The 57,671-nt window shown below is 68.4% G+C and carries 46 protein-coding genes and 2 tRNA genes (1 of these 48 cut by a window edge); 21 read left to right on the top strand and 27 right to left on the bottom strand.

The window, feature by feature from the left end; genetic code table 11:
- Both HZ321_RS02140 and HZ321_RS02135 read left to right on the top strand, forming a co-directional pair.
- A protein-coding gene (locus HZ321_RS02140) for a trypsin-like serine protease (RefSeq protein WP_181699752.1) crosses the window boundary here: on the top strand, positions 1-1,659 show its 3' portion. 840 nt of this gene lie to the left of the window's left edge; the window shows 1,659 of its 2,499 coding nt (coding positions 841-2,499); its start codon lies beyond the left edge, outside the window; the stop codon is at positions 1,657-1,659.
- 175 nt (positions 1,660-1,834) lie between these two features.
- Entirely contained in the window at positions 1,835-4,228 is a 2,394-nt protein-coding gene (locus HZ321_RS02135; protein WP_181699750.1) for a protein kinase domain-containing protein, read from the top strand.
- A 54-nt stretch (positions 4,229-4,282) separates the two neighbouring features.
- On the opposite strand, the gene HZ321_RS02130 is transcribed toward HZ321_RS02135, so the two are convergent.
- From HZ321_RS02130 to HZ321_RS02080, 11 genes are read right to left on the bottom strand one after another with little or no spacing between them, the layout of a single operon-like run.
- The gene (locus tag HZ321_RS02130; RefSeq protein ID WP_181699743.1) at positions 4,283-5,206 is read right to left on the bottom strand and encodes an FHA domain-containing protein; all 924 of its coding nucleotides are present in this window, start codon (positions 5,204-5,206) and stop codon (positions 4,283-4,285) included.
- A 1-nt stretch (position 5,207) separates the two neighbouring features.
- Positions 5,208-6,113: a type II secretion system F family protein gene (locus HZ321_RS02125; protein WP_181699741.1), complete on the bottom strand. Its 906-nt coding sequence runs from the start codon at positions 6,111-6,113 to the stop codon at positions 5,208-5,210.
- The gene (locus tag HZ321_RS02120) at positions 6,113-6,979 is read right to left on the bottom strand and encodes a type II secretion system F family protein (RefSeq protein ID WP_244635532.1); all 867 of its coding nucleotides are present in this window, start codon (positions 6,977-6,979) and stop codon (positions 6,113-6,115) included. The genes HZ321_RS02125 and HZ321_RS02120 overlap by 1 nt, the downstream gene beginning before the upstream one ends.
- A 14-nt stretch (positions 6,980-6,993) precedes the next feature.
- On the bottom strand, positions 6,994-8,889 hold the full coding sequence (locus tag HZ321_RS02115) for a TadA family conjugal transfer-associated ATPase (RefSeq protein ID WP_181699739.1): 1,896 nt from the start codon (positions 8,887-8,889) through the stop codon (positions 6,994-6,996).
- A 20-nt stretch (positions 8,890-8,909) separates the two neighbouring features.
- Entirely contained in the window at positions 8,910-9,854 is a 945-nt protein-coding gene (gene cpaB, locus HZ321_RS02110; protein ID WP_181699737.1) for a Flp pilus assembly protein CpaB, read from the bottom strand.
- Positions 9,851-10,771: a hypothetical protein gene (locus HZ321_RS02105; RefSeq protein WP_181699735.1), complete on the bottom strand. Its 921-nt coding sequence runs from the start codon at positions 10,769-10,771 to the stop codon at positions 9,851-9,853. The genes cpaB and HZ321_RS02105 overlap by 4 nt, the downstream gene beginning before the upstream one ends.
- Positions 10,768-11,448, bottom strand: coding sequence for a TadE/TadG family type IV pilus assembly protein (locus HZ321_RS02100; protein WP_244635530.1), 681 nt, complete (start codon positions 11,446-11,448; stop codon positions 10,768-10,770). Before HZ321_RS02100 ends, HZ321_RS02105 begins: the two co-directional genes overlap by 4 nt.
- The gene (locus HZ321_RS02095; RefSeq protein WP_181699733.1) at positions 11,420-13,102 is read right to left on the bottom strand and encodes a TadE/TadG family type IV pilus assembly protein; all 1,683 of its coding nucleotides are present in this window, start codon (positions 13,100-13,102) and stop codon (positions 11,420-11,422) included. The genes HZ321_RS02100 and HZ321_RS02095 overlap by 29 nt, the downstream gene beginning before the upstream one ends.
- A complete protein-coding gene (locus tag HZ321_RS02090; RefSeq protein ID WP_181699731.1) occupies positions 13,099-13,887 on the bottom strand; it encodes a TadE family protein in 789 nt (262 codons plus the stop codon). Before HZ321_RS02090 ends, HZ321_RS02095 begins: the two co-directional genes overlap by 4 nt.
- Positions 13,888-13,893: 6 nt before the next feature.
- Complete coding sequence (locus tag HZ321_RS02085; RefSeq protein ID WP_181699729.1) at positions 13,894-14,451, bottom strand: A24 family peptidase; 558 nt, start codon at positions 14,449-14,451, stop codon at positions 13,894-13,896.
- A 9-nt stretch (positions 14,452-14,460) separates the two neighbouring features.
- Complete coding sequence (locus HZ321_RS02080) at positions 14,461-14,664, bottom strand: hypothetical protein (protein ID WP_181699727.1); 204 nt, start codon at positions 14,662-14,664, stop codon at positions 14,461-14,463.
- Positions 14,665-15,113: 449 nt separating this feature from the next.
- On the opposite strand from HZ321_RS02080, the gene HZ321_RS02075 reads away from it, so the two are divergent.
- Complete coding sequence (locus HZ321_RS02075) at positions 15,114-16,376, top strand: TadA family conjugal transfer-associated ATPase (protein WP_425305380.1); 1,263 nt, start codon at positions 15,114-15,116, stop codon at positions 16,374-16,376.
- A 64-nt stretch (positions 16,377-16,440) separates the two neighbouring features.
- On the opposite strand, the gene HZ321_RS02070 is transcribed toward HZ321_RS02075, so the two are convergent.
- The 3 genes from HZ321_RS02070 to HZ321_RS02060 are packed head-to-tail and all read right to left on the bottom strand — an operon-like array spanning position 16,441 to position 19,573.
- A complete protein-coding gene (locus HZ321_RS02070; protein WP_181699723.1) occupies positions 16,441-17,382 on the bottom strand; it encodes a LysR family transcriptional regulator in 942 nt (313 codons plus the stop codon).
- Positions 17,383-17,438: 56 nt separating this feature from the next.
- Positions 17,439-18,854: an ATP-binding protein gene (locus tag HZ321_RS02065; protein ID WP_181699721.1), complete on the bottom strand. Its 1,416-nt coding sequence runs from the start codon at positions 18,852-18,854 to the stop codon at positions 17,439-17,441.
- Positions 18,851-19,573: a response regulator gene (locus HZ321_RS02060; RefSeq protein ID WP_181701704.1), complete on the bottom strand. Its 723-nt coding sequence runs from the start codon at positions 19,571-19,573 to the stop codon at positions 18,851-18,853. The genes HZ321_RS02065 and HZ321_RS02060 overlap by 4 nt, the downstream gene beginning before the upstream one ends.
- Positions 19,574-19,839: 266 nt before the next feature.
- Here HZ321_RS02060 and HZ321_RS02055 point away from each other — a divergent pair, with 266 nt between their 5' ends.
- Positions 19,840-20,406 carry an EF-hand domain-containing protein gene (locus HZ321_RS02055; RefSeq protein ID WP_181699719.1) on the top strand — a complete coding sequence of 189 codons (567 nt, stop codon included), beginning with the start codon at positions 19,840-19,842 and terminating at the stop codon, positions 20,404-20,406.
- 147 nt (positions 20,407-20,553) lie between these two features.
- On the opposite strand, the gene HZ321_RS02050 is transcribed toward HZ321_RS02055, so the two are convergent.
- Positions 20,554-21,513, bottom strand: coding sequence for a hypothetical protein (locus tag HZ321_RS02050; protein ID WP_181699718.1), 960 nt, complete (start codon positions 21,511-21,513; stop codon positions 20,554-20,556).
- Positions 21,514-22,013: 500 nt separating this feature from the next.
- Between HZ321_RS02050 and HZ321_RS02045 the strand changes: the two genes are divergently transcribed.
- Both HZ321_RS02045 and HZ321_RS02040 read left to right on the top strand, forming a co-directional pair.
- On the top strand, positions 22,014-22,352 hold the full coding sequence (locus HZ321_RS02045) for a hypothetical protein (RefSeq protein ID WP_181699716.1): 339 nt from the start codon (positions 22,014-22,016) through the stop codon (positions 22,350-22,352).
- Between the two features lie 110 nt (positions 22,353-22,462).
- Positions 22,463-22,759 (top strand): hypothetical protein, encoded by a 297-nt coding sequence (locus HZ321_RS02040; protein ID WP_181699714.1) that lies wholly within the window; start codon positions 22,463-22,465, stop codon positions 22,757-22,759.
- 8 nt (positions 22,760-22,767) lie between these two features.
- Here the strand turns inward: HZ321_RS02040 and HZ321_RS02035 are convergent, their stop codons facing one another.
- Together HZ321_RS02035 and HZ321_RS02030 are read right to left on the bottom strand one after the other, a co-directional pair.
- Positions 22,768-23,160, bottom strand: coding sequence for a hypothetical protein (locus HZ321_RS02035; protein WP_181699713.1), 393 nt, complete (start codon positions 23,158-23,160; stop codon positions 22,768-22,770).
- Between the two features lie 424 nt (positions 23,161-23,584).
- A tRNA-Thr gene (locus tag HZ321_RS02030) sits at positions 23,585-23,659 on the bottom strand.
- 230 nt (positions 23,660-23,889) lie between these two features.
- On the opposite strand from HZ321_RS02030, the gene HZ321_RS02025 reads away from it, so the two are divergent.
- The 3 genes from HZ321_RS02025 (at position 23,890) to HZ321_RS02015 (ending at position 26,030) form a co-directional block, all read left to right on the top strand.
- Entirely contained in the window at positions 23,890-24,099 is a 210-nt protein-coding gene (locus HZ321_RS02025; protein ID WP_181699711.1) for a hypothetical protein, read from the top strand.
- A gap of 88 nt (positions 24,100-24,187) precedes the next feature.
- Positions 24,188-25,477, top strand: coding sequence for a UDP-N-acetylglucosamine 1-carboxyvinyltransferase (gene murA / locus HZ321_RS02020; protein WP_181699709.1), 1,290 nt, complete (start codon positions 24,188-24,190; stop codon positions 25,475-25,477).
- A gap of 121 nt (positions 25,478-25,598) precedes the next feature.
- Positions 25,599-26,030 (top strand): DUF2948 family protein, encoded by a 432-nt coding sequence (locus HZ321_RS02015; RefSeq protein WP_181701703.1) that lies wholly within the window; start codon positions 25,599-25,601, stop codon positions 26,028-26,030.
- 6 nt (positions 26,031-26,036) lie between these two features.
- On the opposite strand, the gene HZ321_RS02010 is transcribed toward HZ321_RS02015, so the two are convergent.
- Positions 26,037-26,273, bottom strand: coding sequence for a hypothetical protein (locus tag HZ321_RS02010; protein ID WP_181699703.1), 237 nt, complete (start codon positions 26,271-26,273; stop codon positions 26,037-26,039).
- 180 nt (positions 26,274-26,453) lie between these two features.
- Between HZ321_RS02010 and hisD the strand changes: the two genes are divergently transcribed.
- The 4 genes from hisD to HZ321_RS01990 all read left to right on the top strand — a co-directional run bounded on the left by hisD (position 26,454) and on the right by HZ321_RS01990 (position 29,168).
- Entirely contained in the window at positions 26,454-27,743 is a 1,290-nt protein-coding gene (gene hisD / locus HZ321_RS02005; protein WP_181699700.1) for a histidinol dehydrogenase, read from the top strand.
- Positions 27,744-27,827: 84 nt separating this feature from the next.
- Positions 27,828-28,130 carry a hypothetical protein gene (locus HZ321_RS02000; protein WP_181699697.1) on the top strand — a complete coding sequence of 101 codons (303 nt, stop codon included), beginning with the start codon at positions 27,828-27,830 and terminating at the stop codon, positions 28,128-28,130.
- A gap of 94 nt (positions 28,131-28,224) precedes the next feature.
- Entirely contained in the window at positions 28,225-28,707 is a 483-nt protein-coding gene (locus tag HZ321_RS01995; RefSeq protein ID WP_181701702.1) for a UPF0262 family protein, read from the top strand.
- Positions 28,704-29,168 carry an arsenate-mycothiol transferase ArsC gene (locus HZ321_RS01990; protein WP_181699694.1) on the top strand — a complete coding sequence of 155 codons (465 nt, stop codon included), beginning with the start codon at positions 28,704-28,706 and terminating at the stop codon, positions 29,166-29,168. The genes HZ321_RS01995 and HZ321_RS01990 overlap by 4 nt, the downstream gene beginning before the upstream one ends.
- Before the next feature lie 5 nt (positions 29,169-29,173).
- On the opposite strand, the gene HZ321_RS01985 is transcribed toward HZ321_RS01990, so the two are convergent.
- From HZ321_RS01985 to HZ321_RS01975, 3 genes are read right to left on the bottom strand one after another with little or no spacing between them, the layout of a single operon-like run.
- A complete protein-coding gene (locus HZ321_RS01985) occupies positions 29,174-30,550 on the bottom strand; it encodes an ATP-binding protein (protein ID WP_181699692.1) in 1,377 nt (458 codons plus the stop codon).
- A gap of 2 nt (positions 30,551-30,552) precedes the next feature.
- Positions 30,553-31,209, bottom strand: a complete 657-nt coding sequence (locus HZ321_RS01980; RefSeq protein ID WP_181699689.1) for a response regulator transcription factor — start codon at positions 31,207-31,209, stop codon at positions 30,553-30,555.
- Complete coding sequence (locus HZ321_RS01975) at positions 31,209-31,814, bottom strand: PepSY domain-containing protein (RefSeq protein ID WP_181699685.1); 606 nt, start codon at positions 31,812-31,814, stop codon at positions 31,209-31,211. Before HZ321_RS01975 ends, HZ321_RS01980 begins: the two co-directional genes overlap by 1 nt.
- A 126-nt stretch (positions 31,815-31,940) precedes the next feature.
- Between HZ321_RS01975 and HZ321_RS01970 the strand changes: the two genes are divergently transcribed.
- The 6 genes from HZ321_RS01970 (at position 31,941) to HZ321_RS01945 (ending at position 34,830) form a co-directional block, all read left to right on the top strand.
- Positions 31,941-32,414, top strand: a complete 474-nt coding sequence (locus HZ321_RS01970; protein ID WP_181699684.1) for a hypothetical protein — start codon at positions 31,941-31,943, stop codon at positions 32,412-32,414.
- A gap of 197 nt (positions 32,415-32,611) precedes the next feature.
- Positions 32,612-32,830 carry a translation initiation factor IF-1 gene (gene infA, locus HZ321_RS01965; RefSeq protein WP_004432473.1) on the top strand — a complete coding sequence of 73 codons (219 nt, stop codon included), beginning with the start codon at positions 32,612-32,614 and terminating at the stop codon, positions 32,828-32,830.
- A 47-nt stretch (positions 32,831-32,877) separates the two neighbouring features.
- On the top strand, positions 32,878-33,501 hold the full coding sequence (locus HZ321_RS01960) for a Maf family nucleotide pyrophosphatase (RefSeq protein ID WP_181699682.1): 624 nt from the start codon (positions 32,878-32,880) through the stop codon (positions 33,499-33,501).
- Positions 33,502-33,578: 77 nt separating this feature from the next.
- Positions 33,579-33,773, top strand: a complete 195-nt coding sequence (locus HZ321_RS01955) for a DNA gyrase inhibitor YacG (protein ID WP_181699680.1) — start codon at positions 33,579-33,581, stop codon at positions 33,771-33,773.
- Between the two features lie 169 nt (positions 33,774-33,942).
- A tRNA-Phe gene (locus HZ321_RS01950) sits at positions 33,943-34,018 on the top strand.
- Between the two features lie 365 nt (positions 34,019-34,383).
- On the top strand, positions 34,384-34,830 hold the full coding sequence (locus tag HZ321_RS01945) for an RrF2 family transcriptional regulator (RefSeq protein WP_181699678.1): 447 nt from the start codon (positions 34,384-34,386) through the stop codon (positions 34,828-34,830).
- A gap of 4 nt (positions 34,831-34,834) precedes the next feature.
- On the opposite strand, the gene HZ321_RS01940 is transcribed toward HZ321_RS01945, so the two are convergent.
- The 5 genes from HZ321_RS01940 to HZ321_RS01920 all read right to left on the bottom strand — a co-directional run bounded on the left by HZ321_RS01940 (position 34,835) and on the right by HZ321_RS01920 (position 40,187).
- Positions 34,835-34,984: a hypothetical protein gene (locus HZ321_RS01940; protein ID WP_181699676.1), complete on the bottom strand. Its 150-nt coding sequence runs from the start codon at positions 34,982-34,984 to the stop codon at positions 34,835-34,837.
- Between the two features lie 129 nt (positions 34,985-35,113).
- Positions 35,114-35,482 carry a PilZ domain-containing protein gene (locus HZ321_RS01935; protein WP_181699674.1) on the bottom strand — a complete coding sequence of 123 codons (369 nt, stop codon included), beginning with the start codon at positions 35,480-35,482 and terminating at the stop codon, positions 35,114-35,116.
- Between the two features lie 14 nt (positions 35,483-35,496).
- Positions 35,497-37,095: a hypothetical protein gene (locus HZ321_RS01930; protein WP_181699673.1), complete on the bottom strand. Its 1,599-nt coding sequence runs from the start codon at positions 37,093-37,095 to the stop codon at positions 35,497-35,499.
- 83 nt (positions 37,096-37,178) lie between these two features.
- The gene (locus tag HZ321_RS01925) at positions 37,179-38,072 is read right to left on the bottom strand and encodes a hypothetical protein (protein WP_181699672.1); all 894 of its coding nucleotides are present in this window, start codon (positions 38,070-38,072) and stop codon (positions 37,179-37,181) included.
- Positions 38,073-38,081: 9 nt separating this feature from the next.
- Complete coding sequence (locus tag HZ321_RS01920) at positions 38,082-40,187, bottom strand: ATP-binding cassette domain-containing protein (protein ID WP_181699671.1); 2,106 nt, start codon at positions 40,185-40,187, stop codon at positions 38,082-38,084.
- Positions 40,188-40,387: 200 nt separating this feature from the next.
- On the opposite strand from HZ321_RS01920, the gene HZ321_RS01915 reads away from it, so the two are divergent.
- Positions 40,388-41,698, top strand: coding sequence for an HlyD family type I secretion periplasmic adaptor subunit (locus HZ321_RS01915; RefSeq protein WP_181699670.1), 1,311 nt, complete (start codon positions 40,388-40,390; stop codon positions 41,696-41,698).
- On the opposite strand, the gene HZ321_RS01910 is transcribed toward HZ321_RS01915, so the two are convergent.
- Positions 41,688-42,908, bottom strand: a complete 1,221-nt coding sequence (locus HZ321_RS01910) for a TolC family protein (RefSeq protein ID WP_181699669.1) — start codon at positions 42,906-42,908, stop codon at positions 41,688-41,690. The genes HZ321_RS01915 and HZ321_RS01910 overlap by 11 nt on opposite strands.
- Before the next feature lie 510 nt (positions 42,909-43,418).
- Between HZ321_RS01910 and HZ321_RS21590 the strand changes: the two genes are divergently transcribed.
- Positions 43,419-57,671: cadherin domain-containing protein (locus HZ321_RS21590; protein WP_181699667.1), on the top strand; the 14,253-nt coding region annotated here is incomplete at its 3' end.

Here is a 57,671-nt window from a genome sequence, read left to right as displayed (position 1 = left end):
GTCGCCGCCTTCCGTGACTGGATCGCCACGAATACCCGGGGCGAGATCCCGGCAACAGGTCCGCTCGTCGCGAGCGCGTCCGTTGCGGCGCCGACGCCCCCCGCCTCCGCTCCGGAAGTTGCGCCGCCCGAGCCGCCCGCGCCGGCTCCGGAAGTCGCCCAGCCGGCGCCGGCGGCTCCGGCGCCGGTCGCCACCAAGCCTCCTGCCGAAGCGGCGCCGCAGCCCGCGCCCGTGCCCGCGCTCGAACCGCCGCCGGTCGTCGTTGCCGCCGCCTCACCAGGCGACCGCGCCCTCCTCATCGGCATCGACGACTACAACGCCAGCGAGATCCGGCTGTCCGGCTCGGTCGCGGATGTCGCCGCGATGAAGACCTTTGCCGAACGCACGCTCGGCTTCGCACCCAAGCAGATCCGCACCCTCACCGACGGCAACGCCACCCGCGAGGCCATCGTCGACGCCATCGACGACTGGCTGGTGCGCGGCTCCGCCAGCGGCGGGCGCGTGCTCCTCTATTTCAGCGGCCAGGGCTCCGAGGTGGTCGGCCCGGGACCGGTGGCGAGCCCGACACTGGTGCCGGCGGATGCCGAACTGGTGCGCAACGCCGCCGGGTTTGTCACCGACGTCAGCAGCCAGATCCGCGAGACCGAGATCGCCGCCCGGCTGAACGCCCTCAAGGACCGCAAGGTCACTGTCATCGTCGACGCCTGCCACGTCGGGATCGGCAGCCGGAACGCCGTCGCGCCGACGGTGCCGGGGACCGTGCGCTGCCTCGGTCCGACGCTCGCCGCCGCGACTGGCGAACGGCGCGACGGCACGAACTCCCGCTTTACCTTCGGCGGGGAACGGGCCGTCGTCTGGTCGGCGGTCGACGCCGGACAATGGGCGCTGGTCGACGACGAAGGCGGCGCCCGGGGCGGCGTCTTCACGCGAACCTACATCGCCGGCGTCGCTGAAGGGGCTGCGCGGGCAAAGGCGCGCACCGGCCTCAGCAACGCCGCGCTGCTCGATTTCGTCCGCCGGAAGTCCGCGGAGTACTGCCGCGACAACGCCGAGCTCTGCAAGCTCGGCCTCGTGCCGCAGGTCCACGGCAGCCCCGATGCCCTTGGGCGCGACGTGATCACCGGTGAAGAACCGACCACGCCGATGGCCGCGGCCGAGAACACGCTGAAGACCGACAACCCGGCCGGCGTGAAGGTGGACCTGAAGCCCGGCCCCAACGTCGGCATCGGCGAGAAGATCGTGATGTCCGTATCGGCGAAGCAACTCGGCTACCTCATCCTGGTCGACATCGACGCCGCCGGGCGCCTAACCCAGGTCTACCCGAACCGGCGCTCCATGGGCCTGAAGAAGAACGCGGCCGCCACCGGCAACAAGCTCGAGCCGGGCAAGACCATGCTGATCCCTGACCCCACCAATCCCTACACCGGCTTCGAATACGTGGCTGAAGGCCCCGCCGGCGTCGGGATGATCGTCGCCGTGCTCAGCGACAAGCCGATCGAGGTGCTCGACCTGCCCGACGTGCCCGCCACGCTCGCCGGCCAGCGCGCCGCCTTCAACTATGTCTACGATCTCGCCCGCAGCCTCCGGATCGTCGACGAGGAAGGAGACGGCGGCGAGCCGAAGTGGTCGTTCGACGCCAAGTTCTACCGGATCAAGTAGGCATTCGGAGCCGGCGCGCCCGTCCGCCGGGCGACAACGGCATCGATTTCGGAGTTAATGTGAGAGCCTGTTTCGACAGCCGGGAGAGCGACCAGACCGACTTTTGAAACAGGCTCAGAGGTGTCTAGGTCCGACGACAAGCTTCCTCCAAACGGTTCCAGCCGCAGGGCCAAACATGCGCAGTGATCTGACCAGCCGCTACACCATCGGCGAGCCCGCCCACGAGAACGAGTTCGTCGTCTATCCGGCGACCGACACCCGCACTGGATGGTCCGTCTTCATCGTCACGCCGGACGTCGGGCTGAAGGCCGACAAGGTACGCGCCGACCGTGTCTGGACCTCGGTCAACGAAGCCAAGTTCCTGCAGCAGCAGCGCTTCGTGGAGATCGTCGACCTCCTGCCCCCGGTGCCGGGCGACGACAACTTCTACATTGTCGAGAAGCGCCCCTCCAAGACGCTGCGCGACTACTTCGAGGAGCACGAGGCGATCGCCTTCGACCGGGCGACGGAGGTGATCGGCCACATCCTGGAGGGCGTCGCCACCCTGCACGGCGTCGGCTACGCCCACAACGCCCTGACCGACCAGTGCATCTACGTCTCGGAGGACTTCTCCGGCCTCCAGGTGCGGCTTGGCGACCTGCACCTCATCTCCCGGACCGGCGAACCGATCATCCCGCCCTACGCCCCCGAGTTCGCCGCCCCGGAGCTCTACCGGACCGGACGCATCGAGGCCTCCGCCTCCGCGGACGTTTATTCCGTCGGCATGCTCGCGTACAAGCTGCTGCTGCCGCGCAGCACATATCGCGACGTCTTCTCCAACGTCTTCGCCTGGGAGGAGCCGCACCAGCGCGAGCAGATCTGGAAAAACCTGCACCTCGACCCGTCCATCGTGTTTCCGCGGCTGGAAACGCTGCTGCCCGGCTTTCCGGCTAATCTCGCCGCCTTCGTGGAGTCCCTGCTCGCCCGCGATCCCGCGCTCCGGCCGCGCGACTGCGTGGAGGCTCTCGGCCAGTTCCGCCAGCTCGGCGTGCTGCGGCTGGCGCCGACCGCCCACCTTCCCGAACGCGCCCCGGCGCCGCCGAAGCGCTCCTTCTGGACGCCGGCCAAGCTTGGCCTGGCGGCCGCCGCGCTGGTGATCTGGCTAGGGGCCGGCGCCGGCATCTACTTCAACTATTTCCACGTCCCGCAGGAGCTGATCGACCAGGTCGACGCCTGGCGCAAGGAGGCGGAGAACCGCAAGGCGAAGGCCACCGCCGCAGGCGTCCCCGCGCGCGGCGAGACCTCGCAGGCCAAGGCCTCCTTCGCAGCCGGCGCTTCCGCGCTCGACGAGGGCGTGACGCTGCAGACCGAAGGCGACTACGAGACAGCGCTCGCGAAGTTCGAGACCGCCGTGGACGATCTCGGCAATGCGCTGCTCGGCGCCGCTAGGGAGGATGCGGTCTCTGCCCGGGAGGCGGCGGCCAAGGCCGGCGGCGAACCCGCCCCGGCTTTCGCCGACGCAGCGACCAAGGTCGGCGACGCCGAGAAGGCGCTCGCCGCCGAAGACCTCGGGGCGGCGATCACGGCCTATCAGGCGGCCAAGACCGGCTTCGACACTCTCGCAACCGACCTCGGCAAGGTCGCGGAAGCCAAGACGCGGGCGACCGCCGCCAAGGACAAGGCGACCCGGATGGCGGCCGACGCGCTGCCCGCCTTCGCCCCCACTGCCACGGCCTTTGCAACGGCCGACACCGACGCGGCAGGCTGGAAGCTGCCTCCCGCCGCCGACGGCTTCGCCAAGGCCGCCGACGGTTTCGAGGCGCTCATCGCCGAGATCCTTGCCGCCAAGGACGAGGCGACGACGCTCCGGCAGAAGGTCGCCGACCTCGCCGCGACGATCGCCACCCGTCTCGGTCCGGAAGACCCGCTGCTGGCGGATGTGAAACCCCGGATCGCTTCGGCCGACGGCCGTTTCGAGGTCGAGGCCTTCAAGGCGGCGGTCGCGGAGTACGGGCCTATCGCGGCCGATCTGGAACGGCTGATCGCGTCGGGATTCTGCCCCGCCGGCGAGGGCGTCGCCTTCGAACGGCTGGACGCGGGCGCCTACTCCCTTTCCAACGTCCGACTGATGACCTCGTCGCTGTCCTCCATGGGCCCCATGCTGGGTGTCAGCGGCAGCGACGCCAAGATCGGCAAGCCGCTCTGCGTCCAGCCCCGGCTGGCGCGGAGGGCGGACATCGCCGGCTTCCTCGCCGCCTCGGGCAACGCGGCGGAGGCGGAAGCCTACCGAAGCGAACCCGACGCGCCGGCCACCGATGTGCCCTGGACGGTGGCCGAAAGCTACCTCGCCTGGCTGTCCGATCAGTTGAAGACGCCCGTGCGCCTGCCGACTGCGGCCGAATGGATGGTCGACGCCTCGCGGCGCCCGCCCGATCCGCTCGCCACCAACGACTTCGTGCTGGAGTGGACCTCCACCCCCTGCGAGGGCGGCGGCTATGTCGGCTTCCTGCGCGAAACGGAGACCACTTTCGCGGTCTGCTCCGATCCGGCTACCGGCGGCGTCTTTCGCCCGGTGGCCGACGTCCGTTGACGGATCCGGCGGTCGGCGCATCCGCTGGCCGCCCCCGGTTGTTCCTCACAACGCCTATTCCTCGGCGGCCTCGGCCAGCGCGGTCTCTACCGACAGCTTGCGTTCGAGCACGAACTGCGCGGCGGAGCAGTTGATGTCCGGCACCGTCTCGTAGGCCTGCCGGTAGTATCGTCCGGCGGTCAGCAGATTGCCGTTGATCTCCGCCGCCAGACCCGCCAGGGCGGCGCTCCGATAGGCGTCCGCGATCGGGGCGACCGCCGCCGCAAGGCCCGCTTCGTCGGCCGGTTCGTCCGTCAGCGCCAGCTTCCCGTAGGACGCGGCCGGCGTGGCCGACGTGCCGACGGCCACCGCGCCCCGGAAGCTCGCCTCTGAGCGGGCGCGCAGCCTGCGGGCACTGGTCAGGCATTCCGTGATGCCCTCCGCCTGCTCCCGGATCATCGTTGCCGAAGGCGCATTGCCCCCTTCGTCGTCCGAGCCGAGGATCGTCATCGCCACGCCGGCCATCATCCCGAGATAGAGCACGCCGATCGCGCCGAGAAACGCGGGGTTCTTCAACAGCGGCTTCTTGGCGGGCTTCTCGCCGGCCGGATCCGTCCCGCGCGCGGCGCCCGCGTCCCCGGGCGCCCCCGGCTTGGCGTTTTCCGTCGGCGTCGGCCCTTTGGTGACGAACTGGAACTCCACCGCGGTGCCGAACTGGAGAACGTCCCCGGGCTTGAGCGTCGCGGTCTGCAGCACAGGCTGGCCGCCGAGCAGGATCGGGTTGAGGCCCATGCGCCGGACGACGAAGGCGCCGTCCTTCTGGCGCTCGATCCGGGCGTGGCTGGGCGCGAGATAGGCGTCGTCCACCACGACGTCGGCATCCGATCCGCGACCGATGGTCAGCATCGGCTTGTCGAGGATGATCGTGCGCGTCCGGCCGGCCGGTCCGGTCTGGATCAGGCGGGGCTTGGATCCGGAGAAGAGGGAGAAGATCGCCACGTCAGAACATCCCGCTTGTCGTCATTTCAACCACCGCCGGCGACAGCACCAGGAGAAGGATCGACACCACGATCAGCATCGCGGGCATCACGATCTTGGCGCGCAACTGCTCGCTGGCCCGTTCCGCCTTCTCCCAGCGCCGGAACCGGAGGTCCCGCGCGTGTTCGCGCAGAAGCTCCAGCCGGTTCGATCCCTCGATCTCGCCCTGGATCACGGCCCGGATCACGCGGACGACCTCCTCGGCGGTCAGCCGGCGCTCCAGGCGCTGCAGCGCTTCGATGACGCCCGTGCCGAGCCCGATGTCCTTCAGCACCTGGTCGATCTCCTCGGCCATCGCCGTGTCCGGCGCGGCTTCCGCATAGAGCCGCAGGCTCTCCGGCAGGGTGGCCTGGGCTTGCTGCGTCATCACCACGAGGTCGAGGAAATAGGGAAACTCCCGCGAGATCCGGTCGCGCCGGGTATGCATCCGGTCGTCCACCAGCACCCAGAAGTAGACGGCCGGCAGCAGCCCGAGGATCAGGCCGGCCAGGAACCCGCCGATCGGGTTGCCGAGCGCCAGTCCGAACAGCACGCCGAGCACCACCGCGCCGAGCACGGCCATGACGATCAGGAGGGCGATGTACTCCTCGCCGGTGATGCCGCCGAACGGCCGCCCCGCATAGACCAGCTTCTGGTCGATGGAGCGCCCAGGCCCGGCGATCACGCCGCCGAAGCGGGCGAGCAGGAACTCCACAGGATTGCGCAGGCCGAGGTTGTCGACGAGGTTCGGCGGCGGCGGTTCGCCGACGAAGGATCGCCGCACCGCCGCGGCCTTGGCCGCGAGTTCGGCGAGCCACCAGACCAGGAAGGCGACCGCGAGGCCTGCGAGGGCGGCGCTGATCGGCAGGAGGGGGAGGGCGGCCGGCATCAGACGGAGATCCTCATCATGGCGCGCATCCAGAAGAAGCCGATCGCATAGAGCACCACGCCGATGGCGAAGACGACGATGCCGATGATTGAGCTGAACACCTTGTCGATCAGCTCCGGTTGGCCGAGGAAGATCATCAGCAGCATGAAGGCCGCCCCGCCGTTGACGACGAGGAAGTTCATCCGCGCCTGGGACGACGACGTGCGGATCTTCTGGTCCAGTTTCCAGATTTCCTTGAAGCTCTTGGACATCTCGCTGAGCGGTTCGGCGATGTCGCCACCCTGCCTGGCGAACAGCGCGAGCGCCGCGTCCACCATCTTGAAATGCAGGCTGGGAACGCTGCGTCCGTGCCGGTCGAGCGCCTCGACCAGGCCGACGCCGAGCTTCTGTTCGCGGGCGACGCGCTCGAACTCGTGCCCGATCGGCATCACGCCGCTCTCCGCCACCACGCCGATCGCGGTGCCGAGCGGCTTGGAGGAGCGCACCGCCGAAACGATCTGGTCGACGGCATAGGGCAGCTGCGCCTCGATCCTCAGCCAGCGCCGTTCCAGCAGGTACTTCAGCACCATCTTGGGCACGGCGATCGCGAGCGGCGTCACGAAAAGCGCGACGATCGCGCTGCCGAGGAGAAACGAGCCAAGGGTGAAGATGACGACCGCAGCCAGGATGTAGGCGACGATCATCGCCCAGTTCGGCACCGTCTCGTAGCCGAACACCTGCGCGGCTTCGCCGGCGAGCGCCGTGTCCTTCTCGGTCAGCCGCAGCAGCGGCTCCGGCCAGCGGTATTCCAGCCCCGTGAGGGCCAGGGCCACGGCCACGCCTGTCAGGAGTGCGGCGGCAATCTGCATGATCTGGATCGGGTCCATGGCTGCCTCCCCCTTCAGGCGAACATGTCGAGTGCAGGACTATCGCCGGCGTCGCCCACCGGGGCGATCTCGGCGACGAAGGTCGGCAGATAACCGGTGAACCCGTGCTCGCCCTCGGTACCGGCCGTCATCACCAGCTTGTAGATCGGTTCCACGATGATCAGCTGGGTCTCCGGATCGATGCCGATCACTTCGGAGATCTCGGTGACGCAGCGCCGTCCGCTCGCCAGGCGATTGAGCTGGACCACCATGTCCACCGCGGCCACGATCTGCTGGCGGATCGCCATAACCGGCAGCGACGACTGGCCTTGCAGCACCATCACCTCCAGGCGGGTCATCATGTCCTGCGGAGTGTTGGCATGCGCCGTGGTCATCGAGCCCGCGTGGCCGGTGTTCATGGCCTGCAGCATGTCGATCGCCTCCTCGCCGCGACACTCGCCGACGACGATCCGGTCCGGCCGCATGCGCAGCGCGTTCTTGACGAGGTCGCGGATGGTGACGCTGTTCTCGCCCTCCGCCGTCTTCGGGCGGGACTGGAGGTAGACGACGTGGATGCCGTCGAGCTGCAGTTCGGAGGTATCTTCCACCGCCACCACCCGCTCGCCGTTGGGGATGAACTGCGAGAGGCCGTTGAGGAGCGTCGTCTTGCCCGAGCCGGTGCCGCCGGACACCACGATGTTTTTGCGCGCCCGGACGCACGCTTCCAGGAAGGCCCGCATCGGTTCGCTAAGCGCGCCGGCGGTGACCAGCTTGCGCATGTCGAGGCGCGACTTGCCGCCGAACTTGCGGATCGTCAGGCAGGCGCCCTTCACCGCCAGCGGCGGGATCACCGCGTTGACGCGCGAGCCGTCCGGCATGCGGAAGTCGGCCATCGCTTGGCTTTCGTTGATAGACCGGTTGCTGTCGGCGGCGATCCGTTCGATCACCTTCATCAGCTGGCGCTCGCTGGCGAAGGCGAAGGGGTAGCGCTCCAGGAGGCCGAACTTCTCCACGTAGATCTCGTCGAACCGCGTGACCATGATCTCCGAGATCACGTCGAGATCCATCAGTTCGGAGATCGGCCCCCACCGGTACATGATGTCTTCGATGTTTGCCCGGATGTGCGCGTGTGCGATCTCCAGCCGGTCGTGCGTGGTGAAGATGTTCTGGCGGGCCTGGAACATCTCGAAGAACTTGGTGTCGAGCTTGTTGAAGTCGGCCGCCGTGGTTTCGAACGAGAGCTTCAGCCCCAGCCCGCTGGCGAGCGCCTTGCCAACCTCGAACAGGCGGCGGTGGTCGCTCTCCTCCCGCGCCACGATGGCCGCCTCGCTGGCGCCGCGGCGGGTTGTGCGGGCGATCCGGCGGGCGAGGAAGCGGTAGACGGCGTTCTTCACGACCAGCAGCACGAGATCCGCCGGCGCCGACTGGATCGCGTTGCCGATGAAGGCGTCGAGGCGTTCGCGGATCCGCTGGCGGGTCTCGTCGCGCCCGAAGTCGGACGACTTCACCAGCCGGTCGTACTGGGTGTCCTTCAGCAGCTGCTCGTGGATCTCCATCTGGAACGCCAGCACTCGCTCCTGGTCCGGAAACAGGGTGACGACCTCGCTGGCCGTTGTCGCCTCCAGGATCTCGATCGTGACGTTCGGCACCCAGAGCTGCATGCCCGGCGCCACCTTGGCCGGGACGCCCGCCTTCAGCGGCTGGTCGTTCAGCCGGGTAGGATTGCGGCCGTAGTGCGCCACCTCGATCCCGCCGAGGGTCCGGCGCAGCACGAACTGCAACGGCGAAACGTGGTTGCTCTGCAGCACCACCGACGCGGCCCGCTCCGGGATCGTCGCCGTCGAGCCCGGGCTGACGAAATAGGTCTCGTCCGCGTTCAGCGTCATGACCTCGACCCCGGGCCGGTCGTCGTAGGAGATCTTCAGCTGCATGGCTCCCTCCCCGGGGGCGATCACATCTTCGTCCAGTTCACGCTCGGCAGTTCTTCCACCTTGGTGTCGGCCGGATTGCGAAGAACGAGGTTCAGGAGCCCGTCCGTCTGCCGCATGGCGAAGATCAGGAGCTCGGCTTCCGCCGGCGTCACCTCGATCGTCACGTGGCTGTAGGCCTGGTCGGAGTTGGCCACCGCCCGCGACGTGGTGGCGTTTCCGACCGCCAGAACCCGGACGTTCTGCAGGAAGGTGCGGGTCACCACGCGGGTCCGGCGTCCGATGCCGGCCTGGAAGTCCTGCTGCGCCTGCTGGTAGTCCAGGTAGGCCTCGGGTGTCTCGACCCCGCCCGTCACCGCTCCCGCCGCCGTCTGCGCCGCCATCAGGTCCTTCAGCGTCTGCCCCAGCGGGCTGTCGGGCGCCGGCATGGTCTGGGCGTTCGCGGCCGGCGCTTCCGGCTTCGCGGCCGGCGCGGCTGCGGCCGGCGGAACGGTCGGCGGCGGGGCGGGCGCCACCGGCTCGTTGATCGTCCCGATCACGTCGATGTAGCTGCCCGGCTCCACGAAGCCGCCCACCGATTCCGCCTCGCCGACGGGCAGCGTCAGCGCGCGTTTGCCCGGCGTGATCATCGTCGTCAGCCGGCCGCCGTTGCTGTCGTCGAAGAACTGGAACAGCAGCACCGACCCCGCGGGAATGTCCGTCGACGCGGTGCGGTCCTTCAACCATTCCAGCTGTGCGTCCGCCGCCGGCAGCGCGAGGTTGACCAGGAGGCCGAAGCTTTCCGGCAGTTCCACCGGATCGTCCAGCATGTCCTCGGTGATCGCCTGCCCCCGCGCGACGGCCACGTCCGGCCGCAGCTTCATGAACAGGTAGGCGGTCTGCTCGTTCTTGACGCCCTGCATCCAGACGTAGATGAGGGCGGCGGACGCCAAGCCCGCCACGATCGCGACGATCAGTTTCCAATTCATCGAGACGTCCCCCCGGCCAGTGGCTCGCGGATGTGAATGACTTCGACAACCTCGCCGGGCACCGCACCGGCAGTATAGAGCACATCCGCTTCTTCCGCGGCCCTTCGTGCGCGAAGCGCGGTTATTCCGGCCGTTCCGGCGGCGGTCGCCTCCACGGTGAAGCCGGCCTGCGAAAGGAGCACCGCCCGCCGCTCGGCCCAGGCCCGCGCGGCCACCGGTGCACGGACCACGACGCTGCGTGAGCGATGGCCGTCGCCTTCGTCGCTAAGATCCATGAGAACGGTCGCGCCCGCCGGCGGCTTCAGCGCTGCCGGGATCTCGTCGGCGTCAGGCGCGGCGGCGAAAGCCGCCAGCATGCCCGTCGTATCGTCCATGCTGCTCATCAGGACGTCGGTACGGTCCGCGCCGGCCGGGCGCCGCAGCGTCACCACGGTTGCCGGGATCGGACCCGGCTTGCCGCCTTTGGCCGTCGCCTGCACGTGGGCCATCGCCTTCCGCCCGTCGCCGTCGAAGAACTGGACCACGGTCGCGAACTCGTCGGAGAGCACGGCGACCTTCGGCGGCAGGAAGGCGAGCGCCACGGCGGCCTGCGCGCTCTGCTCCGCATCCGCCCCGTCATAGGGGATCGGCACGATGGCCCCTTGAAGCGTCCGCGACCAGTCCGTGGCGAGGTCCGCGACGGGCCGGTCGCTCGAATAGGGCGCGAAGGAGAGCGGCTGCCCGTTGACCAGCAGCGCCCGCGGCGCCCGCTCCGGCGCGCCCAGAAGCTCTGCCAGAGCGCCGCCCATCGACGTGGTCGCGGCCGCGTAGACCTCCGCGAAACTGGTCCGGGCGGTCAGCGTCTCGCCCAGGCCGATGGCGAGCGCAGCGGCCGCCGCAAGCGACAGGAGGTGCCGGATCTTTCTGGTCGGTGTCACTTGTCCGCTCCCTTGAAGATGCCGTCATAGAGATCGCCGGCTTTCGGCGCCGCGTCGCGGATCTCGTCGCGCAGGACCTTGTCGTAGCCGTATTTCGACGGAGCCGATGCCGACGAGAACAGCGTCGCGTCGCCCACGGTGAAGCTGTCGTCCCACCGGAACGGCGTGAGGTTCTCCCGCGCCCCGAAGCGGTAGATCCGCGCCGCCTCCGCGGTGACGAGCATCGGCTCCTCCTTGCGCAGGTCGCGCGCGATATCCGACGAGGCGTCCGCCCCCTCCCGCTTCAGGTCGTCCCACACGAAGGTCCGGCGCGGATCGCCCTTGGCCTTGTCGGACCGCTCGCTGGAGCAGGCGATCGCATCCCTGCCGGTCAGCCGGGCGACCGAGATCGGCAGCGCCGGCACGAAGTCCGGGAACATGCGCGTCATGTCGCTGGTGCATTCCATCCCGTTCGCCTCGGCGAAGGCGGCATTCCGGATCTGGGTGACGGTGTCCACCTTCTTGGTCATCAGCTGGTTGCCGTGCTTCACGAAGAGCACGATCAAGAGGATGATCGGCGCGGCGAGGATGAATTCCATCGACGCCAGGCCCCGCTCGTCCCGCTCCAGCCGCCGGGCGAACCGGCGCATCCGGGCGAGCACGCCGGCCTCAGTGGGTGTTGACGGCTTTCCAGGCATCGTCGCCCCCTCTGTCGAGCGCTGCGGTGAGGTTCTGGAAGCTCCGCGCGGCGGGGCTCCGCTTGATGGTGGCCGACACCGCGGTGGCGCGGTTCATGTGGCTGGCCGGGACCAGCATGGCGAGCCAGTCCTGCGTGTAGAGGTCGAAGGCCGTCGGATTGTGGATCCAGCTTTCCGCGACCGCGTAGGCCGAGGCGGTCTTGTCCTTGAAGAGCTGCGTCTGCAGGCGGGCCCGCGGTTGGCGCGAGACGATCGCCAGCGTCCGATAGTCCGTCAGCCGGTCGGACATCAAGTTGGCGGTGAACGGATCGATCGCGTAGACCGGGCGGCCCTTCAGCCAGTAGGGATCGGCCAGGATCTTGCCCACGAAGGGCAGCGAGCCGCCGCGGCAGACCGCCGTCCAGAAGGTGTCGAACTTGCGCGTGAAGTCGTTCTCCTTGGCGGTCTGTTCGTCTTCGTAGCGCGGCGGGACGTCAATCGGCAGCTGGAACGGGTTGATGACGCCGAGGTCGATGCCCAGCAGGTCTTCCATGGCGAACGTTGCCACGTCGATGAAGACATCGGTGATGTCGACTTCGAAGCCGAAGATGCTGACCTTCTTTTTCGGCGCGAACTGCTCCAGGATCGCACTGAACGGGACCTTCGTGTAGTAGGCCGGTCCGAACGCCTCGTACCAGATGTAGAAGAACGGCAGCTCGGTATCCGTTTCGCCGATGTCGTTGACGAAGTCCCGGATCGGGCGGTTGTCGATGCCGCCGGCCGACTGCGGCCCCTTGTTCATCGCATAGCCGCGGTCGGAGAAGCCGGTCCGCACGGCGACGCTGACGGGTCCGATCGCCACGCCCCTGGAGCCCGCCTGCATCGCATCGCAGAACTCCTGGTAGGCGACGGCCTTTTCCAGCGCCCCGTTGTCGACCGGGAGGTCGCCGCCCTGACCTTCCTGGCTGGACCGGCAGCCGCCGGCCTTCTTGCAGGGCGGATGGTAGACCAGGTGGTCCGCATCGTTCGCCTTGACGAGATGCAGCCCCTCGGTGGCGACCCGCTCGGGAAAGCTCTTCACGAGGTAGTCGTTCATCGCGTCCATGGCGGCGATGATGTCGGTTGCCTTGCCGGCGACCGAGTCCGGATGGATCGGCGTCGGGATCGGCCGGTAGTCCTCCATGGCCGAAAGAACGTAGGCGGCCGCCCGCGCGGCGCCGATGCCGCGGAACACCTGGAATCCCGTGCAGGCCGCCTGGATGAAGCCGCCGATCAGAGGGATCTTGCCCCAGGTCGGGCAGTAGGGCGCGAACAGCGGGGCGGGTCCGAACCCGTCGGTGGCCGAGTATTCGACGAGCTTGGCGGCGATCACGCCCGACCGGACGGCGAGTTCCGCCAGAGTCACTCCGTAGGCGACGGACGTGGCGGCGACCACGGTCGCCTGCGCCGAGCCGATGTTGTTCATCGCCATGACGTTGAGGTAGCGCGCACCCCATTCGGCCTGCACCAGCGCAGCGGCGTCGGCAGTGTTCTGGGTGCGCTGCTTATCGGCAACCAGCTGGCCCGTGTTGAGGATCCAGACGATCATGTAGGCGAGGCCGATCGCCAGGAAGAGGATCAGCGGCGAGATCAGGCCGCGCTCGTCGCGGTGGAGGCGTTGAAGAAAGGTGCTCATAGCAGCGACACCTCCGCCCGGGAAACCGTGTAGTAGTTGCCATCCGACCGCTGGCCGTCGGCGAACACCCATCCGGCATAGTCGAGGAGAAGGAAGCGGGCTTCCACGGTGGCCGTCACCGGCACGTGCGGCGACCGAACGAGGCGGGCGTAGGTCGCCATCGGCGCACGCTTCACGGTGACCTTCACGTTCTGCTTGTCGAACATGTAGCGCGCCTGCCGCGTCATCGCCGTCGTCAGCGAGAACTGGCCGGTGGTGTTGAACACCGCCTGCAGCACGCCGGCCGGATAGGCGCAGCCGGATGAGCAGCGAACGTTCCTGTAGGGCGCCGCCGGGATCAGCGCGACGCGGGCAGCGGTATCCGCCCGGCCGGCCGCCAGCGAGTCCTTGCACGGCATCTTGTTGATGAGGTCGGCGACACCGAGCGGCAGCAGCGGGCAGAACTGCACCCGCGCGCTGCGGGCCGCCTGGTAGGCGGCATAGTGGGTGAACAGGTGGTTCTTCGCCAGGATGGCGAACTGGAACACCATGAACATGAAGAGGACGAAGATCGGCGTGACGAGCACCATGTCGACAGCGGTCACGCTCCCCGCGTCATCGGCGAGGAGGCTCCGCTTCGCCCGCCGGCGCGGCAGCATCCGAAGGGTCAGTCCCGCCCCGACGAGGAGGACGACGGCCGCAGCGGCCACCCCGGCCAGAGCGCCGGACGGCTGCCAGAAGCTCGGCGACCGCACGAGGGCGGCCAGGAAGGCGCTGTCGAGGAGCGAACTGTCGGCCGGCGACATGATTGGTCACCTCACGAGGGCGAGGGGCGTGTAGTCGGGAAAGAGGACGCACCAGAGCAGACCGCCCGCTGCTGCGGGCGCAAATCGGACCGAACGTCGCTCGGCCGGAGCCAGCGACAGCACCGCCGATTTCAGTCCTGCCGGGATCAGCAGGAAGAACAGGCTGAAGGCCTGCAGGAGCCAGACCGGATCGAGCCGCCGCAGCATCGAGATCACCGCAAGGACGCCGCCGACAAGCAGCGCCGCCAAGGTGAGGTCCATCGCCTGCGGCATCCCGACGATGGCGCCCAGCGCGGCCATCAGCTTCACGTCGCCGCCCCCGCAGCTGCCCGCCGCGAAGGCCACCACGAAGACGGCCGAAGCGGCGAGCATCCCGAGAACCGATCCACCCAGCCCGACGAGGCCCCCGGTCAGACCGAGAACCAGTCCGGCGCCCAAAGACCCGTAGGTGAGCCAGTTGGGGATCCGCCCGGTGCGGTGATCGAACCACGCCGCCGGGGCGACGCAGGCGACGGCCAGGGCCGTCGCCAGGGGATCGTTGAGCGGGGCATAAAGCCAGTCCATCAGGAGCCTTCAGAGCGCCTTGGGGACGGTCTTGCTCTTGCCCTTCAGGTCGCTGTTCTGCTCCTTGAACCAGTCGCCGATCTGCTTTCCGAAGGCGATCAGCATCAGCAGCAGCGGGATGACGATCAGCGCGACCGCGAGAACGATCTGGGCCATGTCGCCGCGCTCGTCCTGGTGCAGCGCGTTGGCGAAGGACTTTACGGTGCTAAGCATTGGGGCAACCTTTCCTGTCACGAGTTGAGTAAACCGTTTCCGGACTTCGTCTAAACGACGCTTCTCCTCAGGAGAGCAACGAGACATTTTCGTCGAGGCCGTGGGAGATGCTTCCCGTCAAGAAGAAGCGGTCTGTTTCTCCCGGTGCTTCAGATCACGTCCCGGTGTGATCAACTTGCTTCAAAAAAAGCGGTTGGAAAAGTGCGCCGCGCCACAGTCTGTTGGACGGGTTCCAACGCGTTTGGAGGCCATGATATCCTGCAAACGCGTTTATCACTATGCATCGAGACAAGGCGCGGATAGCTTTTCCGGATCGGTGATCGGCGACGGCGGCCGAAGAATTCCGGTTGCCCGGGGCGAGCCCTGCCGACCGGTCGAAATGGTCTCGTCCCGGCAGTCTCTTGGCCTGAGGATGGTCGGGGGCGGGCCCAGAGCTTCGGAAGGAGCGCATCCATGGAGATGATGACCAACGTTCTCGTTCTCGGCCTCATCCTGATCCCGTTGATGACGTTTTTCCCGACCGCGCTCAATATGATGGCGACCCTGTTCGGCATGAGCTCGGCCCTCGTCGGGATGCCGTTCTGATGTCCGCTGCCATCGATCCCAATGAACAGGCAGCCCTGCAGGTCCTCGTCAGGGCGATGGACCGGCTCCTTGCGCCCATCCAGCCCTTTCTCCAGGATTCCTCGGTCTCGGAGATCCTGATCAACGGCGTCGCCGACATCTACGTCGAGCGCCGCGGCAAGCTGGAGAAGACCGAGGCGCGCTTCGCCAGGCGGGACGATCTCGATGCCGCCGCCCGCAGCATCGCGCAATACTCCGGCAAGCGCCTCACCCCGGAGGAGCCCAGCATCGAGGCCCGCCTGCCGGACGGCTCGCGCGTCCATATCGTCCAGCCGCCCGCCGCCCGCAGCGGGCTCTGCATCTCCATCCGCCGCTTCCTGCGCGAGCACCGCAGCATCGACGACCTCGTCAAGCAGGGCAGCCTGACGCCCGAGACGCTGTCGCTGATGAAGACGGCCGTGAAGCTGCACAAGAACGTCATCATTTCCGGCGGCACCGGCACCGGCAAGACGACGATGCTGAACGCCCTGTCGGAAGCCTTCGAAGACCACGAGCGGGTCATCGTCATCGAGGACACCACCGAGCTGCAGATCCGCAAGCATCACGTCGTCTATTTCGAGACGACGAAACCCGATCGCTTCGGCCGCGGCGGCGCCTCCATCCGCGAGCTGTTCCGGGCATCCCTGCGCATGCGGCCCGACCGGATCATCGTCGGCGAGTGCCGCGGCGGCGAGGCGCTCGACATGATCCAGGCGATGACCTCCGGCCACAGCGGCTCGCTCTCCACCGTCCACGCCAACACACCCTACGACGCCCTCCACCGGCTAGAGACGCTGGCCCTGATGTCCGACGTGGACATCCCGCTCAGGCCGCTGCGGGCGCAGATCGCCTCCGCCGTCAACGTCATCGTGCAGATCGCCCGGCTAAAGCGGTCCGGCCGCCGCCGCGTGATCGAGATTTCCGAGGTCAGTGGCCTGAACGACGCCGACCAGTACGTCCTGCGCAGCCTCTACCGGACCGGTGCGGACGGACAGGCCGGTCTCGATGGAGCGCTCGCCTGGACCGGGGAGCGGCCGACCTTCGCCGCCGAGGCCGTCGAGGACGTGTTCGAGCCCGGAACCGACCTGCCGGAATGGGCGCGGACCTGACCCTCTCTGCCCTTCGGGAGACGATCGGTCCCGCAACCGGACAGCCGCTGCTGCTGTCCCGTCGTCAGAACGAGACCTTGGGTTTGCCCGAAAGCTCGGACCGCAGTCTCTCCAGCCGCTGCGTTCGGCCGATCTCGATGAAGTCCTCAGCGATCCGCTGCAGCCGCGCACCCTTGCGCCAGGCGATGCCCACTTTCACCGTCGGCAGCGGTTCGGAGGCCGGCCGGGCTTCGATCCGGTCGCCTTCCAGTGACCAGGGCCGGTAGACGAGCGTAGGCAGGATGGTGATGCCGGCGCCGGTCGCGACCAGGCTGCGCACCGCCTCCACCGATCGCGTGCGGAAGGCCGTCCGCGGCCGGAACCCGTGCTCCGTCCAGAAGCGCTGCGTCGTCTCTTCGATCTCGTCCACCGTCAGCACGATGTGCGCCTCGCGAGCGGCCTCCGCCAGCGTCACCTCGACCTGCCGGCCGAGCGGATGGCCGAGCGGCATCCACACCTGGTAGGGTTCCTCGCCCAACAGCTCGATCTGCAGCGCCGAATCCGTTGCCTTGTCCGGCACCACCATCACCGCGACGTCGAGTTCTCCGTTGATGAGCAGGTGCTGCAGGTACTCCCGGTTGTCCTCGACCGCCGAAACGACGACGGCCGGGTTGGCCCGCCGGTAGCGCGCCAGCAGGTCGGAGAACACGTAGCCCGCCACCAGCGAGGTGACGCCCACGTGGAGCTCGCCGGTTTGGCTCGGTCCCTCCTCGGCCAGCGAACGACGGGCGTCCGCCACGGTCTCCAGGATGCGATGGGCATGCCGCAGGAACATCTGACCCTTGTGGGTCAGCGAAACACCGCGCCCGTGCCGCTCCACGAGCTCGAAGCCGAGGTCGGCCTCCAGTTCCTTCACCGATTCCGTCACCGTGGACTGGGACACGGACAGCAATTGCGCAGCCCCTGAGATCGACCCGGTGTCGGCCACGGCGATGAAGTACTGGAGCTGGCGCAGCTTGAATGCCATCGGCAGAGAAGATCAGGCTTCCGGTGCCGTGGAAAGGGACTCCGACTTTCTACTCATCAGCGCGATGCGCGGGGCAGCCGGATCGTCGCCGAAAGGCCGCCGCCCGGGCGGTTGGCGAGCGTCAGGTCGCCGCCGTGTCCGCGCACGATCGAGCGCGCGGTCGACAGTCCGAGGCCCACGCCGCCCGTCTCCTGGCTGCGCGATCCCTCCAGCCGGACGAACGGCTCGAACACCTCCTCCAGCTTGTCGGCAGGGATGCCAGGCCCGTCGTCGTCCACCCGGATTGTCACCTCGTCGGCCCCTTCCGCCAGGAGCACTCGCGCGCGGGCGCCGTAGCGGATCGCGTTCTCCACCAGGTTCCGCAACGCTCGGCGCAGCGCCACCGGCCGCACCACCAGGTCCAGCTTGTCCGGCCCGGTGACGGACACGTCGTTGCCGATATCGGTGAAGTCGTCGGCCACCGCCTGGACCAGGGCGGACAGGTCCGTCGCGTGGCTGGCCTCGTCGCGGGCGTCATCCCGGGCGAAGGCGAGCGTCGCCTCGCTCATCCGGTTCATTTCCTCGATGGTCTCGATCATCTTGTCCCGGATTTCCGCGTCGTCGACGAACTCCGCCCGCAGCCTGAGCGAAGTCAGCGGCGTACGCATGTCGTGGCTGATCGCGGCCACCATCCGGGTCCGGTCCGACACGAAGCGCTTCACCCGCGCCTGCATCGCGTTGAAGGCATGAATGGTCCGTCGCACCTCTTCCGGTCCCGTCTCCGGTAGTGGGTCCACCGCTTCGCCCCGGCCCAGTCTGTCGGCGGCACCGGCGAGCCCGCGGAGCGGCCGTGTGATCCGCCGCACCGACCAGAACACGGCCGCCGCCGTCGCCAGCGACATAGCCAGCGTGGAGACCAGCGTCGGCCACGCCAGCAGCGCCGGCCGCGGCAGGATCGTCTCTGCGTTGAGCCAGCGCCCGTCCTTCAGCTTGGCCGAAACCGCGACGGCCGGCAGCATCAGCCGCGTGCGCCGTTCGCTCCGGTCCTCGTCGTCGCGGTCGCGGCGGGAGGCGCGCTCGCCGTCCCGGTCGCGCATCCGCAGCGGTCGACCGCGCATCTCCGCGCGCACTTCGCGACCTGGTCCGAAAGCCTCTTCGATCGCCGCCGCGGTGATCATCTCGTTCTCGGCGCCGCTGATCTGCGGCACGCTCGGCTCCGGCTCGATCGCATAGACGGTCCGCGCCGACGTCGCAGCCTCAACCACCCGCTCGGCAAGCTCCGTGGGGACGTCGTCCACTAGCCGGACAAGGCCCGCGGTCCGCGCCAGGATCTGTTCCCGCGCGGCTTCCTCCACCGCATCGCGCCGCGACAGCCCCAGGTAGATCACGGTCAGCACCTGCGCGACCACGATCGCCAGGACGATCACCGCGATCAACTGGCCCGGCAGGCTGGTCGGGAGCAGTCGACGGAAGAGGGCGGGACGCTCGCTCATTCCTCACTCACGTCCGTGCTCAGCATGTAGCCGCCACCCCATACCGTTTTGATCAGCATCGGGTTCTTCGGATCCACCTCAATCTTCTTGCGTAACCGGCTGACTTGGTTGTCGACCGACCGGTCAAAGATCTGCGGCGTCCGCCCGGATGTCAGGTCCATCAGCTGGTCGCGCGAGAGCACCATGTTCGGCCGCTTCAGGAACGCGGTCAGCATCTGGAACTCCGCCGTGGAGAGCGGCTGGCCGACGCCGGTCCCGTCGATCAGCTCGCGCCGTTGCACGTCCAGCATCCACCGGTCGAACTTCAACCGCCGCGCGGTCAGCGGGTCTCGCGCCTTGGGCACCGCCTGCGTCCGCCGCAGCACGGCGCGGATCCGCGCCAGCAACTCGCGCGGGTTGAACGGCTTGGTCAGGTAGTCGTCGGCGCCGATCTCCAGCCCCACCACCCGGTCGGTGTCCTCCGCCATCGCCGTCAGCAGGATCACCGGCGTCTCGCTGGTCTCGCGCACGTGCCGGCAGAGCGAAAGTCCGTCCTCGCCCGGCATCATGATGTCGAGCACCAGAAGGTCGAGCGCCGCCGCCTTCATCGCCTTGCGTGCGGCGGCCGCGTTCTCCGCGGTCGTCACCCGGAATCCGTTCTTGGAAAGATAGCGCGCGATCAGGTCGCGGATGTCGCGGTGATCGTCGACGACGAGGATGTGTGGGGCGGTATCGGTCATGGCCGTCAGGATGCGCAGGTTTTCGTTGAGAGACTTCTGACAGGGCGCCGGGGCGCTGTCCTCAGCCATTTGTATCCGACTGTAACGTCAGCCGCTGGCGTCACATCGGACGACAATTCAGCGGTTTCCCGGCGAACTTCGGCGACAAAGACAACCTATCTTCCGGTCATCGGCAGCGGGACGAGAACACCCCCGCTCCTGCCCGAACCGGTGGACGCGTCGCAAGGCTGCATCCTCGGCCCGAGAAACACAACGAGGAGACTGACATGAAGACTCTCACCTGGACCGCTGTCGTCGTCGCCGCCTTCGCCGCGACGATCCCCGTCGCCAATGCCGACATGGGCGGCAACCGCCACGGACGCGAGCACGGTGGCCGCCACGGCGGCGGCATGGCCATGATGATGATGGAGCGTTTCGACACCGACAAGGACGGCAAGATCACCCAGGCCGAGATCGACGCGGTGCAGACCGAGCGCTTCAAGGCCGCCACCGCCGACGGCAACCAGACCCTCTCGATCGCCGAGTTCGAGCCCCTCTTCAACCAGGAGCGCCGCGAACAGATGGTCCGCGCCTTCCAGCGGCTCGACGCCGACGGCGACGGCCAGGTGACGCGCGAGGAGTTCGACGACCGCACCGCCGGCATGGTGGCCCGGATGGACCGCAACAACGACGGCGCGCTCTCCCGCGAGGACCGCGGCCAACGCGGCGAAGGTCACGGCTGGCGCCGCTGGTTCGGCGGCGGCGAGGGCGGTGAAGGTCGCGGCCCGATGGGCGGCGAGGGCGGCCGTGGTCCCGGCCCGAACGGCCCGATGGACGGCGACGACACCGAGTGAACGCTCTTCGCTCGAACGAGATCGGCCGCGCGGGATACCCGCGCGGCCGAGGGAGCTCACTCCGCCCACGACCGCGCCCGCGCGCGCGGGATCCCCGCTCATCCGATTTCATTCATTCAACCACGGCCCGTTTTGCCGGAACCTAGATCAGCGCAGCAGAAACACCGTCTTGTCGCCGGACGAAGTCACGTTGGGACACTCGATCACCACGCGGATGTCGTCGTAATCCTTGTCGGTCCAGCCATTGCCTGGCGGACGGTCTTCCCAACCGTAGTACATGTACTTCCCCGGCTGGCACATCCCCGTTGCCTTTTCCGGCGTGCGCTCCTTGCCGAACGGGATCGATCCGCCTTTCGACTTTGTCTTCAGGCAGGCGTCCTTGGTGTCGCACAGCACGGTTTCCAGGATCTGCCACCCGCCGAGATCGTAGGTTTCCACACCCAGGTTGATCTTGGTATCGGTGTAGTAATAGTACTGTTCAGCCTTGGGATCGTCCCACTTCGATTTCGTCGTTCGGGCGCTTCGGACGTTCTTGAGCATGTAGCTCATGGTCTCGCCCTTGCCGCAAGTCGGCATCGTGAACGTATATTTGGTGCCACCGTTGTCGGCGATCCAGACGATCTCGGAGCGTCCTTTGTCGGCTTCTTTGGACTTGGTCGCATCGTAGCAGTAGACGCCCATGCGATTGTAGTCGCCGGCTTCCGGATCGAGCTGCGACAGGTCCGGGTCCTTGTAGACGTAGGTCGGCGTCGACGTCCGTGCCACGGTCTTGGCCGCGACCACGTTGGTCTTCGCCAGGTCCGACAGGGCCGGCATGAAATACATCTTGAGCGTCGCCGTGGCCGTCACTTGGAAATCGACGCCGGAGATCCATTGGCCTTGCACGGTAACGTCGGTTACGCCTTCGTCGCCGTATTCGGCAAGGATCACGCTCTTCAGGTTGTCGACCTGCTTTTCGTAGTTGGCGGTGTCGTAGGCAGCGGCCACCGACAGCGCGCTGCCGTCCATCTGCTCCTGCAGACCGGCCTGCACCCGCAGCATGCGCGTGTAGTCGACCACCGCCCCGGTCGAATAGAAGATCGGCAGCGCGGCCAGGGCGAAGATCATCGCCGTGTTTCCGCCGCGGTCGGCCGCGAAGGAACGGGCAGTTTCGAGCGCGCGAGCCCGGAGTGGATGAGCGTTGGGGCGCGCAGTGGGGGAGGCAAGCTTCATCATGGGAGCAACCTGCGGACTGCACTGTGACATGCGATCATTAGTTGCCCCGCACATAAACGGATTATGAATTAACTCTGATAAACAACCCTGATCCAGCGGACCTTGGCCGGGAGTGTGAATGAATCGAAAACGAACCTGCGGTCACGATCGAATATCCGCATAAACTGCCAGTTTAGATGAAAAATTTGAGTATGTTGTAGATGCGGTCATCGCCGGTGTGTGCATGGCTGCTTCGCCGGCCGATGCATTTTTTCGGCTCCCCTTTACAATTTATAGAACCCGGTCGTGCAGAGTTCGCTGCGAGACTTCGTCGAGATGAGCGCCCGGAATGGCTTCACCGCCTGCGGCCGGCCTCATCGGTGAGATAGCGATCGGGGCGTTCAGTTGTGCAGTTGACCAAATCGACCGTGCGCGAAATCACGGACAAGGCACTGAAGCGCATCCGCAAGTCCTGGGGCGAACTGGACCAGGTCAACGGCTTTGGCCGCAACTGGTACCGGACGGACAACCCCCGCTACGATCGGATGAAGGAAATCAACGACATCGGCGTCCGGGCCTTCGAGGAGATCAAGGCTCTTCGCGCGATCGCTATGCAGGATTGGGAATGCTTCGACGTGGCTCATTTTCAAAGCCGCATCAAGTTCCACGTTGATGCGCTCGCCGAAGCGCGTGACGAGGTCGTGCGCGCCCGCGGGGTGATGTTCGCGTCGAACAAGGAAGTCGAACACTAAATGCAGGCCGCCGCGGACCGGCGGCGTAGACCGGAGCGTCCGATGATTGTGCGCGGACGCGCTCCCGGGACCTGGGCCTTGCGGTCCAAACATTGTTTCGGAGTTGGTTCATGCGAAAGATTGAGATCGAACCGGGGCTGACCGTCTGCTTTCCAGGTCGCGGCGCCGAGTTCGATGAAGGGATCGAGGTTGGCCTCGCCCTGGTGGAACTCGCCTCGTCCCCATCCAGCTTCACGCGCATGATGTCGTTCGGCGCCGCCGAGCAGATCCGCACCGTTGCGCCCAAGCTGGGCTTCCGCACGCTCTACGAGCGGCCGGAGATACCCGGCGAGCCCGTCGACGTGACCTTCGAGCGCCAGCAGCCCGAAGCGCGCCGGTCGCATCTGCGCCTGGTCACGTCGGGCTGACGTCGGCCTCAGCAGGCCATGTCGCCGGTGCCGACACCGCTGATCCGGTAGTCCGCATAGTCGCTCGACGGCATCGTTTGAGCCGGCTGGTAGGCGGTCTCGATCACCCGTCGGCAGACCACCGGCTCCAACCGCACGTCCTTTCCGTTGGCGGCAACCGCCGGTATGAACCCGTCCCGTTCGAACACGAACACACGGCGGCCGGGTTGTGTCTCGTAGGATGTCGTGGGCTCTATCCCGCGTGAGGCGATGTAGTCGCTGATCGGCCGGCCCGTCCACTCCGTGGCCCACTGCGCGAAGAACTCCTGGTCGAACCGCTCCGCCGTCTGGCATCCGCTGATGAAAAGGACGCCCGCGGCCACGAACCCGCAGGCAAGTGATGTCCGGACCTGTTTGAACATGGCTTCCCCTTGCAACGCCTTGGTTCCTGAAAACGCCTACGAGAAATCCCGGCACGGACCACACGCCCCTCCAAGCGGAGGGCACCCGTCTCGCGCCGCGCATCGACCCAACGCCGCCGCATTAACCATGAGTTAACAACCGGAAGCGCGACCGAGGCAACCGCAAATCTCGCGGATTGTCCGCTCGTCGATCACGTAGCCGGGATCGGAAGCGATCGCGTGGCGCGCTGGCCTACGGCGCGTCCCGAAACCAAGGCTGAAGGGCATGCCGCGAGAGGGGAGGGGAACAGATCAGGGAAATCGGCAATGAGCGTGATTGCGAGATGCTTGAAGCCCCCGGATCGCACGGAAACGCGTCAGCGATCGCGAAAGGGGATGTCCACTGACCGGAAGCCCGCCTTGGCGCATCGTCAGTGAAGAAGGATGGTGCTGCCAGAGAGGATTGAACTCTCGACCTCTCCCTTACCAAGGGAGTGCTCTACCACTGAGCTACGGCAGCCTGTCCATCGGCACGGGCCACCGGCGAGGCGGCCTGTCGGAACGGCCGCACCTCTGCCATAGATCGCCGGAGCGTGCAAGCGTCTGATCGCGGAGTTTTCGCCCCATCCCTGGTCCGCCCTGTTGCCCGGCTGCAAGGTGGCACCGAAAAACCGCCGCTTTCCGGGGCGACGAGGGTTGCCAGTCCGGTGCGCCCCGGTCATGAGTGGGCCGACAGGAAGGTTGTTGTCGATGCCGGACGCCCGTTCGCCCACCGACCGAGAAAAGCGTCTCGCCGAGGCGCTCAGGCGCAATCTGCGGCTCCGCAAGGCCCAGGCGAAAAGCCGCCGCTCCGGCGACGCCGACGCCCGCGGCGGGCTGCAGGCGGCGACCGGGACGGAACTCCCGGTGGACGGAACGGTCGTGAAAGCGCCAGAATCGACGGATGATTCGACGGGCTGAACAAGCTCCCGCTGACGATGCGCCGCAACGGCGCGCCAGCTGGTGGCCGGATCGGGCGGGCCGCTTCCGCCGACGGGATGAGGACACGATGGACAAGATCAGGATCGTCGGTGGCAACCAGCTGGTGGGCACCATCCCCATCTCCGGCGCCAAGAACGCCGCCCTGCCGCTGATGATCGCCTCGCTCCTCACCGACGAGACGCTGACGCTGGAAAACGTCCCCCGGCTCGCCGACGTGAACCTCCTCACCCGCATCCTGGTCAACCACGGCGTCGACTATGCCCTCAACGGCAAGCGCGCCGGCGAGGATCTCCTCACCGGCCAGACGGTGAGCCTCACCGCCCGCTCCATCACCGACACCACCGCCCCTTACGAGCTCGTCTCCAAGATGCGCGCGAGCTTCTGGGTGATCGGTCCGCTTCTCGCCCGCATGCATGCCTGCCGGGTCTCGCTGCCCGGCGGCTGCGCCATCGGCACGCGGCCGGTCGATCTCTTCCTGACGGGCCTTGCCGATCTCGGTGCCGATATCGACGTCGACGCCGGCTATGTCGTCGCCCGCGCACCCAAGGGCCTCGTCGGAAACCGCGTCGTGTTCCCCAAGGTCTCCGTCGGCGCGACGCACACCATCATGATGGCCGCCACGCTCGCCCGCGGTGAGACCGTGATCGAGAACGCCGCCCGCGAGCCGGAGGTCGTCGACCTCGCCAAGTGCCTGATCGCCATGGGCGCGGAGATCGAGGGCGCCGGCACCTCCACCATCACCATCCAGGGCGTCGATCGTCTGCGCGGCGCGCGCCACCGCGTCGTCTCGGACCGCATCGAGACCGGTACCTACGCCATGGCGGTCGCCATGACCGGTGGCGATCTCACCCTGGAAGGCGCCGAAGCCGATCTCCTCGGCGAGCCGCTCGACATCCTGCGCCAGGTCGGCGCCGAGATCACCGAGACGAACCGCGGCATCCGCGTCCGCCGCAACGGCCACGGCATCGTCGCCGCCGACGTCGAGACGCAGCCCTTCCCGGGCTTCCCGACCGATCTCCAGGCCCAGTTCATGGCCCTGATGACGCGCGCCAAGGGCACCTCGCACATCACCGAGACCATCTTCGAGAACCGCTTCATGCACGTGCAGGAGCTCGCCCGCTTCGGCGCCCGCATCACGCTGGACGGGCAGGTCGCAACGGTGGAGGGCGTCGAGCGCCTGAAGGGCGCGCCCGTGATGGCGACGGATCTGCGTGCCTCGGTCTCGCTGGTGATCGCCGGCCTTGCCGCCGAAGGGGAAACCATCGTCAACCGCGTCTACCATCTCGACCGCGGCTTCGAGCGGCTGGAGGAGAAGATCAGCCGCTGCGGCGCCATCGTCGAGCGCATCTCCGGCTGAGCGGCGGCATCGCCGGCCTGAACGGCGCGCCGCGCATGGCTGCGGGGCGTGCCTGGCCCATTGCGCCGGCTCCTCTGGCCGCCTATCTCCAGGCCACACCCGACCGGAGACCGCCTTGGACATGCACGCCCTGAAGCTCGCCGCCCTCGATCAGGAAGACCTCGCCGTCATCGCCGCCCATGTGCAGGACGCCGTGGCCAAGGTCGGTGACGTCGAGTGGCACCCCAAGGAGAAGCGCTTCCTTGTCCAACTGAACCGGTTCGTCTGGGAAAAGGCCGACCGCGGCGCCAAGTCCTTCGAACGCCGCCGGGCCTGCCTGCATTTCGCCCGCGTGGAGGCCGTGAAGGCCACCAAGGTCCGCCAGGATGCCAAGGACGCCGTGGTCGACCTCCTCACCATCCGCTTCGAGGAGACGGACAGCCCCGCCGGCCACATCTATCTGGAACTCGCTGGTGGCGGCTGCGTGCGCCTCGACGTCGAGTGTATCGAGGCCAGCCTCACCGACCTCGGTGCCGCCTGGTCCACCGAGCACAAGCCCGATCACGCGATTTGACGGCGGTCACTCCAGCTCCGGCCGACCGGCGAGCCCGCAATAGCCGTGCGCATCGATATGCTCGCCGCCCTTCAGGTGGCTGTAGTTGAACGGTCGCCAGGCCATGCACGTCGATCCCAGGCAGTGCTGGTAGAGATGTTCGGCGTCGAAACCGTCCGACAGCGAATTGAGGATGCGGTTGTTGCCCTCCACCCGCACGAAGGGGCACCACATCTTGCGGGCCTGTGTCTCTGTCACGCGCATGTCTGAAGTCCTAATCCGATCTCACGGATGAACATAACGATCGTCTGTTTCGGCACTGTTGATGCGGCTGTCCGCATCAATACTGATGCGCCTGCGCGCCGCGACGGCAAACCCGTTCCATGTCGCCGCCCGATGACGTAGAAGAGCGCCGGCACCAAGGACCGACGGCAGGAGCATCCCGTGGCGATCAGGCTCGACGACCGAGACCCCGATTTCGAGGCGCGTTTTGCAGCCTTCCTCACCACCAAGCGGGAGGTCTCCGAGGACGTCGACCAGGCGGTCCGCGCCATCATCGACGACGTCCGCGCTCGCGGCGACGACGCGCTCATCGACTGGACCGCCCGGCTCGACCGCTTCGACGCCCGCGCCCGCGGCCTCGCCGTCACGGCCGACGAGATCGACGCCGCCACGCGCGCCGTCGATGCCGCCACGCTCGACGCCCTGAAACTCGCCCGTGACCGCATCGAGGCCCACCACAGCAGGCAGAAGCCCGCCGACCAGCGCTACACCGACGCGCTTGGCGTCGAACTCGGCTATCGCTGGACGGCGGTGGAGGCGGCCGGCCTCTACGTGCCCGGAGGCACCGCCAGCTATCCCTCGTCCGTGCTGATGAATGCCGTCCCCGCCAAGGTCGCCGGCGTCGAGCGCCTCGTCATGGTGGTGCCCACCCCGGACGACCGGCTCAATCCGCTGGTGCTCGCCGCCGCTTCGCTGGCCGGGGTCGACGAGGTCTACCGCGTCGGGGGCGCCCAGGCGATCGCCGCGCTCGCCTACGGCACAGCCACCATCCGCCCGGTCGCCAAGATCGTCGGCCCGGGCAACGCCTACGTCGCCGCCGCCAAGCGCCGCGTCTTCGGCACCGTCGGCATCGACATGATCGCCGGCCCGTCCGAGGTGCTCGTCATCGCCGACCGCGACAACGATCCCGACTGGCTCGCCGCGGACCTGCTCGCCCAGGCCGAGCATGACACCGCCGCCCAGTCCATCCTGATCACCGATGACGCTTCGCTCGCCGATGCGGTCGAGGCCGCCGTCGAGCGGCAGTTGACCACGCTGCCGCGCGGCGAGACGGCGGCTGCGTCCTGGCGCGACTTCGGGGCCGTGATCCTGGTGCGCGACCTCCAGGCCGCCCTCCCGCTCGCCAACCGCATCGCCGCCGAACACCTGGAGATCGCGGTCGCCGATCCCGAGCCGCTGGTCGCCCGGGTGCGCAACGCCGGCGCCATCTTCATCGGCCGTCACACCCCGGAGGTGATCGGCGACTACGTGGGCGGCTCCAACCACGTGCTCCCCACCGCCCGCTCCGCCCGCTTCTCCTCCGGCCTCGGCGTGCTCGACTTCATGAAGCGCACCTCGCTCCTGAAATGCACCCCCGATGCCCTCCGCGCTCTCGGCCCCGCCGCCGTTCGCCTCGCCGAAGCCGAAGGCCTAGGCGCCCACGCCCGCAGTGTCGCGATCCGGCTGAACTGAGCCGTCGGCCGGTCACGCCGAAGTGAAAGGGCGGAAACGCGGGCTTTACTCCCCTTGCCGCAGGGTGGATGGCGGAGAGGGGCCATGTACAAGATCGTCAACGGCTACCCATGCACCAGCGGATGCGACGTCGACCTGGCGCGTCGCAACGTCGACCCGCGCAATCCCCGCAACGATCCGGTCAAGCAGGCGGAGTTGGACGCCAAGGACCCGGCGAAGGCCGTGGCCGAGGAGATCCGCGCGGCCGCGTCCGTGAACGCCGCCGCGGCCGATCGGGACCGCCCGTCCTACGGACCCGCGGTGTCCTACGGCGGCGGTATCTCAGAGCCTCCCGCCGCGCCCGCGATCGACAGGCCTGCTCGCCGGCTGCTGGACATCAGCCTCTGATCCGCCTTTCACCGCGTCGAAAGGCGTTCTCCGCCATGCTGCCCGCCCGTGCTAAGCAAGGGGCCGCATGCGGGGAGAGGCTTTGCTGAACACCATGAAGACTGCCGCAAACCGGGGGAGGCTCGTCTCCGTCGCGTTGGACGAGGAGTCCATCGGGCGATCGACGCCCGATGTCGAGCACGAACGCAGGGTCGCGATCTACGATCTAATCGAGGAGAACGTCTTCGAGCCGGTCGGTCGCGACGCTTTGGAGTACGCGCTGCGGCTCACCATCGTCGACCGCAAGCTCGTCTTCGAGGTCACCACCCCTGCCGGTGAGCCGGTGATCACCCATATACTGTCGCTGACGCCCTTCCGGCGTGTGGTGAAGGACTACTTCCTGATCTGCGACAGCTACTACAAGGCCATCCGCACCGCGAGCCCGAGCCAGATCGAGGCGATCGACATGGGCCGGCGCGGATTGCACAACGAAGGCTCGCGGCTCCTGATGGAACGTCTCGACGGCAAGATCCTGATCGACATGGACACGGCGCGCCGCCTGTTCACGCTGATCAGCGTCCTGCACTGGAAAGGATGAGCCGCGTGTCGGAGGATCGGCCGAGACCTTCCGCCGTCCTATTCGCCTGCTCGTTCAACTCTGTCCGCTCGCCGATGGCCGCCGCGCTCGCCCGCCATCTGTTTCCGAACCAGATCTATGTGCGCTCCGCCGGCGTGCGCCGCGGCGAGCCCGATCCCTTCGCGGTGGCGGTGATGGACGAGATCGGCCTCGATATCCGCCGCCACAAGCCGCACACCTTCGAGGAGTTGGAGGATACCTCCTTCGACCTCGTCATCTCGCTCGCCCCCGAAGCGCACCACAAGGCGCTGGAGCTGACGCGCTACTACGCCCTCGATGCCGAATACTGGCCGACGCCGGATCCCACGCTCACCGGCGGCTCCCGCGACCAGATCCTCGCCGCCTACCGTGCCGTCCGTGACGGCCTGGAGAAGCGCATCAAGGAGCGGTTGAACTGGAAGCCGATGATCGGTGGCGCCTGAACCGGTCACTCCGCCGCCGCGTCCAGCACGGCGGGCTCCGCCGCCGGCACCTTGAACGACATCAGCGTCCGGTTCTCCTCCCGCCGGCGCTCCAGCGTCGCGCCGTAGGCCGAGAGCACGTCCTCCACGATCGCCAGCCCCAGCCCCGACCCCTCCGCCTCGCGTCCGGCCGGTGGCTCCGCGCCGAAACCCGGACCGTCGTCGATCACGCTGATCGTCACAAGGTCACCGGCTCGCTCGGCGCGGATCTCGATCCGGCTCGCAGCCCATTTCCGGGCATTGTCGAGCAGGTTGCCGAGCACCTCGCCGAGATCGTGCCGGTCCACCCGCGCCTGCAGCCCGGCTGGCGTGACGATCTCGAAGCTCAATGCCTCCGCATGGGGCATCCGGCGCATCAGGTCGACCAGCCCGCGCGTGACCGGCGCGATCTCGGTCCCCGCTTCCGCCCCGAGCGCCCGGCCGACGCTTCCGCCGCGGATCCGGGCTCTGGCGAGTTCGCGCTCCACATGGCGGCGCATCGTCTCCACTTGCTCGCGCAGGACCTCCGCGCTCGCCGGCTGGCCCTGTTCGGCCAGCTTGCGAGCCTCCAGCGACAGGATCGTCAGCGGCGTCTTGAACCCGTGCGCCAGTGCCCCCGCGCGGTCGCGTGCCTTGGCCACCGCGGTGTCGCGCCAGTCGAGCATCCGGTCGAGATCGTCCGCCAGCGGCTGGATCTCCGTCGCAAAGCCTCCGCCCATCCGCGCCGACGTGCCCGATCGGATCGCCGCGATCGACCGCCGCAGCGCGGCCAGCGGCTGCAGACCTACTTGCGCCTGCAGCAGAGCACCCAGGAAGAGGGCAGCCGCGATCACCACAAGGGCCCCAAGCAGCTCCGACGCATAGGCATCCGACAGCGCGTTGATCTCCCCGTGGTCCACCGCCACGCTCAGCACCGCCCGGACGGGCCCACCACTCCCCACGAGGTTGAGCGGGCGCGACAGCACGTAGAGCTGCGCCGCGGCGCCCTCGCCGAAGCCGGGCGTCTCGACCGCCTCCTCAACGGCTGTATCCCCCGTCTTCAGCGTCTCGTCCCACAGCGAGCGCGACCGCAGCGGCTCCCCGCCCGGAGCATCGATCTGCCAGTAGAGCCCGGAATGCGGCCGATCATAGCGAGGGTCCGTCGGCTGCTGCGTCAGGACCGGCCGATCGGTGCTGTCGAGCGTGATCTCCCCGGCGATCTCGTTCCAGCGGACGCCGAGTTCGGCGGCCACCCGCCGCGTCACGTGCTGCTCGAACAGGACGGTGAGCGAAACGCCAGCCACCGTCAGCACCAGCCCGATCGACAGCGCCGCCAGCACCATCAGCCGGACCTTCAGCGATCGCACGTCGATCAGCCGCCGCACGCTCAGCCCTCCATCATATAGCCCTGGCCGCGACGGGTCGCGATCAGGTCCGCGCCGATCTTGCGCCTGAGACGGCCGATCAGCACTTCAAGGGCGTTGGAGTCCGGCTCGCGGTCGCTTTCGTAGACGTGCTCCGCCAGTTCGCCCTGGCTCACCACCCGCCCGCGATTGTGCGCTAGATACCGCACCGCGCGGAACTCAAGCGCCGAAAGCTCCACCGGCTTGCCGCCCACCACGGCCACCCGGCGGCGCGTCTCCAGGGTCAGCCGGCCGACCTCGATCAGCGGCGAAGAATGCCCGCCCGCCCGCCGTAGCACGGCGCCCAGCCGGGCCAGCAGTTCCTCCACTTGGAAAGGCTTGGGCAGGTAGTCGTCGGCGCCCGCGTCGATCCCTTCCACCCGCTCCATCCAGTTGCCGCGCGCCGTCAGCACGATCACGGGCAGGTGCGAGCCGCCGCCGCGCACCTTGCGCAGAACCGACAGCCCGTCGAGCTTCGGCAGCCCGAGGTCGAGCACCATCCCGTCATAGTCTTCGGTTTCGGCCCGGAACCAGGCCTCCTCGCCGTCGCCGACGGCATCGACCACGTAGCCGGCGCTCCGCAGCGCCTCCGCCACCTCGCGCGCGATCGCCGCCTCGTCCTCGACCAAAAGGATCCGCATCAGCGCCGCCTCGTTTCCAGGATCCGGTTCCGCCGGGCGTCAACGAACACCCGCACGAAATCGTCGTCGTCGCTCACCACCACGATGTCGTAGACGGCCTGACCGGTGCCGTGGGTCAGCAGGTCGACCGACACCACCGTGCCCGGCTGCGCATTGGAGACGGTTCTGAGCACCTTGGCGAGCGGCACGAAGTCGCCCTTCGCCACGCGTTCGCGCACCTGGTCCTGCGTCAGCCGCAGCCAGCGGTCGTTCTTGTCCCGGCGGTCGTCGTCACCGCCCGAACCACCGCGGCCCGACGTGCCCGACCGACCGTCGTCGTCATCGTCGTCGTCGCCACCGCCATCGTCGCCACCGTCGTCGTTGTCGTCATCATCATCATCATCGTCGTCGTCGTCGTGATCCGATCCCGATCCGCCCGATCCGGAGTTCGACCCGCCCGAGCCCGAATTCGATCCCGATCCGCTGGAATCCGACCCGCCGTCGTCATCGCCCCCGTCGCGCGCATGGGCTGTCGTCCCCAGCACAGCATGCAGGAGCAGGGCGGTCAGCAACAGCCGGACGATCCGGGCAGGCAGGGTGGGGCGCGGGCGCGCGGGTCGGGACATGCGCCACCATACCTTGGAAAAGCTGACCGGAAGCTGACAGCCGCCGTCAGCTTCGCGAGGGGGTCGATTCGCTAGAACGGGTCCACGCCGGGCTTGCCTCGGCCGACAACGGAAGGAAACGGACCCATGCGGATCACGCTGCTTTCAACGCTCGCCCTCGCGCTTCTCGGCAGCTCGGCGCTCGCCGCGCCGGCCACACTGCCCATCGCCGCCTTCGAACAGGCCGTCGTCGCCGGTGCCGCGGACGATGCGCCCCTCCTGCTCGTCCGCCGCGGCGCCGATGACGGCCCGGGCGACGACCGCGGCGGCGACCGCGATCGCAGCGCCTCCGACGATGACGATGATGACGACGACCGCGGCGGTGACCGCAACCGCAGCGGCTCTTCCTCCTCGTCCGACGACGATGATGACGACGACGATCACCGGGGCCGCGGCCGCGGCTGGGACGACGACGATGACGACGGCGATGACGACGACCGCGGCCGCGGACGCGGACGCGGTTGGGACGACGACGACGGCCATCGCTCCAGTCACCATGACGATCACCCGGACAACCTCATGGAACTGCTGTTCGGCCAGTCGTCTTCCCGCGGCATCTGAGCCGCGCTCCACCCCCCTGCCGGCTCTTGCCGCTCGCCGCACACCGCGGCGGGCGGCATCGCGTTCGCAAAAGGCCGCTTCCCCGAGCGTCGCAGGGCGCAACTCCCCAGGAATTCGGTGTTCCGCCTGTTCCCTTTGGCCGCGCGATCCGTTAGTTATCCGCCCAACATCGTCAAACACGTCGGATCGAACAACGCATGACCAAGGAAGAAGTCCTGGAGTTTCCGGGCATCGTGACCGAGCTTCTGCCCAATGCCACCTTCCGTGTGAAGCTGGAGAACGAACACGAGATCATCGCCCATACCGCCGGCCGCATGCGCAAGAACCGCATTCGCGTTCTCGCCGGCGACAAGGTGCTGGTCGAGATGACGCCCTACGATCTCACCAAGGGTCGCATCACCTACCGCTTCAAGTAAGTCCGCGGGGCGCGGAGTTCGTCGCTGCCTTGAGACCTGAGGGTCCGATGACCGATCGTCCCGTTCTCGTGCTTGCGTCCGGCAGCCCCCGGCGCGTCGCCCTCCTGGAGCAGGTCGGCATCACGCCCGATCGCCTGATGCCCGCCGACATCGACGAGACGCCCGGCCGCCGCGAACTGCCGCGCACGCTGGCCCGCCGGCTCGCCCGCACCAAGGCCGAGGTCGCGGCCCGCCGCCTGGAGGCGCTCGGCGCCGAAGGCGACCACCTGGTCCTCTCCGCCGACACCGTCGTCGCCGTCGGCCGCCGCATCCTCCCCAAGGCGGAGAGCTTCGCCGAAGCGGAGGAGTGCCTGGCGTTGCTTTCCGGACGTACCCACCGGGTCTTCACCGCGGTCTGCCTGCTCACCGCGCGCGGCGTGCGCGAACGGCTGGTCGACACGCGCGTCCGCTTCAAGCGTCTCTCCGGCGAGGAGATGGCCGACTACCTCGCTTCCGGGGAGTGGCAGGGCAAGGCCGGCGGCTACGCCGTGCAGGGCAGGGCGGGCGCTTTCGTCGTCCGGCTGATCGGCTCCTATCACGCCGTCGTCGGTCTGCCGCTGTTCGAAACGGTCGGCCTGCTGGACGGCGCCGGCTATCCCGCGCGCGCCACCTGGCCGAACGCCGCGATCTGACGCGGACCGTCGTCCGGGCCTTCCCAAGATCGGCCCGGCGCCCCATCTTCGACCGACATCATTCCCGGAGTGGACCCATGACCGACAAGCCCGTTCCCGTCCGGGTCGGTGGCAAGTGCCCGATCTGTGCCAAACCGACCGAACCGGCCACCCGTCCGTTCTGCTCCAAGCGCTGCGCCGAACTGGACCTGCACCGCTGGTTCTCCGGCTCCTACGCCATCCCGGTCGTGGAGGCCGACGAATTCTCCGACGACGACCCCACCCGGCACTGACGGCAGGGCCCGCCTAACCCCTTGGCAGGCCTTGCGGACCCGCTTCCGCCCCCAGCCCGGCGCCGCCCCCGCCGTTTTTATCCCCGAGACCACTGGACAGGGCCCATCCAACTTTCTATAAGGCCCCTGCTTCGCCGGTGGGACCGCCAACACCCACCCTTCGAACGGCGCCCGGGTAGCTCAGTTGGTAGAGCATGCGATTGAAAATCGCAGTGTCGGTGGTTCGATTCCGCCCCCGGGCACCACTCCAGCCATCTCCGCAATGCTGACGAACGCGAGGCGGCCGCATCGCGTGGTTGAGTGATAACTGCGTCAGGTTCTCCTGGAGCGGGGCGCGCCCCTCTGGCACCGCCGCCCAGCTGGCAACGTGGTCGCGCTCCGCCGCTGATGCGGCAGAACGGCAGCGCCGTATCTCATCGCACACCGTTCGCTCGGCCAGCACGAACGGCTGCTGCTGCTTGAGAATCCCCGCGAGATGGGCTATCTGCGCCGAAACAAGGCCCTTCAGGTCGAAGACGACGCGCTGGTGCGACCGCTCGCATGGAAGGCGTGAAAGCGGCCGACCCTCCTGCGAAGCGGCGCGATGGCCGCTTGGAAGACATCTGGCCAGATGCTGACGAACAAGGGAAAGTACGGCCTGAAGGCGCTGATCGACCTCGCCAGGCTTGAAGAGGGAAGCACGGCGTACATCGTCGATATCGCCTCCCGCAACAACATCCCCAAGAAGTTCCTCGACGCCATTCTCCTCGACCTGAGGAAGGCCGGGATCCTGCGTTCCAAGAAGGGCCCTGGCGGCGGGTACGCCTTGGCGCGTCCCGCCACGGAGATCCGCATCGGCCAGGTCATCCGCGTCCTCGACGGTCCGCTCGCACCGATCCGCTGCGCGAGCCGCACCGCCTACGAACCCTGCGCCGATTGCCCCGATCCGGCAGGTTGCAAGGTCCGCCTCTCCATGACCCGGGTCCGCGACGCGGTAGCCGAAATTCTCGACAACATGACCCTGGCCGAGATGGCGACGGCAGACGATCGGCAGATGCTCCAGCCCCTGGACGCCTGAAGCGTCAGGCCGCCAGCGCTGCCCGAGCCGGCTCCGCCACGTCGCTACGCGGTGCCAGTCCTCCGGTGTGGGTGAACACCTGGTAGTGCCGGTCCGCTCCGATCAGCAGCGTCGCGGCGACCGGCAACTGCCCGCTGGTCTCCCCGTTCCACACCTGAAGCCTCCCCCCCGGTGGCGCGCAGCGCGGACCGCACGTGGGCGTCGATCCGGAACGCCAGCCCCGCCGACAAAGCGAAGCGAGATCCGTGGTCGTGCACCGGACTGAGGCGAGGGGTCCGACCCGTCAGAACAGGTCGAGTTTCTTGATGTCCCGGATTTCGGTCAGTTGGGTTTCGGCGATCGGTTCCCGGAATTTCAGGCCGTAGCCGAGCGGCGTGGTGTTGACGATGTAGGCCTCGATCGCGAAGGCCTCGACAACGAGCACCACCGAATCCTCCGAGCGCATCAGGATATGGGTGGAGGCCGGGCGGAAGCGGCCGCCGCCGAGCGAGATCTCGTTCAGTTCTCCGTCGATGGAGAAGCCGCGCTCGATGAAGTTCAGCTTGGCGATGATGCTGCAGGTGTACCGCTCGTGCCGCCGCGAGAAGCTGTTGCCCATCCCCGGGATCATGGAGCGGACGACGCGCGAGACGCTTGAAGGGATGATGGTCATCAGGGTTGCTCCCGTCAGGCGCTGCTGCGGCTGGAAGTGAAGAGTTCGTCGTCATCGGACGCGGCCTGCCCGTCCGCCGTCTCGGTTTGCTCGGGCCAGATCGACGCCAGCCGCTGCCGCAGGTCCTCGATGCCGCCAGCCGGCGGTTCGGAAAGGAGGTCGGACAGAACCTTGAGCCGCGCCACCTCCGACGGCAGCAATCGGGACGAAGCCAGCACGGCGTCTATGTCGGCCAGGAGCCGCGACGTGTCGTCCTCGGCCGACCGGCGGGTGGAGGTCTTCAGGCTGGCAAGGTCGGCGGCCGTCGAATGGCCCTGTGCCGTCACCGTCGCTTCCAGCGTCGACGTCTGCGACCGCAGCTCGCTCAGCCGCTGCGCCTGCGCGGCCAGCGCACGGTCGAGGTTCTGGAACCCGGCGGTGATCGCGCCGGTCATCGCGGCGCGGCCCTTCGTGTCCGTGGAGACAGCTGTTTCCAGCCGGTCGACGGCGTCCAGGAGGCGCGTCTGGGCCGCCGCGGTCTGGCGGCTCTCGGCGACCACCCCGGTGCCGATGGAAACCTGGATGGCCAGCGACCGGTCGATCGCCGCCGTCAGGTTGCGCGTCTCCGCCTTGTGCTCCTCCGCCCCGGTCCTGAGGGACTCTACGGCGGCCGCCAGCGCCTCGATCTGCTCCGCCATGCGGGCTGTGTTGGTCACCGTGGTGCGGGCGACGCGCATCATCAGGCGGAGATGATTGGCCTCGCTGGCCGAGACGAGAACGCCGGTAGCGCCCCGCGGGGCGCCGGCCTCCGCCTGTTCACCCGCCGGCAGCGCCGCCTGGCGGGTTCCGTCGCTCGCCTCGATCTGCGCCACCTTGCCGATGAAGTCCTCGAACTCGTGCTTGAACTTGCCGACGGCAACCGAGTCCAGCTTGGCCAGCAGGCCGATCACCAGCGAGCCGAGCAGGCCGAACAGCGACGAGGAGAAGCCCGTCGCCATGCCGTTGAGGGGCTTTTTCAGGCCTTCGATCAGGCCCTGGATCGCTTCCGGCCCGGCACCGCCGCCGAGGTTGAGGCTGCCCAGGATGCCGCCCACCGACGCCAGCGTTTCCATCAGGCCGATGAAGGTGCCCATCAGGCCGAGCAGCACCATCAGGGCGCCCATGTAGGTCGTCAGCGAGGTCTTGTCGTCGAGCTTGTTCTCGATGTCCTCCACCAGCATCTTCATCGTGGAGGCCGGAATCCGCACGAAGCCTGTGCGGTTGATCTCCTCCAGGATCAGGTTGTGCGCGTGTCCGAGGACCGTCGGCACCGTATAGACCACCGCCGGCACGCTGAGCCGGAAGTAGCGCCAGCTGCGGTCGTCCTCCGGGTGGAGATAGGCGCGCAGCGCGTCGTCATACTGCTCGCGCAGGGCCGACAGCGCCACGTGCTCGTTGGAAAGGCTGAAGGTCTGGCTGAAGACGTTGTAGATGCCGAAGAAGGCCGCGCCGAAGATGACGCCGTTCAGGTAAACGTTGGAGAGCACACCTTCGATGATGAAATGGCTCTGCCATACCGCCAGGAGCGTGACGAGAGCGACGACGCCGAACATCTTGATCAGTTCGGGCTTGATTGGGTCGTGACGCTTGAACACAGACGACTCCCGGAGAATGCTCACATGTGCATTTAGGTATGTGAATTAGACAAATTTTTAGTTACATCTTCACCGCGCACTGATCATTTCGGAACCGCGAAGATCCGCACCACGTCGGCTTCCTCCTGCGAGGACGATTCGCGCACGAACACCTTGATATCGGCGGCTTTGAACCCGTTGCGGACAAGCTCGTTGCGCACCTGCATCGCGCGATAGTAGGCGATCCGGCGGGCCTCGCTGACCGACCCCGTCACCGAGCGGGCGAAGGCCCGGATCTCGATGTGGTTCTGGGCCACGGACGTGTTGCTCGACAGGTAGTCGCGCAGGCTGCCCGATGCGACCGGATCGATCTTGAACGAAGCCTTCTCGAACTTGAGCGTCACGAAGGCCTCCGAGCGCTTGACGGCCACGGCCTCCTGCTCCACCGCGACGGCCTCGCTCGCCACGGCGATCTCCTGCGTGGGAAGGTCGTTCCGGCTGCGCACGGTGAGGTTGCTTTCACCCTGGCTTTCGTCCGTCTGTGTCAGGCGGGTCGCGATTGCCGGGCGATACTCGCCGCCGGTTTTCGCGCCGTCCGGCGTCTGCAACTCGGGACGCGCGCCGGCGACCGGCGCCTCCTTGCCTTCCGGCGCTTGGACGGCGGCCAGCTGCTGCTTAAGCTGTTCCACCTCCGCGGCGGCCGCCTTGGCGGCTTTTTCGGCGGTTTCCTTGGCTGCCTCGATGGCCTCCAACTCGGCGGTAGGAACACCCTGCGGCTGCTTCGCCGCCTCGGCCTTCATCTCCGCCTTGACCTCCTCCTCGATCCGCTCCCGCTCCTCCTTGAGCGCCTTCTCCACCGCCTTCGTCGTGATCTGTTGCGACAGGGCGAAGATCGCGATGCCGAGGATGATGACGAGGAACGTCACCACCATGACGATGTTCGACAGCACGTCCACGAAGCCGGCCCAGGGATCCTCCTGTTGGTGTTTGCGTCCCATGGCGGCTCCTCAACCGGTCCCGCCGGAGGCTTGGCGGATCACCTCCGCGGCCGGCCCGTCGGCGATGATCTTGCCGCGATCCAGCCAGATGATCCGGTCCACCAGGGACAGGATGGGCGCCCGGTGCGTGGAGATCACCACGGTGCGACCGGCGAGACTGGGCCGGAGGCGATCGATGACGAGCCGCTCGAACTGGCTGTCCATCGCCGCAGTGGGCTCGTCCAGGATCAGCACCGGCGCATCTCGCACCAGGGTGCGGGCGAGGGCGACGGCCTGCCGCTCGCCGCCCGAGAGCCTGCGCCCCTGCGGCCCGACCTTGAACCCGTAGCCCGAGGGATGCCGGCTGGCGATGTCGTGGACTCCGGCGATCCGCACGGCCTCCTCGAAGATCTCGTCGTCGACCCCATCGAGGCCGAGCGTGATGTTCTCGCGGATCGACATGTCGAACAGGTCGCAGTCCTGCGGCATGTAGGCGATGTCCCGGCGCAGCTGGTCCGGGTCGTATTGGCGGATCTCGTGGTCGTCGACCAGGATGGCGCCCTTCTCGGCGCTGTAGAGGCGGGGGATCAGCTTGACCAGCGTGCTCTTGCCCGACCCGATCCGCCCGACGACGCCGACGCGCTCGCCCGGTGCGATCGAAAAGGACAGCGCTTGCAGGGCAGGCGCGGGCTCGCCGGGATAGGTGAATTGCACGGTGTTGAACGCGATGCTTCCCCGGATCCGCCGCGCGCTCTTTCGGCCCGCGTCGCCCGCCGTCTCCTGCCGCACCGCGCAGAGCCGCTCCGCCATCTTGGCGCCCTCGGAGAGGCCCGCGATGCGGACGATCCCGGCGACCAGGCCGGAGATCGGCGACACCGCCCGGTTGACGAGCATCGCGCTCGCCACCAGCGCGCCGACGGTCAACAGGCCGTCCATGATCAGGAACACGCCGATCGCCAGGCTGAGAACCGTGGTCGCCTGGGCGATGATCGCCGTCACCTGCGTCGCGACGGCCGAGGACATCCGGGCCAGATGCCCGCTGTAGGCGGTCTGGTCGACCAGGTCGTCGAACAGGCGCCGGAGCATCGGCCCCGACGTCGTCGTCTTGATCGCCTCGCGCAGCGCCACCGTCTCCTCGATCAGGTTGGCGCGCTTCACCGCGCTTTGCGCCGCCTCAGCATGCGTTCGCCGGGCCCGCGCGTGGGCGACCAGCCCGACGCCGACGATCAGCCCGATCGCGGCGATCGGCACCGCCACGATCCAACCGGCGATCAGCCCGACATAGACGAGGCTGATGGTGACGAAGGGCAGGTCGATCAAGAGCCCGGCGATGATCGCAGGGGTGGCGAGGCACAGCGCTTCCACCGTCTGGAAGCTGGTGTTGACGCTGCCATGGGAGGCTTGCGCATCCGCCATCTCGCCCCGCGTCAGCCGGGTGTAGAGCGCGTTCTGCAGATCGAGGTTGATCTGCAGCCCGACGGCTTCCTGCAGCCGGTTGCGCACGATCCGAGACACCAGGTCGACCAGGAAGACCAGCGCGATGCCGAGCGTCAGCGCCCACAGCGTTTCCACTGCTCCATGCGGAATGACGCGGTCGTAGATCGCCATGTTGTAGAGGGGCAGGGCGAAGCCGAGCACGTTGCTGATCAGCGCGGCAAGGCACAGCTGCCAAGCCAGGCCGGACTTTGCCGTCTGGCGCAGCAGGGTGCGAAACAGGCCGCGGCTCACGACCGCGTCCGCCAGAGCGTCGGGCCCCGTCGCGCCGTCTTTCAAAGTTGTCTGCCGCTCCGGCTTGGAAGAGGCGGGCCGGCGTACCCGAGGCGTCAGCACCGTGCCGCCGTAGACGGCCGCGAGACTGTCCAGCGACAGCGACTGAAGCCCGTCTCCCGTATCCAGCTGGAACCGCCCGTCCGGACCGAGGCCGCGGATCGGCAGCCCCGTGCCGTCGGCAAGCACCAGGACGCCGGGAAGGTGCACCGGCGTCACCGATCGCAGCGGCACCCCCACCGGCCGTACGCCGTTGACCTCCAGCCCGAGCCGCTCGAGGGCGGCGATCGGGTGCAGGCCGACGATCCGGCCCCCGTCTGCGGGAGGGTCGGTGTCTGGAGTGAAGGCTCTCTCGGAAACTGAAGACATGCCCCGCCCGTCGCTGCGCCTGAAAATGGCGAAACCTGCGTTGATCAATGACCTCCGGACGTTAAAGTCTGCTGAAGGATCGTGAATTCAACATTTGAAATATGAAGAAGGCCCGAGCGGGTCCGACAACCGAAACTTAAGCACCCGCGCGCATTCAATCGTCCCCAACCGGTTGGTCGGTCGAACAGACGGGTGTGGTCGTGTCGCAATCGCCGAATGGACAGAAGGGTCAGGCAGGCATCGAGCCGCTGCGGCGCTGTGCCGGCGTGGCGCGTCAGGCCCACAGGTCTCTGCTGCTCGGAACGGCGGCCGGCATCGTCGCCCTCGTCTACTGGGCGGCCACCACCGAACTGGATGCGGTCACCCGCAGCAACGGCGTTGTCGTTCCCTCCATCCAGAACCAGGTCGTCCAGCACCTGGAGGGCGGCATCGTCTCCGAGATCCTGGTCAAGGACGGCGACAAGGTCGAAGCCGGCCAGGTGCTCCTGAAGATCCGCGACACCGAGGCCGCGTCGCTTCTGGCCCAGGCGCGATCCGAACTGGCCGCGCGCCGCGCCGAGCTGGCGCGGCTCGACGCGGAGATCGGCGGCGCCGACCAGATCGCCTTCCCCGACGATCTCGGCGCCGACCCGGTCAAGGCCAACGAGCTGGACCTCTTCCTCAAGCGCAAGCTGAGCCTGGAGGAGCAGACCGCGATCGCCGACGACCAGATGCGCCAGCAGGAACTCGCACTCGCCGAACTCACCTCCCGCCTCACCAATCTGGAGCGCGAACGGGCGCTGCTGGCGGAGCGGACCGAAAGCCTGGACCGCCTCAACAAGCTCGGCGCCGTGTCCAAGAACGAACTGCTCTCCGCCCTCGGCAACCTGCAGCAGCTGGACACCAAGCTCAGCGATCTCTCCCACCAGATCCCGCAGACCGAGGCCGCCTTGAGCGAGGCCACGCGCCGGCGCAACGAGACCGTCCTCTCCTTCCGTGCGGAGGCGTCACAACAGCGGTCCAAGACCTTGCTGGCGATCGCGCAACTGGAGCAGGGCATCGGTTCGCTCGGGGACCGGGCGACGCGCTCCGAAGTTCGCGCCCCGGTCGCCGGCGTGGTCAACAAGCTCCTCGTCTCCACCGTCGGCGGTGTCGTCGCCCCAGGCGCCCCGCTGGCCGAGATCGTTCCGGCCACGTCCAGCATCGGCATCGAGGCCAAGCTTTCGCCCCAGGATCGCGCCGACGTTTGGCCGGGCACGCCGGCCATCGTCAAGGTGACCGCCTACGACTATTCGATTTACGGTGGGCTGAAGGCCCGGATCGTCGAGATCTCGCCCGACGTGATCGAGGAGAAGGAGGGCGAGCCCTACTTCCGCGTCCGCCTGTCGGCCGACGCCAGCGACCTCGGCCCGAAGAACCCGGTCGTGCCCGGCATGATCGCCAACGTCGACATGTTGACCCAGCGCCACACGATCCTGGAATACCTCCTGACGCCGCTGACGCATCTGCGCGACAACGCCCTCAGGGAGTAAGCGCCGAGACGTCCGCGGTCGCCGGGCGCGGCTGCGACCGGCCGAGCAGGGTTTCGGAGAGTTTCCCGGCCAGCACGAGGCGCTGGATGTGCGACCGCCGCTGCTCGTAGGCCTGTGTGATCGCGTCGGCCTCCGCCTTCTGCCGGTCCGCCTGGCTGTCGAGGAGTTCGAAGATCGTCACGCCGCCGGCCTTGAACTGTTCGAGATAGAGTTCGGCCACCTTGCGGCTCGCGTCCAGCCGCGAGGACAGGGATTCCGCCTTCTCGCCCCCGGAACTCGCCAGGCGCGCGGCATTCTCCGCCGCCTCCTTCAGTTCGCGGCGCTGCTTGTCGAGCTTCAGCATCGCCTCTTCGATGCGGGTCATCAATTGCCGCTCCAGGATGGACGCCTCGCCACCGTCGATCAGCTTCATCTGGACGTTGATCATCGCCTTTGCCGTGAGGCCGGGCTCGGTCGGTCCACCGACGTCGTCGCGGATCTTCGCGTCCGCATCGAAGGTGATGGAGGGCAGCCGGCCGGCACGGACGCTGTCGATCTGCGCACGCAGCGACACGATCTCGTGGCGGATCGCTTCCAGTGCCGGATTGGCCTCCAGGACTTCGGGCGAGACGTCTGCCGGCCCGCCCTTCAGCGAGAGCAGCGCCCGCCCGTCGATGTCGTCGGCGCTGATGTCCGTCAGGCGGCGGAAGGAGTCGGCCGCGTCGCTCCGCTCCGTTGTGAGGTCGATCAGCGAGGTCTTGGCGTTCTCGAGCCGCGTGGTCACCCGCTTGATGTCGGCGACGCTGGCGTTGCCGTCCTTCTCGTTGGTCTTGACCAGGTCGAGGATGGTCTGGTGCGCCGCGACGTTGCCCTTGGCCACGCGGATCTGCTCGTCGAGTTCGAGCACCTGCAGCAGCGCTTCGGCGGTCTCTTGCGTCGTCGCCTCGATCTGGGCGAACCGTTTGTTGGACGCCGCTTCCTTGGCAGCCGACGCGCGCCGTATGTCCCCGTCGATCACGCCGAAGTCGTAGATCGTCTGGTGGAGCCCCAGCCCGATCTCCTTCCTGTTGCGCCGCGATTCCTCCGATTCGTAGGTCGCGATGTATTCCGGACCCATCGACGCGGTGAAGTCCACCTTGGGCCGGTATCCGACCCCGGCGAGTTCGATCCCCAGCGTCTGCTCCTGTTCGCGCTTGGTCGCGATGCCGATGTCCGGGTTGGTGGCGAGCACGTGGGATACCAGGTCCGCTGTCGAAAGCCGCCCGGCGCGAACCCCCGGCAGGCTGTTCCGGTCTGACCCACCCGGCGCCGCAACCGTCCGGTCGATCGACCCTGTAACCTCCACAGCGCCGACCGTTGCGTTTTGCGCCGGCGACCGTAGCGCCAGATCCCGTGCAGGCTTCGAACAACCGCCCAGCACGAGCACGGCCACGATGACCGCGCTCGAGATTTGCCAGGGTTTCCAGTGTCGTCCGGGGGTCTGCATAGAGAATCCAGCATGCAATGCCCCGTTATCCGATCGTTAACCTTAACGGGTGGTTAACTCTGCTTTAGCATTACAATTTCTAAGCGCATCGATCGTGCATAAGGCGAACCTATAGATAGATTTACGGAGGATTTATCATCGCAGCCATTTCAAGCTGCAATCCATGCGATTTTGGCTACCCATTAAGCCCCGACCGCTATCTCCGAGGGTGGCGCACAAGGCGTGACTGATCGGTTCAAGAGTGCTGGGGTACGCATGGCTGGAAGCGAAACACCGACGGTAGCGGCTGCTGCGGCGACGACGTCCGAGCCTCCCGTGCAGGTCGTCCCCGGCGCGGATCAGACGGCGGGCCGCGACGGAACGGTCGGACTCGTCAAGCCCGCCGCTGGCGAGACGACCCTCGTCCAGATCAAGGAGGGCGAGCACGTCGACCTCCACTTCTCGCTCGACGGCGTCAAGATCCACCTCCTGGACGTCGACCTCGTCCTTCTGTTTCCGGACGGCTCGCGCATCGTCCTGCTCGAATTCGGCCTGAGGCTCACCAGCGAGTCGTCCGTTTCCGTCGCCGTCGAGGGGCAGCCGATCAGCCCGCAGGCCTTGCTGGCCCAGGTCGGCGAGTTTGTCGCCTCCGAGGTCGCATCTCCTCTGATGTCGACGGCCGAGGCCAAGGGCAGCCAGCCGGAAGTCAAGCAGAAGCCGGAACAGCCCGAGACGCCGCCGCCGCCGGCCGAGCCCCAGACGGTCGTCGAAGTCGTCGAGGTCAAGGCCGAGCCGGTCCGCGGCAGCGGCGACAAGAAGGGCTCCACGAGCTTCACCTCCAACGGCGAGTTCGATTCGCCGCCGCCCCCGATCAACCCGCCGTCCTCCCGCCCGCCGGCCGACGAGTCCCCGCCGCCGTCGCCTCGCGATCCCCCGGGTGACAGCTGGAAGGACGGCGACTACGACGCCCCCGCGCCGGAGATCACCGCAGTTCTCCTAGGCGCGACCCGCAGCACGTCGACGGATCTGGCCGGCGGCGGCCGCCTGATCCAGGGCGCTGCCGCGGTCTCGCCAGCCGATACCACCGACACCTATGCCGTCCAGGCCGTTGCCGACACCATCACCGGCGGCTCCGGCGACGACATCATCTACGCCGACGGCCAGCACCTCGTCGGGGCCGGCCAGGCGGTCCGAACCATCGAACTCCTAACCGAGATGCCGGACGCCAGCTGGGCGATCGGCGGCATGAGCGTCGCCAGCCTCCCTGCCGGCTTCTCGATCGTCGGCGCGACACGGGTCGGCAACGCCTGGACTCTGCCTTTCGACACCGCGAATCCGAACGCGGCCGCATTCGAGCTCGCCTATCGCGTGCCGGACGATTCCGCGGTCGCCGACGCGGACGGCTTCTACTCGACCTTCAACCTGACCATCGAGTTCATCGTCCTCAACGCCTCCACACGGGTCCGCTCGACAACCACCGGCTCGATGCGCTTCGCCATCCGCGACGTGGATGACGCCGCTGACGCCGTCTACATCGATCCGGTCACCAACCTGCCCACCTACGTTCTCTGGAAGACGCCGCCCGGGACCCAGGTCTCCGCCGGGGCGGGCGACGACCTCGTCGCGGCGGGCGCCGGCGCGGACACCCTCGACGGCGGCTCGGGCAGCGACACGCTTTCCTACCGCCAGTCCGGCAACGCCGTCGCGGTCGACCTCGATGCGGGCACGGCCTCTGGCGGCTTTGCCGCCGGCGACACCTTCTTGGGCTTCGAGAACCTGGAAGGCAGCGCCTACGCCGACACGCTGCGCGGCAACGCGGGCGACAACGTGCTGACCGGCCTTGCCGGGGCCGACACCCTCGACGGGCGCGGCGGTTCCGACACCGCCGACTATTCGGCCTCGGCCACTGCCGTGACCGTCGATCTCGACGCCGGAACCGGAGCCGGCGGCGACGCCAACGGTGACGTGCTCGTCGACATCGAAAACGCGGTCGGCTCGGCCGCGGGCGATGCGCTGACCGGCACCGCGGGCGCCAACCGCCTGGCCGGCGGCGGCGGCAACGACACCCTCGTCGGCGGTGCCGGCGCGGACTCCCTCGAGGGCGGCGCGGGAACCGATACCGCCGGCTATGCCGGCAGCGCCGCGGGCGTCACGGTCGATCTCGCCTCCGGCATCGGGTCCGGTGGCGACGCCGCCGGCGACACCCTCTCCGACATCGAGAACCTGGTTGGTTCCGATCACGCCGACGACCTCTCCGGAACCGAAGCGGCCAACAGCCTCGATGGCGGCGCCGGCAGCGACGTCCTGGCCGGTCGGGACGGCAACGACACCCTTCTCGGCGGCCTCGGCAACGACACCCTTGTCGGCGGCACCGGATCCGACGTGCTGAGCGGCGGCGCCGGAACCGACGTGGCCGACTACACCCAGTCCGCCGCGGCCGTCACCGTCAACATCGCCACGTCGACGGGGACCGGCGGCGATGCCACCGGCGACACGCTCACCTCCATCGAGGGCGTCCTCGGCTCCGCCTACGCCGACCTGCTGACCGGCAGCACCGGCGCCAACCTCCTCGTCGGCAACGACGGCGACGACACCATCTCCGGCGGCGCCGACGCGGACACCCTGGACGGTGGCGACGGCACCGACACGATCGACTACGCCGGCTCCAACGCCGGCGTTTCCGTCGACCTGACCGCCAACACCGCCTCCGGCGGCCACGCGGCCGGCGACGTGATCGCCGACTTCGAGTCGGCGATCGGCTCCAGCTTTGCCGATGCCCTGACCGGTACCAGCGGCGCCAACCGGCTCGACGCCGGTGCCGGCGACGATACCGTCAAGGGCGGCGCGGGCGCCGACACGCTGCTCGGCGGCAGCGGCCAGGACGTCCTGGACTACACCGGCTCCACCGCCGGCGTGTCCGTCAATCTCGCCACCAACGCGGTCTCCGGCGGTCACGCGGACGGTGACGTCGTCAGCGGCTTCGAAGGCGTGATCGGCTCCGACCACGCCGACGTCCTCTCCGGCAGCACCGCCAACGACCGCCTCGACGGCGGCGACGGCAACGATTCCATGACCGGCGGCGTCGGCGCGGATTCCCTGGACGGCGGCGACGGTGTCGACACCGCGATCTACACGGACAGCGGCGCGGCGGTCACCGTCGACCTCACCTCCGGCCTCGCCACGGGCGGCACGGCGGCCGGTGATCGCCTGACCGATGTCGAGAACGTCATCGGCTCCAACTACGCCGACACGCTGACCGGCACCACGGGTGCGAACACCCTGGTCGGCGGCAGCGGCAACGACACCCTGATCGGCGGCGCCGGTGGCGACGTCCTCGACGGCGGCCTGGGCAGCGACCAGGTCAGCTACGCCGCCTCCGACGCAGGCGTCACGCTCGATCTGGCGAGCGGCAGCGCATCGGGTGGCCACGCCACCGGTGACACGCTGACCTCCATCGAGAGCGTCATCGGTTCGGCCTACGACGACCAGGTCACCGGCAGCGGCGCGAACGACACGATCGTCGGCGGCGCGGGAGCCGACAGCCTGGTCGGCGCGGCCGGCGACGACGTCCTGCAGGGCGGCGAAGACAACGACACGCTGGTGGGCGGCGACGGAGCCGACCGCCTGGAGGGCGGCGCCTCGGACGATCTGCTGCGCGGCGGGGCGGGCGCGGACACTCTGTCAGGCGGCAGCGGCACGGACACGGCCGACTACGCCCTCAGCGCCGCGGCCGTCACCGTGGACCTGACCGCCGGCACCGGCACCGGCGGCGACGCGGCCGGCGACACGCTCACGCTCGTCGAGAATGTCATCGGCAGCGGCCTATCCGACCGGCTGACCGGCTCGTCGGTGGCCAACGTCCTGACCGGCGGCGCCGGCGACGACATCATCATCGGGCGCGCGGGCGCCGACACGATCGAGGGCGGCGCGGGCTTCGACACCGCCGACTACACCGACAGCACGGGCGCCGTGACCGTCAACCTCGCTACCGGCTTCAACACCGGCGCCGACGCCCTGGGCGACACTCTCGACTCCATCGAGGCGATCATCGGTTCGGCCTATGCCGACAGCCTGACCGGTTCCGACGACGACGACAGCCTGACCGGCGGCGACGGTGCCGACACCCTCTCCGGCGGCATCGGCGACGACACCCTGGACGGCGGCATCGGCGACGACGTGGTGGTCGGCGGGGCAGGCGCGGATTCCCTCATCGGCGGCACCGGCACCGACACGCTCGACTACTCGGCCTCCGACCTCGCCGTCAGCGTCGATCTGACCACCAATGCCGTGTCCGGCGGCCATGCCACCGGCGACGTCATTCGCGAGTTCGAGAATGCCATCGGCTCGGCCCACGCCGATGTCCTGGTCGGCACCAGTTCCGCCAACCGCCTGACCGGCAACGACGGCGCCGACTCCCTCGTCGGCGCGGCCGGCAACGACACCCTGGACGGTGGCAGCGGCGACGACACGCTCGTCGGCGGTTCGGGCGCCGACTCCATTGTCGGCGGCGCCGGCATCGACACCATCGACTTCGCCCTTTCCACCGCCGCCGTCACCGTCAACCTCACGACGCGGACCGGCACCGGGGGCGATGCGCAGGGCGACACCTTCTCCGGCATTGAAAGCGTGATCGGCAGCGGCCTCGCCGATACTCTGACTGGCGATACCACCGCCAACGTTCTCGACGGCGGCGGCGGCAACGACACCCTCACCGGCGCGGCAGGCGACGACACGCTGCTGGGCGGCGCGGCGGACGACTCCCTGGAGGGCGGCGCCGGGTCCGACAGCCTGGTGGGCGGCCTGGGAACTGACACGCTCTCCTATGCCGGCTCGTCGGCAGGCGTGACGATCGACCTTCTGGCCAACACGGCGTCGGGCGGCGACGCAGCCGGCGACGCCATCTCCGGCTTCGAAAGCGCGACGGGTTCGGCCTACGCCGACACCCTGGCAGGCACGGCCGACGCGAACCGCCTGGACGGCGGCGCCGGCGACGACACCCTGGAAGGCCGCGGCGGTGCTGACACGCTCGTCGGCGGCGCCGGATCGGACACGGTCGTCTACACGGGCTCTGCCGCCGGGGTCACCGTCAACCTCCTGGCACAGACGGCAAGCGGCGGCGATGCCGCCGGCGACAGCCTGTCCTCCATCGAAAACGTCACCGGCTCGGCCCATGCCGACATGCTGACCGCGGCCGCCGCCGGATCGCGCCTTGACGGCGCGGCGGGCAACGACACCCTTGTCGCGGGGGCTGGAACCGACACGATCATCGGCGGCGCCGACACGGATCGCGTCGACTACAGCGCCTCCACGGCCGCGGTGACCCTCGACCTTGCAGCCGGAACCGGATCGGGCGGCCACGCCGCCGGAGACACCCTGAGCGGCATCGAGCAGGCGGTCGGTTCCGGCTACGCCGACCGGCTCACCGGCTCGGCGTCCGACAACCTCCTGACCGGCGGAGCTGGCAACGACACGCTCGCCGGCGCGGCGGGCGCCGATACGCTCGTCGGCGGCGCCGGCACCGACATCCTCGACTACACCTCCTCCGGCGCCGGCGTCACCGTCAGCCTCCTGGCCGGCACGGCCTCCGGCGGCGATGCCGCGGGCGACAGCTTCAGCGAGATGGAAGGCGTGATCGGCTCGTCCTATGCGGACGCGCTCGCTGCCAACGACACCGGCTCGCTGCTGACCGGCCTGGCCGGAGACGACACGCTCACTGCGGGCGCGGGCGCCGACACCATCGACGGCGGGACCGGTGTCGACGTCGTCGACTACTCCCGCTCCAACGCGGGCATCACCGCCAATCTGGTCGCCGGAACGGCGAGCGGCGGCTTCGCGGCCGGCGACACGCTGACCTCGATCGAGGGCGCGATCGGCACCGCCTTCGCCGACCTCCTGGTCGGCACCACCGGCGTCAACGTCCTCGACGGCAACGGCGGCAACGACACCATCCGCGGCGGCGCCGGAGCCGACGACCTGGACGGCGGCGCGGGCATCGACACCCTCGACTACTCGACCTCCGCGGTCGGCGTCGCGATCGACCTGGCGCTCGCCACCGCCTCCGGCGGCGACGCGGCCGGCGACACCATCGCCAACTTCGAGCACGTTCTCGGCGGTTCAGGGGCGGACTCCATCATCGGCGATGGAGCCGCCAACCAGCTCACCGGCAACGGCGGCAACGACACCCTCAGCGGCGGCGGCGGTGCCGACACGCTGGACGGCGGCGCGGGCTCCGACGTCGTCGACTATTCCGGGTCGAGCGTCGCCGTGTCCGTGGACCTTGCAACGCAGTCCGCCTCCGGCGGCGATGCGACGGGCGACGTCCTCATCTCCTTCGAAGGCGCCATCGGCTCCGACCACAACGACACGCTGAGCGGCACCACTGGCGCCGACACCCTGGTCGGCGGCGCCGGTGACGACACCCTGATCGGCGCGGCCGGGGCGGACAGCCTCGACGGCGGCGCCGGCAGCGACACCGTCAGCTACGCCGCCTCCAACGCCGCGGTCGTGGTCGACCTCGCGGCCGGCAGCGGCACCGGCGGCCACGCTGACGGCGACCGCCTGACGCTGGTCGAAAACGTCATCGGCAGCGCGCTGAACGACACGATCGTCGGCAGCACCGTCGCCAACGTTCTCAGTGGCGGCGATGGCGCGGACACCGTCTCCGGCGGGGCAGGGGACGACTCCCTCTCCGGCAACGCCGGCGACGACCTGCTGGAAGGCGGCTCGGGCGCCGACACGCTGACCGGCGGCGCCGGAACCGATACGGCCGACTACCGGCTTTCCGCGTCGGCCATCACGGTCAACCTTGCGGCATCCACCGCATCCGGCGGCGACGCCACCGGCGACGTCCTCGTCGAGATCGAACGGATCCTGGGCTCCGCGCACGCGGACACCCTGACGGCCGCGGCCACCGGCTCCATTCTGGAAGGCAACGCGGGGGCGGACTCCCTCGTCGGCGGCGCCGGAGCGGACAGCCTCCTTGGCGGGGCGGACAACGACACGCTGACCGGCGGGGTCGGCGCAGACACGCTCGACGCCGGCGCGGGCGACGATTCCGTCTCCGGCGGCGCGGACAACGACTCCCTCCTCGGCGGCTCCGGCAACGACAGCCTGTCCGGCGACGACGGCAACGACACGATCGATGCCGGCATCGGCAACGACACCGTGGCGGGCGGCATCGGCGCCGACTCGATCCTCGCCGGCACGGGCGACGACCTCGTCGACGGCGGCAGCGGCGCGGACACGCTCGACGGCGGCACCGGAACCGACACGCTCTCCTATTCCGCCTCCACCGCGGCCGTTTCGGTCAACCTGCAGACCCGCGTCGTATCCGGCGGCGATGCCGCTGGCGACGTCATCAGCGCCTTCGAGAACCTCACCGGCTCGGCCTATGCCGACACGCTGACCGGCGACGGCAACGCCAACGTGATCGCCGCCGGTGACGGCAACGACACGGTGAGCGCTGGCGCCGGCAACGATTCCCTCACCGGCGGGCTCGGCAACGACAGTCTGGAAGGCGGCGCCGGTCTGGACCTGATCGACGGCGGCGACGGCACCGACACGGCCAGCTACAGCGGCTCGGCCTCCGCCGTCACGGTGGACCTCCGTTCGGGCGTCGGCTCTGCCGGCGATGCAACCGGCGACATCCTGCTCGGTATCGAGAACCTGACCGGCTCGGCCCATGCCGACACGCTCACCGGTGACGACAACGCGAACCGGCTGGACGGCGCCGCGGGCAACGACACGCTCGCCAGCGGCCTCGGCGCGGACACCCTCGTCGGCGGAACCGGGACCGACACGGCCAGCTACCTCGGGTCGGCGTCCGGCGTCACGGTCGATCTCACTGCGGCGAGCCAGACCGGTGGCGACGCCGCCGGAGACGTGCTCCAGGAGATCGAAAACGTCTCGGGCTCCAACCTCGCCGACACCCTCACCGGTGACGGCGGCGCGAACTTTCTCCTCGGCAACGACGGCGATGACGTCCTGGCCGGCCGCGGCGGCGCCGATACGCTCAACGGCGGCGCCGGCAACGACACCGCGACCTATGCCCTGTCGACGTCCGCGGTGACCGTCAACCTCTTGACCGGCACCGGCACCGGCACCGGCGGCGATGCGGCCTCCGACACCCTCGTCTCGATCGAGTACGTCGTCGGCTCGGGCCTGGCCGACCACCTCACCGGCAACACCGCCGTCAACCGCCTGACCGGCGGCGCGGGCAACGACACCCTGGTGGGCGGCGCGGGCGCCGACTCCCTCGACGGCGGCGCCGACACCGACACGGCCGACTATTCGGCCGCCACCGGCGCCGTCACCATCGACCTTGCAGCCGGCACCGGGCTCGGGGCCGAGGCCCAGGGCGACACGCTGACCTCGATCGAGGCCGTGATCGGCTCCGCCTACGCTGACACCCTTTACGGCCTCGCCACCGCCGAGACCATGACCGGCGGCGCTGGCGCCGACACGCTCTTCGGTTCGCTCGGGGCGGACAGCCTGACGGGCGGCAGCGAGATCGACGTCGTCAACTACAGCCAGTCCACGGCCGCCGTCACGGTCAACCTCGCCGTCGCGACCCAGGCCGGCGGCTTCGCCCAGGGCGACGTGCTCGCCGGCATCGAGGGCGTCGTCGGCTCCACCTACGCTGACACCCTCACCGGCGACGGCACCGCCAACACCCTGTCGGGCTCCGATGGTGCCGACACCATCTCCGGCGCGGCCGGCAACGACACGCTCGACGGCGGCGCCGGCGCGGACTCCCTGCTCGGCGGAGCCGGTGACGACAGCATCTCGGCCGGCGCGGACGACGACATCATCGTCGCCGACGCAGGCCTCGACACCATCCGCGGCGGCGCCGGTACGGACACCGTCGACTACACCGCCTCCACTGCCGCGGTCACCGTCAACCTCACGACCAACGTCAACACCGGCGGCACGGCCGACGGCGACAACCTGGGCGAAGTCGAGGTCATCCTCGCCTCCGCCTTCGCCGACCGCCTCACCGGCGACACTGCGGCCAACCGCCTCGAAGGCCGAGCCGGCAACGACACCCTCGTCGGCGGAGCAGGCGCGGACACGCTGGACGGCGGCGGCGATACCGACGCGGTCGACTACTCCACGTCGCTCGACGCTGTCACCGTCAACCTCTCGACGAACGTCAACACCGGCGGTGACGCCGAGGGTGACAGCCTGATCGCCATCGAGACGGTGATCGGGTCCATCCTGAACGACCATCTGACCGGTGACACGAACGCCAACACGCTCTCCGGCAACAGCGGCGACGACACCCTCGTCGGCGGCGCCGGCGCCGACACGCTCACCGGCGGAAACGGCTCCGATACGGCGGACTACCAGCTCTCCGACGCCGCCGTCACCGTGGACCTCGCCCTTGGCACCGCCAGCGGCGGCCATGCGGAAGGCGACGTCCTTGCCACCATCGAGAACCTCAACGGCTCGGCCTACGCCGACACCCTGACCGGCACCACCGCGGCCAACGCCCTGCTCGGCAACGCCGGTGACGATACGCTCACCGGCGGTGCCGGGGCCGACACCCTGGACGGCGGCGCCGATGTGGACACCGTCTCCTATGCCGGATCGGTCCAGGCCGTCACCATCGACCTGACCCAGCTCGTCCAGTCGGGCGGCGACGCGGCCGGCGACAACCTGATCGCCATCGAAAACGTCATCGGCTCGGGCCTGTCCGACGTCATCTACGGCGACACCGGCAGCAACGTCCTGCAGGGCGGCGACGGCGGCGATACGCTGGGCGGCGGCGGCGGTACCGACACCCTGGACGGCGGCGACGGCACGGACGTCGCCGACTTCTCCCGCGCGACCGCTGCGATCACGGTCGACCTGACCTCGATGATCCAGACCGGCGATGCGGCGAGCACCACCCTGATCTCGATCGAAGGGTTGATCGGCTCCGCCTACGCCGACACCCTCGGCGGCGACGCATCTGGCAATGCGCTGCGCGGCGGCGACGGCAACGACACCCTGCAAGGCTATGCGGGCAACGACACTCTCGACGGCGGCGCCGGCACGGACGTCGCCGACTACGGCGGCTCCAACGTCGCCGTCAACGTGACGCTCGGCGGAACCATGACCGGCGGCCACGCCGCGGGCGACACGCTGATCTCCATCGAGGGCCTGTCCGGGTCGGCCTTCAACGACGTTCTCACCGGCGACACCGGCAACAACGTCATCTTCGGCGTCGCTGGAAACGACACGCTGGACGGTGGGTCCGGCAACGACACCGTCGACGGCGGCAGCGGTGCCGACTCCATGCGAGGAGGCGCGGGCGACGACAGCCTGATTGGCGGCGCCGGCAACGACACCCTAGACGGCGGTATTGGCAACGACGTCATCAGCGGCGGCACGGAAACCGACACGGTCAGCTACGCCAGCGCTGCCCAGGGTGTTCGCGTCGACCTCAGGGTCCAGAATTCCTGGCAGAACACGGCCGGCGCCGGCACCGACTGGTTGACCGGTGTCGATCTTCTGGTCGGCTCCGGGTTCAGCGACAATCTCCGCGGCCAGGACGGCAACGACACCGTCGTCGGCGGCAACGGCGATGACGTGATCGACGGCCGCTGGGGATCCGACCTCATCGACGGCGGGTCCGGCATCGACGCGGCGGACTATTCCATCAGCTGGGGCGTCAAGGTCGACCTCGGCCAGGCCAGCGCGAGCTACCGCGCCGCCGGTTTCGAGGCGGCGGGCGACTACTACGCCGGCATCGAGAACCTGCTTGGTGGCCGCTATACCGACCATCTCACCGGCGACACCAACGCCAACCTCATTCAGGGCAACTACGGCGACGATACCCTTGCCGGCGGGGCCGGCGCCGACACCCTCTACGGCGGGGAGGGCAACGACGTCCTCCAGGGCGGAACCGGCGCCGACGTCCTGATCGGCGGCTCCGGCATCGACACGGCCGACTACTCCGACGCTGCGTCCGGCGTCACGGTGAACATGGCATCGGGATCGGTTTCCGGTGGTGGCGAGAATGCGGCGGTCGCCTCCTTCGCCTACAGCAACGCGCGGCTGATGACCGCCTATGCCTTCGCGGATTCCACCAGCGGCAGCACTGCCTCGATCGCCGCTTCCGGTGCGCGGGCCATGCAACTCGTCAGCGGCGTCACGCGGACCGCCGGCCTGTCGGGCCATGGCAACGCGCTGACTTTCTCCGGCTCGGGCTCCGGCTCGGCTGCCCCGCACGCCCGGATCGACGGTCTCCAGCTCGGCGGCGCCTTCTCGGTAGCGACCTGGGTCAAGTTCGATCGCGGGCCGGGTTCCGGCTCCTGGGAACGCATCTTCGACTTCGGCACCGGTGCCGGGGTGAACAACATCCTTTTGAGCCGGAATGGAACCAGCGGGCAGCTTCGCTTCTATGTCAGCGAAAACTCCGTTGCTTCCGCTATTTCAACCCCGACCGACGTTATCGTCGCCGGGCAGTGGATGCACGTTGCCGTCACCTACCAAGCCGGCATCATGCAGCTCTTCGTCAATGGAGAGCTGCTCGCGTCGACAACGGGCGCCGTCTCGATTTCTGATGTGGTGCGCACCAGCAATTTCATCGGTCGTTCCAATTGGGGCAGCGACCAGGCTTTCGCCGGTCAGATCGACGACTTCGCCATCTTCAGCAAGGCGATCGAGGAAGCCGACGTCCGCCAGCTCTATTCCGCGCCCGGAGGGATCGAGACCAGCGGCATCACGCAGGATACCTTTTACGAGGTGGAGAACCTCACCGGCACCGCCCACGCCGACACACTCACCGGCGACGCCGGCAACAACGTGATCGACGGCGGCGCCGGCAACGACACGATCAACGGCGGTAGCGGCGACGATACCCTCGTCGGCGGTGCGGGTGCCGATTCCATCACCGGCGGTGCCGGTTCCGACACCGCGTCCTATGCCCGGTCGAGCGCCGCGGTCGCTGTGGACCTCGCTGCTGGCACTGGCTCGGGCGGCGACGCCGCCGGCGACACCCTCGCGACGATGGAAAACCTGACAGGCTCGGTCTACGCCGATACCCTGACCGGCAACGCCGAGGCCAACGTCATCATCGGCGGCGCCGGCGCGGATACCGTCTCCGGCGGCGATGGCAATGATGTGCTGAAGGGCGACGGGTCGTTGCGCTCGTTGTTCCAGTGGGACACCGCGGCCAACCTGCTGCTCAATTCCACATTCGAAAGCTACGCCGTCAGCCGCCTCGGCGGCATCTACTTCACCGCCACCTCCACAGGCTGGCAGAGCACCAGCGGCAATCTCGCGGTCTACGACAACGCCGGCGTGTTCAGCCAGCACGGCGACCAGCACCTCATGCTTCGCGACTTCACCGGTGGCATCGACAGCGTCTGGCAGGACGTCGCCACCGTTGCCGGCGAGCAGTATCTGTTCCAGTTCGACCTCAACACCCACAACGGAACGCCCAGCAACGTCACCGTCCAGGTCGTCTTCAACGGAACGGTGATCGCCACCATCGACCCTGCTGTTTCGACTTGGCTGACCCATCAGTTCCTGGTCACCGGAACCGGCGGCACTGACCGCATCGAGTTCCGCGAGCAGTCCGCCGACAACAACGGCGACGGCTGGGGAGCCATGGTCGACAACGTGGTGTTCGCCCGGGCGAACGGCCATGACAGCCTCTCCGGCGGCGACGGCGACGACGTCCTTATCGGCGACTTCGGAAACGACACGCTGGTCGGCGGCATCGGCGACGACCGCCTCGTCGGCGACACGGATTCCACCGTGCTCTCCGTCGAGACCTTCGAGAGCGGAACGGCGTCCGGCTGGAACGTGGGTACCGTCGACACCACCTCGGCGGCGTTGACCAACTTCCTCGGCAACTTCGGCACCAGCGCCTTCGCCGAAGCCGTTCACAAGACCTACGCGGTCGATTCCAGCCAGGCGGCGATCGTCGAATTCGATCTGCTCCGCATGGACAGCTGGGATGCGGGCGAGGGCGTGCGGATCTATGTGAACGGAGTCGCGATCACCTCCGTACTCACCAGCCTGACGACCTCGGGCGCGTCCGGCGCCACGGCGGGCGTTTCCTACACGATCAGCCCGATTTCCAGCCTGGGCAATGTCTTCGGCCTCGGTTGGCCCGAGTACAGCTACCGCGTCCGCCTCTCCGTCGACAACCCGGGCAGCGCGCTCCGCCTCGGTTTCGGCGGCAACTTCAACGAGGCGCTCAACAACGAATCCTACGGTATCGACAACATCTCGATCGTCCAGAGCAGCAGTGTCGACGCCTCCACATCGGACGCTTCGATCGTCGGCAACGATCGCCTGGTCGGCGGACTGGGCAACGACACCCTGGACGGTGGTGCCGGCACCGACCGCGCCGTCTTCACCGGCGTCTGGTCGGACTACGTCATCACCTATGATGCGGCATCGAGCACCTACACGCTCGCCGATCAGCGCGTCTTCGGCGACGATACCGACACCGTCAAGAACGTCGAACTGTTCGAGTTCTCCGATCGCGTCCTCGCGGCGGGCGACATCGTGGCGGGCGTCAGCCTGCAGTCCAGCGGCAACACCGTCGCTGAGAATTCCGCCGGCGGCGCCACGGTCGCCACCCTGTCGCTCTCCAACGGCGCGGGCGGCGTCACCTACGCGCTGAGCGGTCCCGACGCGGCGTTGTTCGTCATCGTCGGCAACGAACTGCGGGTCGCGACCGGTGCCGACCTGAACTTCGAGGAGCGCACGACGCGCAACGTCCAGGTCACCGCCACCTATTCCGGCGGCGGCATGGTCACCGACACGCTGACGATCTCCGTCACCGACGTCAACGAGGCCCCGACGATCACGTCCGGGTCGACGGTCTCGGTGTCCGAGAACCAGACCGCGGTGCGCACGGTCACGGCCACCGATCAGGACAGCGGCGCCGTGATCACCTACTCCATCATCGGCGGAGCGGACGCCGCCCTGTTCCAGATCGTCAGCGGAACCGGGGTCCTGACATTCGTCTCGGCACCCGACCACGAAGCCCCGGCCGACTCCGACGGCGACGGCGTATACGAGGTCATGGTGCGGGCGAGCGACGGGTCGCTCGGAACCGTCCAGACTCTCGGCGTGACCGTCACCGACGTCAACGAAGCCCCGGCGATCACCTCGTCGGCGAGCTTCGCCATCACCGAGAACCAGTCCACCGTCGGCACCGTGACCGCCGTCGATCCCGAAGGAACCGCGCCGGCCTACACGATCGCCGGCGGAGCCGACGCAGCCCTGTTCCAGATCGATGCGTCCACCGGTGTGCTCTCCTTCATCACCCTCCCGAATGCGGAATCGCCGGCGGATGCGGATGCCGACGGCATCTACGAAGTGCAGGTCAGGGCCGGCGACGGCACCCTGTCCTCCGTCCAGTCGGTCCAGGTCACCGTCGGCAACGTCAACGAGGCGCCGGTGATCTCGTCGTCTGCGGCAGTGTGGGTGGCGGAGAACCAGACCGCTGTCCTCACCGTCTCGGCCACCGATCCGGAGGGCGTTTCGCCCACCTACTCGATCCTGGCCGGCGGCGACGCCGCG

The organism is Chthonobacter albigriseus, assembly GCF_013839445.1.
GTDB classification, from domain to species: Bacteria; Pseudomonadota; Alphaproteobacteria; order Rhizobiales; family Pleomorphomonadaceae; genus Chthonobacter; species Chthonobacter albigriseus.
Note: the sequence above shows the minus strand (reverse complement) of the source record. Positions and strands in the feature narration are given on the sequence as shown.

Excerpts from the sequence above, each read along its gene's own strand:
- HZ321_RS02050 (WP_181699718.1), bottom strand. The coding sequence starts at position 21,513 with ATGATCTTCGCCCTGGCCGCGCTGCCGATCTTCTATTCGACCGGGGCG.
- infA (WP_004432473.1), top strand. The coding sequence starts at position 32,612 with ATGACCAAGGAAGAAGTCCTGGAGTTTCCGGGCATCGTGACCGAGCTT.
- HZ321_RS02095 (WP_181699733.1), bottom strand. The coding sequence starts at position 13,102 with ATGAGCACCTTTCTTCAACGCCTCCACCGCGACGAGCGCGGCCTGATC.
- HZ321_RS01955 (WP_181699680.1), top strand. The coding sequence starts at position 33,579 with ATGACCGACAAGCCCGTTCCCGTCCGGGTCGGTGGCAAGTGCCCGATC.
- HZ321_RS01935 (WP_181699674.1), bottom strand. The coding sequence starts at position 35,482 with ATGACCATCATCCCTTCAAGCGTCTCGCGCGTCGTCCGCTCCATGATC.
- HZ321_RS02080 (WP_181699727.1), bottom strand. The coding sequence starts at position 14,664 with ATGCTTAGCACCGTAAAGTCCTTCGCCAACGCGCTGCACCAGGACGAG.
- HZ321_RS02120 (WP_244635532.1), bottom strand. The coding sequence starts at position 6,979 with ATGGACCCGATCCAGATCATGCAGATTGCCGCCGCACTCCTGACAGGC.
- HZ321_RS02000 (WP_181699697.1), top strand. The coding sequence starts at position 27,828 with ATGTACAAGATCGTCAACGGCTACCCATGCACCAGCGGATGCGACGTC.
- HZ321_RS01945 (WP_181699678.1), top strand. The coding sequence starts at position 34,384 with ATGCTGACGAACAAGGGAAAGTACGGCCTGAAGGCGCTGATCGACCTC.
- HZ321_RS02025 (WP_181699711.1), top strand. The coding sequence starts at position 23,890 with ATGCCGGACGCCCGTTCGCCCACCGACCGAGAAAAGCGTCTCGCCGAG.
- HZ321_RS01990 (WP_181699694.1), top strand. The coding sequence starts at position 28,704 with ATGAGCCGCGTGTCGGAGGATCGGCCGAGACCTTCCGCCGTCCTATTC.
- HZ321_RS01960 (WP_181699682.1), top strand. The coding sequence starts at position 32,878 with ATGACCGATCGTCCCGTTCTCGTGCTTGCGTCCGGCAGCCCCCGGCGC.
- HZ321_RS02015 (WP_181701703.1), top strand. The coding sequence starts at position 25,599 with ATGCACGCCCTGAAGCTCGCCGCCCTCGATCAGGAAGACCTCGCCGTC.
- HZ321_RS02125 (WP_181699741.1), bottom strand. The coding sequence starts at position 6,113 with ATGCCGGCCGCCCTCCCCCTCCTGCCGATCAGCGCCGCCCTCGCAGGC.
- HZ321_RS02100 (WP_244635530.1), bottom strand. The coding sequence starts at position 11,448 with ATGCCTGGAAAGCCGTCAACACCCACTGAGGCCGGCGTGCTCGCCCGG.
- HZ321_RS02135 (WP_181699750.1), top strand. The coding sequence starts at position 1,835 with ATGCGCAGTGATCTGACCAGCCGCTACACCATCGGCGAGCCCGCCCAC.
- murA (WP_181699709.1), top strand. The coding sequence starts at position 24,188 with ATGGACAAGATCAGGATCGTCGGTGGCAACCAGCTGGTGGGCACCATC.
- HZ321_RS02010 (WP_181699703.1), bottom strand. The coding sequence starts at position 26,273 with ATGCGCGTGACAGAGACACAGGCCCGCAAGATGTGGTGCCCCTTCGTG.
- HZ321_RS01995 (WP_181701702.1), top strand. The coding sequence starts at position 28,225 with ATGAAGACTGCCGCAAACCGGGGGAGGCTCGTCTCCGTCGCGTTGGAC.
- HZ321_RS02090 (WP_181699731.1), bottom strand. The coding sequence starts at position 13,887 with ATGTCGCCGGCCGACAGTTCGCTCCTCGACAGCGCCTTCCTGGCCGCC.
- HZ321_RS02060 (WP_181701704.1), bottom strand. The coding sequence starts at position 19,573 with ATGACCGATACCGCCCCACACATCCTCGTCGTCGACGATCACCGCGAC.
- HZ321_RS02035 (WP_181699713.1), bottom strand. The coding sequence starts at position 23,160 with ATGTTCAAACAGGTCCGGACATCACTTGCCTGCGGGTTCGTGGCCGCG.
- cpaB (WP_181699737.1), bottom strand. The coding sequence starts at position 9,854 with ATGAATTGGAAACTGATCGTCGCGATCGTGGCGGGCTTGGCGTCCGCC.
- HZ321_RS02070 (WP_181699723.1), bottom strand. The coding sequence starts at position 17,382 with ATGGCATTCAAGCTGCGCCAGCTCCAGTACTTCATCGCCGTGGCCGAC.
- HZ321_RS02055 (WP_181699719.1), top strand. The coding sequence starts at position 19,840 with ATGAAGACTCTCACCTGGACCGCTGTCGTCGTCGCCGCCTTCGCCGCG.
- HZ321_RS02040 (WP_181699714.1), top strand. The coding sequence starts at position 22,463 with ATGCGAAAGATTGAGATCGAACCGGGGCTGACCGTCTGCTTTCCAGGT.
- HZ321_RS02115 (WP_181699739.1), bottom strand. The coding sequence starts at position 8,889 with ATGCAGCTGAAGATCTCCTACGACGACCGGCCCGGGGTCGAGGTCATG.
- HZ321_RS01920 (WP_181699671.1), bottom strand. The coding sequence starts at position 40,187 with ATGTCTTCAGTTTCCGAGAGAGCCTTCACTCCAGACACCGACCCTCCC.
- HZ321_RS01925 (WP_181699672.1), bottom strand. The coding sequence starts at position 38,072 with ATGGGACGCAAACACCAACAGGAGGATCCCTGGGCCGGCTTCGTGGAC.
- HZ321_RS01980 (WP_181699689.1), bottom strand. The coding sequence starts at position 31,209 with ATGCGGATCCTTTTGGTCGAGGACGAGGCGGCGATCGCGCGCGAGGTG.
- HZ321_RS02085 (WP_181699729.1), bottom strand. The coding sequence starts at position 14,451 with ATGGACTGGCTTTATGCCCCGCTCAACGATCCCCTGGCGACGGCCCTG.
- HZ321_RS02065 (WP_181699721.1), bottom strand. The coding sequence starts at position 18,854 with ATGAGCGAGCGTCCCGCCCTCTTCCGTCGACTGCTCCCGACCAGCCTG.
- HZ321_RS01975 (WP_181699685.1), bottom strand. The coding sequence starts at position 31,814 with ATGTCCCGACCCGCGCGCCCGCGCCCCACCCTGCCTGCCCGGATCGTC.
- HZ321_RS01970 (WP_181699684.1), top strand. The coding sequence starts at position 31,941 with ATGCGGATCACGCTGCTTTCAACGCTCGCCCTCGCGCTTCTCGGCAGC.